Genomic DNA, 57,067 nt, shown 5'->3' with positions numbered 1-57,067 from the left:
GGTCGACCGCGCGGATCGTCGTGCCCCGCGCCCGGAAGTCGACCACCAGGTCGCGCACCTCGAGCAGGGCGGCGTCGTCGCCGGTCGGGAGGACCGGCTCCCCCGCGGCCCGTGCGGGCCGGCGCGAGGCCGGGTCGCCGATCACGGGGAACGCGGCGGCCAGCTCGCGGGTGTGGGGGTGCTCGGGCGCGTCGAGCACGCGGCGCGACGGCCCCTCCTCCACGATCCGCCCCTCCCGCATCACGACGATGCGCTCGCAGACCGCGGCGAGCACCGCCAGGTCGTGGCTGATCATCACGAGCGTGAGGCCCCGCTCGCGCACCAGCCCGGCCAGCACCTCGAGCACCTGGGCCTGCACCACGACGTCGAGGGCCGTGGTGGGCTCGTCGGCGATGATCACGTCGGGGTCGCAGACCAGCGCCATCGCGATCATCACGCGCTGCTTCTGCCCGCCCGAGAGCTCGTGGGGGTACGACGCGGCCTTCGCCGCCGGCAGGTCGACGAGCGCGAGCAGCTCGTCGACGCGGGCGGACCGCGCAGCGTCGGTCGGGTAGGCCTTCGCGAGGTGCAGCTCGAGCGCCTCCGCGACCTGGTGGCGCACCGTGCGCACCGGGTTGAGGGCGTGCATCGCGCCCTGGAAGACGATGGAGGCCTCCGCCCAGCGCACGGCCCGCAACCGTCCCCAGGTCATGGCGCCGACGTCCTCGCCGTCGAGCAGCACCTGGCCCGCGACGTCCGCCGAGCGCGGCAGCAGCCGGAGCACGGTGGAGACCAGCGTCGACTTGCCGCAGCCCGACTCCCCCGCGATGCCGACCGTGCCGCCCCGCTCCACGCGCAGCGACAGGTCGGCCACCGCCACGGTGCGGGCGGTGTCGGCGTCGGCCCGCACGCGGGCGCCGTACGTGACCGTGACGTCACGCCACTCCAGCGCCGCCGCCTCGTCCGGTGGGGTCGCGGACTCGCTCATCGGTGGCTCCTCAGGACGGGGTTGAGCACCGACTCCAGCGCCCGGCCCACGAGCGTGAAGCACAGCACGACGAGCACGATCGCGATGCCGGGCGGCAGCACCTGCCACCAGAACCCGGCGGTGGCGGCGCCGGTGTCGAGCGCGCGCTTGAGCATCGAGCCCCACGAGTACGTCGTGGGGTCGCCGAGGCCGAGGAACGCGAGCGTCGACTCGGCGATGATCGCGGCGCCCACGGCCAGCGTGGTGTTGGCGAGCACGAGCGGCATGACGGCGGGCAGCACGTGGCGGCCGAGGATGTGCGCGTCGCCCGCGCCGAGCGCCCGGGAGCGCTCGATGTAGGCACGCGACTCGATGGTCAGCGTCTGCGCCCGCACCACGCGGGCCGTGCTGGCCCAGCTCGTCACGCCGATGGCGATGACGATCGTCCACAGCCCCGAGGCCAGCACCGTCGAGAGCACGATGGCGAGCACCAGGCTCGGCACGACGAGGAAGAAGTCGATGACGCGCATCAGGGCGCCCTGGGTGAGACCGGTGAAGTGGCCGGCGGCCATGCCCACGACCGTGCCGATCACCATCGACATCGCGGTCGCGGCGAAGCCCACGAGCAGCGACGCCCGGGCGCCCCACAGCAGCATCCCGAGCACGTCGCGGCCCGAGCTGTCGGTGCCGAGCAGGTGCGCCAGGCTCGGCACCTCGTTGCGGTCGGCCGTCACCTGGGTGACCGCGAGGGACTCGCGCGGCACCAGCGGCGGGGCCGCCAGGGCGAGCAGCACGACGAGCACGAGCAGGACCGCGCCGACGAGCCCGGAGCGGTACGACGCGAACTCCCCCGCCGACTCGCGCAGGCCCGCCCGGCGGCGCTGCCAGGTCGCGGCGCTCATGCCGACCTCAGCCGGGGGTCGAGCACGCGGTAGACGAGGTCGGCGACGAAGTTCATCAGGATCACGATCGCGGAGAAGACGACGAACGTGCCCTGCAGCAGCGGCAGGTCGGGCTCGCTCAACGCCTGGTAGGTGAGGTAGCCGAGGCCGGGCCAGCTGAAGACCGACTCGACCGTGACGGCACCGCCGACGAGGCCGCCGACGGTGAGGAAGATGAGGGTGACCGTGGGCAGCAGCGCATTCGGTACGGCGTGCCGCGTGCGCACGAGGTCGTCGCGCAGGCCCTTGGCCCGGGCCGTCGTGAGGTAGTCGCTGTGCATCTCCTCGAGCACCGAGGCCCGCATCACCATCAGGTACTGGGCGTAGACCACCGCGACCATCGTGATCACCGGCAGCACGAGGTGGTGGGCGACGTCGAGCACGTGCTCGACCCCGGTGTAGCCGGCACCCGCCGTCGTCATGCCCGTGGTCGGGAACCAGCCCAGGCCGCCGCCGAAGACGAGCAGCAGGAGCAGGCCCAGCCAGAAGGTCGGCACCGACCAGAACGTGAGCGCCAGGCCCGTGTGGACCTTGTCGAACCAGCTGCCCCGGCGCCACGCCGTACGCTGCCCGAGCCACAGCCCGAGCACCACCGAGATCGCCGCCGCGGTGCCCGTGAGCAGCAGCGTCGGCAGCAGCCGGTCGGCGATCAGCTCGGCCACCGAGCTGTTCTTGTAGACGTAGCTCTGGCCGAGGTCGCCCGTGGCCAGGTCGCGCAGGTAGTTCCAGAACTGGACGAGCAGCGGGTCGTCGAGGCCGAGCTGGCGCCGCAGGCCCTCCAGCTGCTCCGGGGTGACCTGCCGGCCCTGCGTCATGGTGCGCACGGGGTCGCCCGGCAGCACCCGGAAGGCGAAGAACCCGAGCACGACCACCATGGCCAGGCTGATGAGGGCGCCGCCGGCCTTGACGGCGACGTACCGCCGCAGCGACGCACCCCGGGGGGTGTCGTCGGCCGCGACGGTGACGGCGTCGTTGCTCGCGATCGTCATGCGGTCACTCGCGGTCGTCCCCGGCGCTGCGACGGCGACCGAGGAGCACCCCGCCGACGACGAGCACGACGGCGCCCACACCGACCGGCAGGAGCCAGCCGGGCACGCCGTCGCCGGCGCCGCTGCCGCCCGAGCCGGGCTCGACCTCGCTGGCGCCGTACACGCCCCAGTAGCCGTTCTGGCCGAGGATCGGGCCGGAGCCCTCCGGCTGGAGCGTGAAGCCCTCGAACCGGTCGGAGCGGTAGGCCTCGAGCGCGTCGGCGTACCAGATCGGGTAGTTCACCCGGGCCTCGTAGATGGCGGAGAACGACTCGCGCACCAGCTCGGAGCGCGCCTCGGGGTCGAGCTCGGTGCGCTGCTCGGCGTAGAGGGCGTCGAACTCCGGGCTGCACCAGTTGCTCTCGCTGAGGTTGTCGGCGCCGCCGGGGGTCTCCGGACGGGCGTCGCAGGTGTTGATCGAGAGCTGGAAGTCCGGGTCGGGACCGAGGCTCCACGAGGTGAAGTACATGTCGTAGTTGCCCGCGATCGAGCGCTCGCCGACCGCGTCGCCGCCGATCAGCTCGGGCGTGACCGCGATGCCGATCTCGCCCAGCCACTCGCCGACGAACTCGGCGAGCTGCACGTGGTCGGCGTTCTCGGTGTCGCCCATGAGGCGCAGCTCGAGCGGGTTGCCCTCGAGGTCGAGGCGCGTACCGTCGGGTCCGCGCTCGTAGCCGGCCTCGTCGAGCAGCGCGTTCGCGCCGTCGAGGTCGAACTCCAGGGGCTCGACGCCCTCGGCGAAGCCCGTGAAGTCGGGGTACGACGCGGGCACCTCGGTCTCGCCCGGCGTGCCGTAGCCGCCGAGGATCCGGTCGACCAGCTCCTCCTTGTCGACCGCCATGAGGATCGCGGTGCGCAGGTCGGGGTCGGCCAGCGCCGGGTTGCTGTCGCCGAACGCCTCGCCGCCCGCCGTGGTGGCGCCCGGGTTGATCGCGAGCGCGAGGTAGCGGCGGCCCGTGCCGGCGTTGGTGGCGATCTCGCCGCTGCCGTCGGCCTCGAGCGTGTCGTACTGCGCCGGCGTGAGACCGCCGACGATGTCGACCTCGCCGGAGCGCAGGCCCTGGACGGAGGCGTCGACGTTGTCGTACTTGACGTAGCGGACGCCCGCGATCTCGGGCGCGCCCCGCCAGTAGGTCTCGTTGGCGACGAGCTCGAGCGTGCCGGAGGTCTCGTCGTAGCTCTCGATGACGAACGGGCCGGAGCCGACGACCTCGCTGTCGGCGGGGAACGCGGCCGGGTCGTCGACGTCCTCCCAGACGTGCGCGGGCACGATCGGGATCTCGAAGCCCGGGTTCGCGGCCTGCGGCTCGATCAGGGTCATCTCGACGGTCTTCTCGTCGACGGCCGTGACGGACTCGATGTTGGTGGTGAGGCCGTGGTTGGCGCCCAGCGTCTCGGGGTTCTCCATGATCGACGTGTAGGTGAAGACGACGTCGTCGGCCACGACCGGCTCGCCGTCGGACCACTCGCGGTCGTCGCCCAGGGTGAAGGTCCAGGTGAGCGCGTCCTCGCTCGTGTCCCACGACTCGGCGAGGCCCTCGGTGGCCTCGTTCTCGGTGCCGTAGGCGACGAGGTTCTCGTAGACGAAGCGGTTGACGCCGGTGGGCGTCAGGTAGATCGAGACGAACGGGTTGAACGTGTCGACCGTCGACGAGTAGGCGATGCGCAGGACCGCGTCGGAGTCCGACTCGGCAGCGCGGGCCGGTCGCTGGACGCCGGTGGCGACCAGGGCGGTCAGCACCACGAGCAGGGCGGCGAGGGCGGCCGCGACGAGGCGCGGACGAGCCGTCGACGGACGGCGCAGGGCAGGCGAGGGTGACATCCGAGATCCCGATCCGTGAGGTGAGCAGCGGCCGTGAGGCGTCCTCGAACCGTGCGCCCCGATCACCGCCGCTGTCAATGACCCGGCACCGATACGTAACGAATCCTTAACCACCCACGCCGATCGACCGGCACTGCTGGCTCTTTCGGCCTCCGTGCGCCAGGGTGGTGCCAGGTTTGCGTTCCGCAAGGCGGCGTCCCCGGGCGCCGCCCTGCCGAGGTCTCGGGAGGACAGCCCATGTCGCACGAGGGGCACGAGCAGCCGGAGGTCGTCGACCTCCTGCGCACCCTGCTGCGCTTCGACACCACCAACCACGGCCCCGGCCGCGCCAACGGCGAGCTCGAGGCGGCCCGGTGGGTCGAGGGCCTGCTGCGCGACGCGGGCTGGGAGCCGGTGCTGCTCCAGCACCCCGCCGACCCGCGGCGGGCGAGCGTCGTCGTCCGCATCGAGGGCGCCGACCGGTCGCTGCCGGGCGTGCTCGCGCAGGGCCACCTCGACGTCGTGCCCGCCGAGGCCGCCGACTGGTCGGTGGACCCGTTCGCCGGCGAGCTGCGCGACGGCTACGTGCTGGGCCGTGGCGCCGTCGACATGAAGGACACGTGCGCGAGCATGCTCGCCGTCGCGCTCGACTGGGGCCGCAGCGGGCGACGGCCGCGGCGCGACGTCGTGCTCGCCTTCGTCGCCGACGAGGAGACCGACGGCACGTACGGCGCGGAGTGGCTCGTCGAGGCGCACGCGGACCTGTTCGCCGGGGTCGCCGCGGCCGTCAGCGAGTCCGGGGCCGCGATCGAGGAGCACCCGGCCGCCGACGGCACCCCCGTGCGGCTCGCGCGCATCTCGGCCGGTGAGCGCGGCACCCTCCACGTGCGGCTGACCACGCGCGGCACCTCGGGCCACGGGTCGCGGCCCGGGCCCGACAACGCCGTCCTGCGCATCGTCGACGCGCTCCACCGCATCGGCCACCACCCGTGGCCGGTGCACCTGGCCGACGTGGTGCGGGCCCAGCTCACCCAGACGGCCGCCGCCCTGGGGGTCGAGGTCGACCTCGGCTCCGACGAGGGCGTGGTGGCCGCGGTGGCCGCACTGGGAGCGGCGGCCGACGTGGCGCCGTACACGATCCGCGCCTCGACGACGCCGACCGTCGTGCACGCCGGCACCAAGGTGAACGTGGTGCCGGGCACGGCGACGGCCGAGGTCGACATCCGCTGCCCACCGGGGTACGTCGAACAGCTCCAGGCCGCGCTGCCCGCGCTCGTCGGCCCGGACGTCGAGGTCGAGCCCGCGTCCGTCGGCTACCCGCTCGAGGCCCCGACCAGCGGCCCGTGGTGGGACGCGATGGTCGGCGCGCTGCGCCACGTCGACCCGGCGGTCGTCGTCGTGCCCGGGTGCATGGGCGGCGGCACCGACGCGAAGTCGTTCGCGAGGCTCGGCATCGCCTGCTACGGCTTCGCCCCCGTCACGCTCGACCCCGAGGGCCGGCGCCGCACGGGCATCCACGGCGTCGACGAGCGCATCCCGGTGTCGTCGCTGGTGGGTGGGCTCGAGGCGCTGCGGCACTTCCTGGAGACGGTGTGAGCCTCGTGCTGCCGGACCTGGCGAGCGCGCGCGACGGCGTGCGCTGGTCGGTGTGCGTGCGCGCCGTCGACGAGGCCGGCGCGCCGGTGCTCGCGTCGTACACGCCCGAGGTGGTGCTGCGCACCGCGAGCGTCGGCAAGGTGTTCCTGCTCGTCGAGGTGGCCGCCCGCGCGGAGGCCGGCACCCTCGACCTCGACGAGCCGATCGCCTGGGCCGACGCGGAGCACGTCGCCGACTCGGGGCTCTGGTACCTGCTGCGTCAGCGCACCCTCCCCCTCGGCGACCTCGCGTGGCTGGTCGGGGCGTTCAGCGACAACCTCGCCACCAACGTGCTGCTGCGCCGGGCAGGGACCGCCGCCGTGCGGGCGCGGGCGACGGCGCTGGGCTGCGTCGACTCGGCCCTGCTCGACCGGGTGCGCGACGACCGCGGGCCGGGCGACCCGCCGACCCTCTCGCGGGGCCGGGCCGACGAGCTCTCGGCCGTGCTCGCCGGGCTGGCGCGCGGCGAGGTCGTCTCGCCGGCCGTCAGCGCCCAGGTGCTGCGCTGGCTCGCGGCGGGGGCCGACCTCTCGATGGTCGGCTCCGCCTTCGGCCTCGACCCCCTCGCCCACGCCGACCCGGACCGCGGCATCACCCTCGTCAACAAGACCGGCACCATCTCGGTGGTGCGCGCCGACGTCGGCGTCGTCACCGGCCCAGCGCGCGCCGTCGCCTACGCCGCCCTCGCCGAGTGGCCCGACGGGGCCGACCACCGCGACGCCGTGCTGGGCTCGATGCGCGAGCTCGGTACGACGCTCCGCGGCCACGTGGGCGGCTAGGCCCGCACGGTGGTCGAGGAGCGAGCGTCTCCGGTGGTTGAGGAGCGAGCGCCAGCGAGCGTCTCCGGTGTTTGAGGAGCGAACGTCCTCGGTGGTTGAGGAGCGAGCGCCTTCGGTGGTTGAGGAGCGAGCGCCAGCGAGCGTCTCGAAACCACCGCATCACAGCCGGTCGCGCGGCGACGTCCTCCGGCCACGCGCGGCCAACGCCGGGAGGGCGGACAGGTCCCCGCGGATGAGCGCCTCCCGCTTCGCCCGACCCCATCCCTGCACTCGCTTCTCGAACGCGAACGCGTCGGCGATCGACGTGAACTCCTGGGCCCAGACGAGAACGACCGGACGGCGACGGCGGGTGTAGGCCGCGCCGAGACGGTCCGAGTTGTGCTGGGAGACGCGCAGTTCGAGATCGGTCGTGCTGCCGGCGTAGTAGCTGCCGTCGGCACAGCGGAGGAGGTATGCCCAGGCCATGTGATCGATCCTCGTGCGACCGGGAGTGCGCGGCAACGGCCCCGCTCCCAGTCTGTGGAGGACCGGGCGTGGGTTTCGAGACGGGCCTAGCGGCCCTCCTCAACCACCGGGCCGCCCTAGCGGCCCTCCTCAACCACCGGGGCCGGCCCGGCGGATCTCACTGGTCCGGGTTGAGCACGGCCACCGAGCCGGTCGGGCCCATGGCCTCCACGCACGTGTCGGGAAGCTCGGCGCTCCGCAGGAAACCGGTGTCGGTCGGCGCGAAGGAGCCGCCGCCCCCGCGCATCTCCTCGCCGAGCCGCACCGCGATCCCGCCGGGGGTACGGATCTCCCCGTCCTCGACGACGGTGCCGCGGGGCCACGCCACGAGGTCACCGGGGCCACCGTCCGGGGCCACGAGCCCCACGCAGTCGCCCACCGCGCCGAGCGTGCCGCCGAGGAGCGCGTCGTGCCCGCTCGACCCGCCCACCTGCTGCGTCACCACCCGCAGCCCGTCGAGGTCGGGGTCGGGGGCGGGGCCCTGGTCGAGCGCCGTCACCACGACCACGCCCACCACGCCCACTGCCCCGAGCACCCGTCGTCCCATGCCGACCCCTTCCGACGCACGCTCCGCACGGCACCCGGCCGGGCGCTCCCACCTCGTACGACGCCGTGGCCGCCGGACCGGTTCCCGGCCCGGTCGCTCAGTCGCGCCGCGCGCGCAGGGCCTGCTCGACGGCCGCTCCGACGGCGGCGGGGTCGTCGGCGGACCCGACCACGACGACGGTGGGCGCCGTGCCCCGGCCCGAGCGCTCCGCGAAGAGGTCGAGCACCTGCGCCATGGCGGCGTCGAACTGGGCCTCGGGGTCGTCCACGCCGCCGCGCAGCCAGCGCCGGAGCACGGCGTTGTGGGCGGTGATGACGCTGCCGGCCATCAGCTCGGCGCGCAGCTCGTCGCCCATCCAGGTGCGGATGTACTCGCGGAACGCGCGCTGGTACTGCTGCATCCCGGCGATCTCGCGCTCGCGCAGGCTGGGCACGCTCCGGGTGAGGCGGTAGCGCCGTACGGCGAGCTCGCCCTCGTCGAGGTAGTGGCGCAGCACGAGGCGCGACGCCTCCGAGACGGCGAGCAGGCTGTGGCGCTGCGAGGCGGCGTCGAGCCGGGCCTTCACCTGCTCGAGCAGGTCGTCGTGGTGGGGGAAGATCACGTCCTCCTTCGACCGGAACGCCCGGAAGAAGGTCGTGCGCCCCACGCCGGCGCGCTCGGCGATCGCGTCGACGGTCGTGCCGTCGTACCCCTGCTCGTCGAAGAGGTCGAACGCCGCACGCTGCAGGCGGTCGCGGACGGAGCCACCGGCGGGAGGGGCGGAGGGTGCGGACACGGGGCAGGATCCCTTGGGTCGACGACTGGGGAGGACGCAGTTCCCGCGTTACGGTACTGCGTACCAACGCGAGGAGGAACTGTGAGCGGGATCGAGCGGGTCGGCGTCGTCGGCTGCGGACTGATGGGTGCGGGCATCGCCGAGGTGAGCGCGCGCGGCGGGTACGACGTCGTGGTCGTCGAGTCGGACGACGCGCGGGCCCGGGCCGGCCACGACCGGCTGGAGGCGTCGCTGAAGCGCGCCGAGGCCAAGGGCAAGATCGACAGCGCGGCCGAGGTGATGGGGCGGATCCGGGTCGTGACCGACCTCTCCGAGCTGGCCGACCGCGACCTCGTGGTCGAGGCGATCGTCGAGGACGAGGACGCCAAGACGGCCCTCTTCCGCGAGCTCGACGCGATCGTGACCTCCCCCGACGCGATCCTGGCGTCGAACACCTCCTCCATCCCGATCATGAAGCTGGCGGTCGTCACCCAGCGCCCCACGCACGTGACGGGCATCCACTTCTTCAACCCTGTGCCGGTGCTCTCGCTCGTCGAGATCGTGCCGAGCCTGCTCACCGACGGCGACACCAAGGACCGTGCGCGCTCCTTCGTCACCTCGCTGGGCAAGGAACCGATCGACTGCCAGGACCGCGCCGGCTTCGTCGTGAACGCGCTCCTCATCCCGTTCATCCTCTCGGCGATCCGGATGTTCGAGTCGGGCTTCGCGACGGCCGAGGACATCGACCGTGGCCTCGTGCTCGGCGCGGCCCACCCGCAGGGCCCGCTGGCGCTCGCCGACCTCATCGGCCTCGACACCACGAAGGCCGTCGCCGAGTCGCTCTACGAGGAGTTCAAGGAGCAGCTCTACGCTCCCCCGCCGCTGCTGGCCCGCATGGTCGAGGCCGGCCTGCTCGGCCGCAAGACCGGGCGCGGCTTCTACACCTACGACAAGTGAGGAGCCCGCGATGAGCGAGTTCGACCTCTTCCGCATCAACGACGACCACGAGGCCCTGCGCGAGGCGGTCCGGGCCGTCGCCGACGACAAGATCGCGCCGTACGCCGCGGCCGTCGACGCCGACTCACGCTTCCCGCAGGAGGCGAACGACGCCCTCGTCGCCTCGGACTTCTTCGCGCCCCACGTGGCCGAGGAGTACGACGGCGTGGGCGCCGACGCGCTCGCCACCTGCATCGTGATCGAGGAGGTCGCGCGAGCCTGCGCGTCGTCCTCCCTCATCCCCGCGGTCAACAAGCTGGGCAGCATGCCGCTGATCCTGGGCGGCTCCGAGGAGCTCAAGCAGAAGTACCTGCCGCCGCTCGCCCGCGGCGAGGCCCTCTTCTCCTACGGTCTCTCGGAGCGCGACGCCGGCTCCGACACCGCCTCGATGAAGACCCGCGCCAGGGCCGACGGCGACGACTGGGTCATCTCGGGCCAGAAGTCGTGGATCACCAACGCCGGCGAGTCGGAGTTCTACACCGTGCTCGCCGTGACGGACCCCGAGGCCGGCCGCGGCAAGGGCGTCAGCGCGTTCATCATGGAGAAGTCCGACGCCGGCTTCACCTTCGGCGAGAAGGAGAAGAAGCTCGGCATCAAGGGCTCCCCCACCCGCGAGCTGCTCTTCGACGACGTCCGCATCCCCGGGGACCGCATCATCGGCGAGCCCGGCACCGGCCTCGCGCTGGCGCTGCGCACCCTCGACCACACGCGCGTGACCATCGGCGCGCAGGCCGTCGGCATCGCCCAGGGGGCGCTCGACTTCGCGCTCGGCTACGTCAAGGAGCGCAAGCAGTTCGGCAAGGCCATCGCCGACTTCCAGGGCATCCAGTTCATGCTCGCCGACATGGCGATGCAGGTGGAGGCCGCCCGGCAGATGGTCTACGTCGCCGCCTCGAAGTCGGAGCGCGACGACAAGGACCTGTCGTTCTTCGGCGCCGCCGCCAAGTGCTTCGCCTCCGACGTCGCCATGAAGGTGACGGTCGACGCGGTCCAGCTGCTCGGCGGCTACGGCTACACGAGCGACTTCCCCGTCGAGCGGATGATGCGCGACGCGAAGATCACCCAGATCTACGAGGGCACCAACCAGGTGCAGCGCATCGTCATGGCCCGTCAGCTCATGAAGGGCTGACGCTCCCCGCACGCCCCCGCACCCCCGTACGACGCACGCGAGCCCCGCGACGACCTGGTCGTCGCGGGGCTCGCCGCCGTACGGGGGAAGGACTCAGGCGTCGAGCGCCGGGTAGTCCGTGTAGCCCTCGGCGCCGCCGCCGTAGAAGGTGTCGGGGTTCGGCTCGTTGAGCTCCGCCCCCGTCTGCCAGCGACGCGGCAGGTCGGGGTTGGCGAGGAAGAGCCGGCCGACGGCCACGGCGTCCGCGAGGTCGTCGTCGAGGATGGCCTGCGCCGACTCCTTGGTCGTGACCTGGCCGAAGCCGTCGTTGGCGATGAAGACGCCACCGAACTCCTTGCGGAGCCGCTGCGTGCGGTCGAGGCTCGGGTCGGCGAGCACGCTGAGGTAGGCGAGGCCCAGCGGCGCGATGCCGGCCACGAGCGCCTCGTACGTCGCGTCCGTGTCCGCCTCGTCGGTCTCGGTCGCGCCCTGGATGTTGTGGGCGGGCGAGATGCGGATGCCGACGCGGTCGGCGCCGATCGCCTCGGCGACGGCCTTCGTGACCTCGATCGTCAGGCGGGCCCGGTTCTCGGGCGACCCGCCGTACTGGTCGGTGCGCTCGTTGGAGCCGGGGGCGAGGAACTGGTGCAGCAGGTAGCCGTTGGCGGAGTGGACCTCGACTCCGTCGAGGCCGGCCTCCACCGCGTTGCGGGCGGCGGTGACGAACTCCTCGACCACGTCGGGGATCTCGTCGGTGGTGAGCTCCCGCGGCACCGGGTAGGGCTTCGGACCGGCGGCGGTGAACATCTCGTCGGGGGCCGCGAGGGGGCTGGGCGCCACGATCTCCTGGCCACCGGTGTTGTCCGGGTGGGAGATGCGACCGGCGTGCATGAGCTGGGCGACGATGCGGCCGTCGGCGGCGTGCACCGCGTCGGCCACGCGGCGCCAGCCGGCGAGCTGCTCGGGCGAGTGGAAGCCGGGGGTGTTCAGGTAGCCCTGGCCGCGGGCGCTGGGCTGGCTGCCCTCGGTGATCACGAGACCGGCCGAGGCGCGCTGCGCGTAGTACTCGACGGCGAGGTCGCCGGGAACGGTGCCCTCGGCGCGGTTGCGCGTCAGGGGGGCCATCACGAGGCGGTTCGGCGCCTGCCAGGCGCCGATGGTCAGGGGCTCGAAGAGATCGGTCATGCGTGGCTCAGCGACGCAGCGTGCCCGGACATTCCCCGCGGACCCCGGTCACGCCCGTGGGGGTGAGTCCCCACCCCGGCGGCTCAGCGGTAGATCATGCAGGTCGTCGTGGCGTGCGCCACGAGCCTGCCCTCCTCGTCGTGCACCCGGCCCTCGGCCGTGGCCGTGGACCGGCCGACGTGGATGGTGGTGCCGCGGCCCGTGATCCAGCGGCCGTCGACGGGCACCGTGCGGAGGTAGTTGACCTTCAGCTCGAGCGTGCCGTAGCCGACGCCGGCCGGGAGCGTCGTGTGCACGGCGCAGCCCATCACCGAGTCGAGCAGGGTCGCGCAGACCCCGCCGTGGAGCGAGCCCAGCGGGTTGGACCAGCGCGGCGCGGTGGGCAGCCGGAACTCGGCGACGCCCTCCTCCAGCGTGAGCGCCTCCATGCCCAGGGTGTCGCCGATGAAGGGCGGGCGCTCCTCGGGCGGGACCGTCCAGGCGGTGCGCAGGAACTCGAGGCCGCTGAGGGTCGCGAGGTGGGCGAGCTGCTCGTCGGAGAGGTGGGTCATGGAGTCTCGCTTCGCTGGTCGTGAGCCGGTTACCGGAGAGTAACCCAGCGGGGTGGGCATGATGGGTCACGTGACCCCTCTCACAGCCAGCGATCCCCGCTCCAGCACCGTCGACGACGTCCTGCGCCGCAGCGCCGCGCGCCATCCCGACCGGGCCGCGCTCGTCTTCGGCGCCGACGACCCGGTGACCTGGACCTACGCCGAGCTCGACACGGCCGTCACCCACGCCGCCCGCGCCCTGCGCGGCCTCGGCCTGGCCCGCGGCGACCGCGTGGCGGCGTACGGGAAGAACTCCGACGCGTACGTCGTCGGCTACCTCGCCTGCGCCCGCGCCGGTCTCGTGCACGTGCCCGTCAACTTCGCGCTCACCGGGGGCGAGCTCGCCTACCTCGTCGAGCAGTCGGGGGCGCGCGCGGTGCTGGTCGACCCGGCGCTGCGCGGCCAGTACGACGCCGCGGGCCTCGCCGTCGAGCACGTGCTGCCGCTGCGCGACGAGCCGGGCAGCCTGCTCGAGCTGGCCCGCACCCCCGGCGACGGCCCCGTCCTGCCCGACGGCGAGGACCCCGTGGCGGACACCGAGCTCGTGCAACTGCTCTACACGTCGGGCACGACCTCGCGTCCGAAGGGCGCGATGATGACCCACCGCGCCCTCGTGCACGAGTACGTCTCCGCGATCGCCGCCCTCGACCTGCGGGCCGACGACGACCCCCTGCACCCGATGCCGCTCTACCACTCGGCGCAGATGCACGTGTTCCTGCTGCCCTACCTGGCCGTCGGTGCCACCAACCACCTCGTCGAGACGCCCGACGTGGCCACCTGCCTGCGCGTGGTGGAGGAGCGCCGCCTCGGCGCGCTGTTCCTCGCCCCGACCGTGTGGGTGCCGCTGGCGGGCCACCCGGACCTCGCGACCCGCGACCTGGCGTCGCTGCGCAAGGCCTTCTACGGCGCGTCGATCATGCCGGTGCCCGTGCTCCAGCGCCTGCAGGCGGCGCTGCCCGACCTGGGGTTCTACAACTGCTTCGGCCAGTCGGAGATCGGCCCGCTCGCGACCGTCATGCGACCCGAGGAGCACGCCGATCGGCCCGACTCGTGCGGTCGGCCCGTGCTGTTCGTCGAGCTGCGGGTGCTCGACGAGCACGGTGCCGACGTGGCCCCCGGCGAGCAGGGCGAGGTCGTCTACCGCTCGCCGCAGCTGTGCGTCGGCTACTGGGAGAACCCCGAGGCGACGGCCGAGGCGTTCCGCGACGGCTGGTTCCACTCGGGCGACCTGGTGCGCATCGACGCGGAGGGCTTCATCACCGTCGTCGACCGGATCAAGGACGTCATCAACACCGGCGGGGTGCTCGTCGCCTCCCGCGAGGTCGAGGACGCGATCTACACCCACCCCGACGTCGCCGAGGTCGCCGTGGTCGGCACCCCCGACGAGCGCTGGATCGAGGCGGTGACCGCGTTCGTCGTACGACGTGACGGGGCGACCGTCGACGCCGACGCCCTCGTGGCGCACGCCCGGGAGCGGCTGGCGGGGTTCAAGACGCCGAAGCACGTCCGGTTCGTCGACGAGCTGCCCCGCAACGCCTCGGGCAAGCTGCTCAAGCGGGTGCTGCGCGACGACGCCTGAGGCCCGGGGTCGGACCGGGGTCGGCACCGGGGTCGAGAGCGAGGGGCGTGACCGCGTTCGACCCGCGTCGTACGGTGGAGCCATGGCCACGATCGAGCTGACCGGTGAGAACTTCGAGCAGACCGTCAAGGAGAGCGACATCCTCCTCGTCGACTTCTGGGCGAGCTGGTGCGGTCCGTGCCGCCAGTTCGCGCCGACCTACGAGGCCGCCTCGGAGCAGCACACGGACGTGACCTTCGGGTCGATCGACACCGAGGCCCAGCGCGAGCTGGCGGGGGCGGCGCAGATCAGCTCGATCCCGACGCTGATGGCGTTCCGTGACCAGATCCTCGTGTTCTCGCAGCCCGGCGCACTCCCGCCCGCCGGCCTCGAGCAGGTCATCCAGGCCGTCAAGGCGCTCGACATGGACGACGTGCGCGCCCAGCTCGCGGCCCAGCAGTCGGGGCAGCAGGCGCCTGGCGCCTCTGACGCCGGCGGCGAGCAGCCCGCCCAGGGCTGACCCGCCGGACGGGGCCCTACGGGCGCTCGTCGTCGCGGAGCCCGGCTGCGTCGAGCCGGGCCTCCTCGAGCTCCTGCTCCTCGTCGGCGTTGCGGCGCAGCGTGCGCACGTGGCGCGCCATGCTCCACAGCAGCAGCGCCGTAGCGGCGATGAGCGCCATGAACACGGCGAAGCCGGTCCAGCCGGCCTTCACGTCCTCCGGCTCCGGCGTCTGCTCGGCCGCCTGCACCCAGAGGTGGAGGACGTCGGCGGAGAAGAGGTCGGTCAGGACGGTCGTGGCGAGCATTCCCCCATGATGACACCCGCCTGCGCGGCGCCGCTCAGTCGGGCGTGACGCCGGTGAACAGGTCGGTCTCGGGCACCGAGGTCGGCACGTGGGAGACGACGAGCTCGTAGTCCTCCGTCGGCCAGACCTCCCGCGACAGCTCGAGCGGGATGGCGAACCAGGCGCCGTCCGGGTCGATCTGGGTGGCGTGGGCGAGCAGCGCCTGGTCGCGCACCCCGAAGTACTCCCCGCACTCCACCCGCGTCGTGATGCGGGCGTCCCACTCGGGCTCGGCCTTCCAGTCCGCCAGGCGCTCGGCGTACGGCGACTCGACGCCCTGCGCGACGAGCGCGTCGTGCAGCGCCTGGGTGCGCGGCCGGTTGAAGGTGTGGTGGTAGTAGAGCTTGGCCGGCTGCCACGGCTCCCCCGCGTCGGGGAACCGCTCGGGGTCGCCGGCGGCCTCGAACGCCGCCACCGAGACCTCGTGGCACCGGACGTGGTCGGGGTGGGGGTAGCCGCCGCGCTCGTCGTACGTCGTGACGACGTGCGGCCGGAACGAGCGGATCAGCCGGACGAGGCGCTCGGTGGCCTCCTCCAGCGGGGCCAGGGCGAAGCAGCCCTCCGGCAGCGGGGGCTTCGGGTCGCCCTCGGGCCAGCCGGAGTCGACGAAGCCGAGCCAGTCCTGGCTGATGCCGAGGATCTCGCGGGCGGCGTCCATCTCCGCCCGGCGGACCTCCGACATGTTCTCCCAGACGTCGGGGCGGTCCATGCGCGGGTTGAGCACCGAGCCGCGCTCGCCGCCCGTGCAGGTGACGACGTGCACGTCGACGCCCTCGGCGACGTACTTGGCCGTGGAGGCGGCGCCCTTGCTCGACTCGTCGTCGGGGTGGGCGTGGACGTGCATCAGTCGCAGACCGGAACGGGGGGGCATGCGGAGAACTCTAGGCGGGGGCCGGATGGCACGATGGAGGGGTGAGCCCGACGTCCTCCGCCCTCCGCCTCGACGAGCGCTACGGGCGACGGCAGCGACCGGGCCGACGCCGGGTGATCATCGCCGCGTCGGCGGCCCTCGGTGTGGTGGCGGGCGGCTGGCTGCTGTGGACCGCCTGGTTCCACGGGAGCCCCGAGGTGAGCTCCCAGCTGCAGAGCTGGGAGGTCCTCGACGACCAGCAGGTGCGCGTGAAGTTCGACGTCGCGCTCTCCGGCGACGAGGTGGCCACCTGCCGCGTCCGTGCCCTCTCGGTCGACCACACGGCCGTCGGCGACCTGGCCGTGCAGATCCCGGGCGACGCGGGCACCGCCTCGGGCGGCGTCGTCGAGTTCACCTTCCGCACGCTGCGCGAGGCCACGTCGGTCGAGCTGATGGGCTGCACGACGCCCTCGCAGAACCGCCCCCGCTGACGGGAGGGGCGGCGCCGGCCGGGTCGGACCGGCACACGCCCCTCACCCCGCCACCCCGCGTCGCGCGAGTGGCGTGATTCGGCGTCCTGGCTACACTGTCAGTTCTGAACTGCCCCGCCGCCGCCGGTCGAGACCGGACGGAGCACGGCGGGGCTTCGCACACAATCGATCGGCCGGGAGGGCGAAAGCCCGCCCGGCCGTACTGGTAGGAGAGGCACATGACGCAGTCCAGCGACACGGATGTCATCTGGCTGACCTCGGACGCGCACGCGAAGCTGACGGCGGAGCTGGAGAACCTCAAGGGCCCCGTGCGGGCGGAGATCGTCGAGCGCATCTCGAACGCCCGCGACGAGGGCGACCTCAAGGAGAACGGCGGCTACCACGCCGCCCGCGAGGAGCAGGGCAAGGTCGAGGGCCGCATCCGCCAGCTGGAGGACATGCTGGCGCGCGCCGAGGTCGGCGAGACCCCTGCGGACGACGGCATCGTCGAGCCCGGCATGAAGGTGACCTACAAGTTCGTCGGTGACGACGACGACGAGGCGGAGGAGTTCCTCCTCGGCGCCCGCGAGATCGAGCCCGAGGGCCTCAAGGTCTACTCCCCGCAGTCGCCGCTCGGCGGCGCGATCCTCGGCGCCAAGCCGGGCGACACGGTCGAGTACGAGGCGCCGAACGGCAAGAAGCTCAGCGTCGTCATCCTGGCGGCCACGCCCTACACGGGCTGAGCCACCGCACGACCGCAGGCGGAGCGGAGGTCAGGCGACCTCCACCCGATGGCCCTGCTCGCCCAACCGGGCGAGCAGGGCTTCTGCGTGTGCGGCCCCGCGCGTCTCGAGCTGCACGCGCACCTGCACCTCGTCGAGGCGCAGCGACGGCGAGATCCGCTCGTGGGCCACGTCGAGCACGTTCGCGCCCGCGCCGGCGAGCTCGGCCAGCAGGCTGGCCAGGCCGCCCGGGCTGTCCACGACCGTGACGCGCAGGAAGAGGTAGCGCCCCGCCGCGGCGAGGCCGTGCCGGATGACCCGGCCCATCAGCAGCGGGTCGATGTTGCCGCCCGAGAGCACCGCCACGACGGGGCCCTCGTAGGCGCCCGGGTGCTCCAGCAGCGCCGCGACGGCGGCCGCTCCCGCCGGCTCCACGACCATCTTGGCCCGCTCCAGCAGCCCGAGCAGGGCCCGCGAGAGACCCTCCTCGCTCACCGTCACGATGTCGTCGACCGCGCCCTGGATGGCGGCGAACGGCACCTCGCCGGGGCAGCCCACGGCGATGCCGTCGGCCATCGTCTCCATGTGCTCCAGCGCGACGGGCACGCCGCTGCGCAGCGACGCCGGGAACGCGGCGGCTCCCTCGGCCTGCACGCCGACCACCCGCACGTCGGGGCGCAGCGCCTTCACGGCCACCGCGACCCCCGCGACGAGGCCGCCGCCACCGGTCGGCACGAGCACCGTCGCGGCCTCGGGCGCCTGCTCGACGATCTCGAGCCCGCAGGTGCCCTGGCCCGCCACGATGTCGGCGTGGTCGAAGGGGTGGATGAGCACGGCCCCGGTGCGGGCGGCGTGCTCGCGGGCCGCGACGAGGGACTCGTCGACGTACCGGCCCGCGAAGACGACCTCCGCGCCGTACCCGCGGGTCGCCTTCTCCTTGGGGATCGGTGCGCCCTCGGGCATGAACACGCAGGCGCGGATGCCCAGCAGCCGGGCGGCCAGCGCGACGCCCTGCGCGTGGTTGCCGGCGGAGGCCGCGACGACGCCGGCGGCCCGCTCCTCGGGGCTCAGGCGGGCCATCCGCAGGTAGGCGCCGCGGATCTTGAACGACCCCGTGCGCTGCAGGTTCTCGCACTTGAGCAGCACGGGTGCACCGACGAGGTCGGCGAGCCAGCGCGACTCCTCCATCGGGGTGCGGACGGCGACCCCGGCGAGCGCCTCGGCGGCCGCGCGGACGTCGTCGATCCCGACCACCGGCACCGCGCTCACCACGGGGCCCTCACGCCTGGTCCTTCGGGCCGCTCTCCCGGGGCCAGTCGCTCCGCGGGTGGTCCCCGAGGGCGGCGAAGTCGCCGAGGAGACCCGGGTCGCCCTCGAACTCGTCGAAGTCGACCGTCCTGTGCGTCTCGCCCGGTGGCGCGGTCCCAGGGTCCGCCGTCGCGTCGGCGGCGGGGGCGGGGGTCTCCTCCGCGAGGTGCAGGATCACCGCGTTGACGGCCGCGACGAGCGGTACGGCGATGAGGGCGCCCGCCACGCCGGCGACGAGCACGCCGATGCCGATCGCGAAGATCACGCCGAGCGGGTGCACCGAGACGAACCGGCCCATCAGGAACGGCTGGAGGATGTGGCCCTCGATCTGCTGCACGAGGATCACGCCGCCGAACATCAGCAGCGCCGTCCACGGACCCTGGTCGACGAGGGCGACCAGCACGGCGACGGAGCCGGCGACGGTCGCACCGATCATCGGCACGAACGCGCCGAGGAACACCAGCACGCCGATGGCCGCGATGAACGGGACGCCGAGCAGGGCCGCGACGATCATGATGCCGATCGCGTCGACCAGCGCGACGATGACCGTGGCCCGCACGAACTGGGTGAGCGAGACCCAGGCGACCCGGCCCGAGCTGTCGATGCGCGCCCGCGCGGCCCGCGGGGCGAGGCGCACGCACCACGACCAGATGCGGCCGCCGTCGGCGAGGAAGAAGTAGGTCGAGAACAGGATGATGAAGAAGCCGGCCGCGATGTGGGTGATGGCCGTGCCGACCTCGGTGACCTGCCGGACGACCGCCTCGTCCTGGCCCCGCTCGGTGATGAACTGCTGGGCCTGCTTGATGTAGCCGTCGATCTGGGAGTCGCTCGCGTTGAGCGGCCCCTCCTTGAGCCAGGTGCGGATCTCGCCGAGCCCCACGACCACCTGGTCGGCGAGGTCGGAGACCCCCTCGATGATCTGCTGGCTGATGAACGTCACGAGCAGCGCGACGAAGCCGATGCCGCCGAGCACCACCACGGCGGCCGAGATCCCGGGCGGCACGCGCAGCCGCCGCCCCAGGCGCACCACGGGGCTGCCGAGCGCGGTGATGAGCAGGGCGATGAGGATCGGCAGGGTCACGACCCGGACCTGCCAGAAGGCCCAGACCATGAGCCCGGCGGCGGCCGTGATGACGAGGAAGCGCCACGCCCAGGCGGCGGCGAGGTCGAGGCCCCAGGGCACCTCGGCGCGGGCGAGGTTGGACTGGCCGCCCGTGATGGGGGCCGGCTGCGCACGATCTGCCCGCCGCTCGGCACGCATCAGGGCCCACTGGGCCGCGAGCTGCTGGGTGAGGCGGTCGGCGAGGCCGTCCTCGACCTCGTCCCGCTCGCGCTCCTCCTTGCTGCGGCGCGCCATCAGCAGCGAGAGCCGTCGTCGGATCTCACCGGCCTCGTCGGTGGTCTCCCCCTGGCGCGGCTCCCGGCCGCGCTCTTCGTCCCCGTGCACGGACCCACGCTACCGAGCGGCCCCGCCCGCGAGACCGGCGACCAGCCGGGAGGCGGCCTCGGGATGCGTCGTGTGGAGCAGGCCCGCGGCCGCGAGCACGTACGTGGTGTCCACGACGAGCCGCGGCGCCCGGGGCAGCTGCCACCCGCCGGGGTCCCCGTCGGGGCCGGTGACGCAGGCCGCGAGCACCTCGGTGGCGGCCTGCGGCGAGGCGTGCCGCAGCACCCCGCCGGAGCCCACCAGCAGACGCACCTCGCGCAGGTCGGTGCCGGTGCGCTCGACCACGCGTCCGCCGGCGTCGACGACCACCTTGGCACGGCCCGCGTGGCGCCGGACCGCCGTCGTCAGCGCCGCCGTCGCGATCGCGAGGTCGTCGGCCACGTCGGCGGCGTCCTGCGGCACGAAGCCGGGCTCCGCCGTACGGCGGGCGGCCGCGGCCACCAGCGCCGGCGAGGGGGCTCCCCCGTCGGTCGCGTCGGCCGCCAGGGCAGCGACGGTCGAGGCCGCCGACCAGCGCATGCCGAGGTCGCCCTCGACGGTCCGGGACTCGCGGGGCGTGCCGACGACCTCGCGGGAGACGTCGGGGTCCCCGTCGACCACGGAGTAGACGTCGGTGGTGGCGCCGCCGACGTCGACGACGGCCACGTCGCCGACGGTCGCGGCCAGCACCTCGACCCCCGCGAGCACGACGTCGGGCGTCGCCCCGCGGAGCATCCCGGGCAGCTCGGGGCGGCGGCTGAGGTGCTTGCCGCCGATCACGTGGGAGAGGAAGAGGGCGCGCACGGCGGCCCGGGCGCCCGCGGGGTCGAGCACCCCGATGCGGGGCACGACGTTGGCGCTGAGCTCGTACGGCGTGCCCGCCCCCGCGAGCACCGCGGCCACCTCGTCGCGCACGGCCACGTTCCCGGCCACCACGACGGGCCCCCGCCAGCCGGCGGCGACGAGCGCGCGGGCCGCGGCCGGGAGCGGCTCGGGGTTGCCGCCGTCGGTGCCGCCGGTGAGGAGCACGACGTCGGGCGCGGTGGCGAGGGTCGCCGCGAGGTCGGCGCCGTCGTCGGCGAGCGCGTGCACCGCGACGACCTTGCCGCCGCTCGACAGCGCGACCCGGCGCCCGGCCTCCGCGGTCACCAGCGCCTCGTTGCCGAGCACGGCGATGCGCAGGCCCCCGCCCGCCGACGAGCAGGCGTGCACCACCACGTCGCCCGCCGCCTCGGCGGCCGCGAGCGGCGGGTGGGCGGCACGCAGGGCGGTGAGGCAGTCGTCGTACCCGTCGAGCAGGTCGCCGGACCCGTCGGGGCCCGGCAGCGTGGTGGGCGCGTCGGCGGTGGCGACCACGCCGCCCTCGACGAGGTCGACCAGCAGCGCCTTGGTGAAGGTCGAGCCGAGGTCGACGCAGACGGCCAGCCGCGCCCCGGGGACGGAGCGGCTCACGCCCGGCCGAGCACCTGCGCGAGCGCCTGGTCGAGGTCGGCGACGAGGTCGTCGGCCGTCTCGATGCCCACGCTGAGGCGCACGAGGTCGGCGGGCACCTCGAGGTCGGTGCCGACGACGGAGGCGTGCGTCATGCGGCCCGGGTGCTCGATGAGCGACTCGACGCCGCCGAGGGACTCGCCGAGCGTGAAGAGCTCGGTGGCCGCGCAGACGTCGAGCGCCGCCTGCTCGCCGGCCTTGAGGCGGAACGAGACGATGCCGCCGAAGCGCTTCATCTGGCGGGCGGCGACGGCGTGGCCCGGGTGCTCGGCGAGGCCGGGGTAGATGACCTGCTCGACGCCCGGGTGGGAGGTGAGGAACTCGACGACCCGCTCCGCGTTGTCGCTGTGGCGCTCCATGCGCAGCGCCAGCGTCTTGAGGCCGCGCAGGACGAGCCACGCGTCGAACGGGCCGGCGACGCCGCCGATCGAGTTCTGGAAGAAGGCGAGCTTCTCGGCCAGGTCGAGGTCGCGCACCACGAGCGCGCCGCCGACCACGTCGGAGTGGCCCCCGGCGTACTTCGTGGTCGAGTGCACGACCACGTCGGCGCCGAGCGTCAGCGGCTGCTGCAGGTAGGACGAGGCGAACGTGTTGTCGACGACGAGCAGGGCGCCGGCCTCGTGGGCCACGGCCGCGAGCGCCTCGATGTCGCCGATGTTGAGCAGCGGGTTGGTCGGCGTCTCGACCCAGACCAGCTTCGTCGTGCCGGGACGGATGGCCGCCCGCACGGCGTCGACGTCGGAGACCGGGGCGGCGTCGTACGCCAGGCCCCACGGCTGGGCGACCTTGTCGACGAGGCGGTAGGTGCCGCCGTACGCGTCGTCGGGGATGACCACGTGGTCGCCCGGCCGCGTCAGGGCGCGGATCAGGGTGTCCTCGGCGGCGAGGCCGGAGGCGAACGCGAAGCCGCGCTCCCCCTGCTCCAGTGCGGCGATGTTGCCCTCGAGCGCGGTGCGCGTGGGGTTGCCCGAGCGGCTGTACTCGTAGCCGCCCCGCATGCCGCCCACGCCGTCCTGCTTGTAGGTCGACGTCGCGAAGATCGGCGGGATCACCGCGCCGGTCGTCGGGTCGGGCTCGTAGCCCGCGTGGATGGCGCGCGTCTCGAAGCCGTGCTTGCCGTGCTCGGTGGATGCCTGCTCGCTGGTCACCCGGGCGAGCCTACGCAAGGGGATCCGCGCATCGGGAACGCTCCCGGCGCTTGGGGTGTTGGGGATGATGGAAGTCGTCCGTCGAGATCGTGGAGGAACCGTGTTCGGATCCCGCACCAAGACCACCCTGCCCGCCCCCGACCAGGCGCTGGCCGGCCGCTCCGAGCCGTGGTTCGAGCTCGGCGACCACACCGTCCTGGGCACCCCGATCGTCGCGACGCCCGGCGAGGGCGACGTGCCCGCACACCTCGAGGTGGCCGTCTTCGGGCTGGGCTGCTTCTGGGGCGCCGAGGAGATCTACTGGGCCAAGGAAGGCGTCTGGTCGACGTCGGTCGGGTACGCCGGCGGCTACACGCCGAACCCGTCGTACGAGGAGGTCTGCAGCGGCCGCACGGGTCACACCGAGGCCGTCCGCATCGTCTTCGACCCGTCCGTCATCGGCTTCGCCGACCTCGTGAAGGCCTTCTTCGAGGTGCACGACCCGACGCAGGGCATGCAGCAGGGCAACGACGTGGGCACGCAGTACCGCTCGGCGATCTACTTCACGACGCCCGAGCAGGAGGCGACGGCGAAGGAGCTGACCGAGGTGTACGGCGCGGAGCTGCGCCAGCGCCGCCTGGGCGACATCACGACCGAGATCCGCCCGTCGACCGAGTACTTCTACGCCGAGCCGGCCCACCAGCAGTACCTGGCGAAGAACCCCTTCGGCTACCGCTGCCACGCGAACACCGGCGTGCGCTTCCCGGCCACCGCATGAGTCCGGCCGCCGCGTGAGCGACGAGGGCGACCGCCGCGGGGGCGACCGGGGCCGCGAGCTGCCGCGCAAGACCGTGGCGCGGACCGCACGGCTGGCCGCGCTGCCGCTGGGCTTCGCGGGCCGCAGCGCCGTCGGTCTCGGCAAGCGGCTCGGCGGTCGGCCCGCCGAGCTCGTGACGGCGGAGATCCAGCAGCGGACGGCCGAGCAGGTCTTCCGCACGCTGGGCCAGCTCAAGGGCGGGGCCATGAAGTTCGGGCAGATGCTCTCCGTCATGGAGGCGGCGCTCCCCGAGGACCAGATGGCGGCCTACCGCGGCGAGCTGACCAAGCTGCAGGATGCAGCGCCCCCGATGCCGACCAGCGAGGTGCGGGCCGTGCTCGACGCCGAGCTCGGCTCGGCCGGGGTCGACTGGCGTCGCCACCTCGTCTGGTTCGACGGCGGGCCGACCGCGGCCGCGTCCATCGGCCAGGTGCACAAGGGCCGCTGGGTCGACGACCCGGACGACCCCGCCAGCCCGGAGCGCGAGGTGGCGGTCAAGGTGCAGTACCCGGGCGCCGCCGACGCCATCGCCTCCGACCTGCGCCAGATCGGTCGCCTCGCCCGCACGATCGCCCCGATCATGCCCGGCGTCGACGTCAAGGCGATCGTGGTCGAGCTCCAGGACCGCATGGCGGAGGAGCTCGACTACGGCCTCGAGGCGGCCGCGCAGACGGCGTACGCCGAGGCCTACGTCGACGACGAGCACTTCTTCGTGCCGAAGGTCGTGGCCCAGTCCCCCAAGGTGCTGGTCACCGAGTGGCTCGACAGCACCGGCTCGCTCGCCCAGGTCATCGCCGACGGCACCCCCGAGGAGCGCGACCACTACGGCGAGCTGCTCGTGCGGTTCCTCTTCGACGGCCCCGCGCGCACGGGGATGCTCCACGCCGACCCGCACCCCGGCAACTTCCGCACGATGCCGAACGCGGACGGCACCCCCGGCCGGCTGGGCGTGCTCGACTTCGGCGCCGTGGCCCGGTTGCCCGAGGGCGAGCTGCCCGAGGCCATGGGCACCCTCATCCGGGTCGCCGGCGACGCCGACCGCTCCAGCCTCGAGCAGGGCCTGCGCGACGAGGGCTTCATCAAGGAGCGGACCCGGGTCGACCCCGACCTGCTCTTCGACTACCTCGCCCCGTTCGTCGAGCCCACGCTCACCGACCGGTTCCGGTTCACGCGGTCCTGGCTGCGCACGCAGGCCGAGCGGGTCAGCAACCCCAAGGACCCGGCGTACACGGTGGCGCTCAAGCTCAACCTGCCCCCGTCGTACCTGCTCATCCACCGCACCTGGCTCGCGGCCGTGGGCGTGCTCAGCCAGCTCGAGGCCGAGGCCCCGTTCCGCCAGATCCTGGTCGAGTCGCTGCCGGGCTTCGCCCCGACGGAGAGCTGAGCCACACGGCGCCACGACCGCGCCGACCGCTTGGAACGGGCCGCGCCGTTGTGCCAGAGTTCCGGCCATGGGTGCGTGGGGCGACGGGCCGTTCGACAACGACAGCGCGGCCGACCTGATCGGTGAGATCGAGGACGGCACGTTCTCGTTCGACACCCTCGGGTGGGCCTTCGAGGCCGACTACCTCGAGGTCGATGGCGGCCAGTTCGCCCTCGCCCTCGTCGAGCTGGCGCTCGTGGCCCTCGAGGCCCACGACCCGTCGGAGGAGCTCACCGACGTCGACCTCGAGGCGTTCGCCGAGGCCCTCACGCCCGAGCGCATCGCCTGGGTCGTCGCGCAGGCCGACCGCACCCTCGCGGGCCGCTCGACCTCCGAGCTGTACGACGTGCGTGCGGACGCCCTCGACGAGGAGGAGTTCGCCGCCTGGGCGAACAGCACCCGGACGGCGATCAGCGAGCTGCGCGAGCTCGGCTGACGCCCACCCGGCGGGCTCAGGCCAGGCGGGCCGCCAGGAACTCCCACTCCAGGGCCGACTTGTAGGCCGCCTGGGCGTTCGTGGACGCGCCGCCGTGGCCGCCCTCGACGTTCTCCCAGTAGGTGACGTCGGCCCCGACCTCCGCCAGCCGGGCCGCCATCTTGCGCGCGTGGCCGGGGTGCACCCGGTCGTCGCGGGTGGAGGTCGTGAGCAGCACGGCGGGGTACGTCGTGCCCTCCGCCACCCGGTGGTAGGCCGAGATCTGCTCGACGAACGGGCGGTCGGCCGGGTCGTCGGGGTCGCCGTACTCCGCCATCCACGACGCGCCCGCGAGCAGCTTCGTGTAGCGCAGCATGTCGAGCAGCGGCACGGTGCACACGACCGCCCCGAACAGCTCCGGGTAGCGCACCAGCATGTTGCCGACGAGCAGGCCTCCGTTGGAGCCGCCCATGATGCCGAGGTGGTCCGCGTCGGTGAGCCCGCTCGCGGCGAGGTCCTCGGCGACCGCGGCGAAGTCCTCGTAGGCCCTGTGGCGGTTCTCCCGCAGGGCCGCCTGGTGCCAGGCCGGGCCGTACTCGCCCCCGCCCCGGATGTTGGCGACCGCGTAGGCGTGGCCCCGGGAGAGCCAGGCACGACCGGTGCTGCCGGAGTAGGCCGGGGTCAGCGAGATCTCGAACCCGCCGTAGCCGTAGAGCAGGGTCGGCACGGGCCCCTCCGCGTCCCGCGGGGCGACGAGGAAGTAGGGCACGCGGGTGCCGTCGGCCGAGGTGGCGAAGCGCTGGGTGACCTCGTGGGTGGAGGTGTCGAAGTAGCCCGGGCTCTCCTTGACGGGCGTCGGCGCGGCGGGGGCGCCGCTCGGGCCGAGGTCGCAGAGCGCCAGGGTCGGCGGCGTGAGGTAGCCGCTGACGTCGAGCCAGACGAGGTCGCCGTCGGGCCCGTCGTCGACGGCGTCGACGGGCCGCACGCCCACCGAGGCGTACGGCGGGAGCCCGCTCAGCTCGTCGCGGGCCCAGCCGCCCGTTCCTCCGAGGGCCGCGTCGCCCCCGGCGGGCGGCGTCAGCACCTCGACGCGGTGGGCGACGTCGTCGAGCACGACGAGCACCAGCCGGCGCCGGGTGCGGGTCCAGCCCGCGAGCGAGGCGCTGGCGGTGGGCGTGAAGAGCGGCTCGAAGGTGCCCTCGCCCGCGAGGTGGGCATCGAGGTCGGTGACGAGCAGCGTGCCGGCGGCGTACGTCGGGCCGCCCGCCCGCGGGGTCCACTCGTCACGCAGGTGCACCAGCAGGCGGTCGCGCCACACGGCGGGCTCGGCGCTGTCGGGCACGTCGACGTGGGTCAGCCCGGAGTCGTCGTCCGTCCCCGAGGGTCCCGTGAGCAAGAAGGTCTGCGAGCTGTAGAACGCGACCATCCGGTAGACGTAGGAGCGCTCGAAGCCGGGCGTCGTGTCGTGGCCGACCCCGACCGCCATGTCGTCGGCGCCGGCCTCGTAGACCACCTCGGCCTCGGTGAGGGCCTGGCCCCGGTGCCAGCGGCGGGCGAGGCGGGCGTAGCCGGAGCTCGTGACGGAGTCGGGGCCCGTGTCGGTGGCGACGAGCAGGGTGTCCTCGTCGACCCAGGTGACGCCGCCCTTGCCCTCGGGGCGCACGAAGCCGCCCTGCTCGGCCGGCACCCAGCTGCGGGTCTCGAGGTCGAACTCGCGGGTGACGTCGGCGTCCGAGCCGCCCTTCGACAGGGTGACCAGCACGCGGCGGAACGCGAGCGGTCCGGTGCGCAGCACCTGGGCGCCGTGCCACACCCACTGCTCGTCCTCGGTGCGGCTGAGCTCGTCGAGGTCGATGAGCACCTCCCACTCGGGGGTGTCGGTGCGGTAGGAGGCGAGCGTCGTACGACGCCAGAGGCCGCGCTCGTGGGCGGCGTCGCGCCAGACGTTGTAGAACCAGTCGCCGGCCTTCGCGACGAGCGGGATCCGGTCGTCGGAGTCGAGCACCTCGCGCACGGCCGCCTGCGTGGCGGCGAAGCCCGGCGTCGCGGCGATCGCGGCGTCGGCCTCGGCGTTGCGCTCCCGCACCCAGGCGAGCGCGTCGTCACCGGTCACCTCCTCGAGCCACTCGTGCGGGTCGGGGGCGGCGGTCGAGGACGTCACGCTCCCGACCCTACGGGGGCGTAGGTTCGGCGGATGCGCATCGTCTCCCTGCTCCCCTCGACCACCGAGATGCTGTTCGCCCTCGGCGCGGGCGACGAGGTCGTCGGGGTCACCTTCGAGTGCGACCACCCGGCGCAGGCGCGCGAGCGACGGGTCGTGTCGACCTCCGCGATGCCGTCGGGGCTGTCGCCGGTCGAGATCGACACGTACGTCGCGGCCGCCCTCGCCCGCGGCGAGGACCTCTACCGGCTCGACTCCGACGCGCTCGCCGGCCTCGACGCCGACCTCGTCGTCACCCAGGACCTCTGCGCGGTGTGCGCCGTCGACGTGTCGGTCGTGGACGACGCGCTCACGTTCCTGGGCTGCACCGCCGACGTGCTGACCGTGGACCCGCACACCGTCGCCGAGGTGCTCGCGTCGGTCCGGCTGCTGGGGCGGGCGACGGACCGGCTCCCGGCCGCGGACGCGCTCGTGGCCTCGCTCGAGGCGCGCCTCGACGTCGTACGACGCGACGTGGCCGCGCGGGTCGCCGCGGGGTGGGTGCGGCCGCGGGTGCTGGTGCTCGAGTGGACGGACCCGCCGTACGCCCCCGGCCACTGGATCCCGGAGATGGTCGGGCTCGCCGGTGGCGAGTGCGTGCTGGGCGAGGCCGGCGCGACGAGCACGCGGGTGCCCTGGTCGGCGGTGGAGGGGTGCCGCCCGGACGTCGTCGTCGTCGCGCCGTGCGGCTACGACCGCGCGGGCGCCCAGGCCCAGGCCGACGCCCTGGTCGCGGCCGGCCGCCTGCCCGCCGGCGCCCTCGTGCACGCGGTCGACGCCGACGGCCACTGGGCGCGCCCGGGCCCGCGGATCGTCGACGGGGTCGAGGAGCTCGCCGCGGTGCTGGCGGGGTGGACGGGTGGACGCTGATCCCCGGGCCGCGTACGACGCGGTGGCCGCCGACTACGCCCGCCTGCTGATGGACGACTCCGACGAGCTCGCGGCCAAGCCCGCCGACCGGGCGTGGCTGGACGCGTTCGTGGCGCGGGTGGACGGGGCCGGGCTGCCGCCGCGGGTCCTCGACCTGGGGTGCGGACCGGGGCGCGTAACGGCCTACCTCGCGTTGCGCGCGCCGGGCGTCGAGGTCGTCGGCTGCGACCCGTCGACCGGGATGCTCGCCGAGGCCCGCCGCCGCTTCCCCGGCCTGGCGTTCGCCGTGGGCTCGTGGTCGTCGCCCGGTGTCACCGCGGGGTCGCTCGGCGGGCTGCTCGGCTGGTACTCCCTCATCCACACTCCCCCGGCAGAGCGCCCCGCCGCCCTGGTGAGCGCGTACGACGCCCTCGCCCCCGGCGGCTGGCTCCTGCTCGCCTTCCAGACGGGCGCCGACGAGGGCGTCGAGCTGCAGCGGCCGTACGGTCACGACGTCGCGCTGGTCGCCTACCGCCTCGACCTCGACGCGGTCGTGCGCGACCTCGAGGCGGCCGGCTTCGCGGTGGTCGAGCGCGTACGGCGCGACCCCGTCGCCCCCGAGCGCACTCCCCAGGGGTACGTGCTCGCGCAGCGCGGGCGCCGGCCGGGGAGCACGGACGTGCACCTCCCGTGACGTCATGTGGACCGCCGAGGGGACGCTCGACGACACGGTCGCCGTCGACGACCCCCGCGTGGCCCGGGTGGCGGCCGAGCGGGCCACCTTCGAGACGTCGCTGCACGCCGTCATCGAGGACACCGGCCTGGCGCGCGCCGACGAGGCGCCCTTCGACGACTGGGAGGCGCTGCACCCCCTCACCGAGGGCGACGACGGCGCCGTCGGCGCCGGTGGGGAACGCGGCACGGGGCACGGGTCCATGAGCGCGTTCGAGGCCGTGGGCAAGATGCCCTACGACTTCTCCCCGGCCCGCCTGCGGTGCATGGAGCTGGCCGACGAGATGATGGCCGCCCACCGACCGCCCTCCCCCTGACTCCACGCCGGAGCCGGGTGATCTGGTGTCACCACGTGGCACCGGATCACCCGGATCCCACGAGGTGCCACACGGCTGGGACCGCCTCAGGCCGTCGCGGTCTCCTGCCAGGCGTAGTCCATCTGCCGCGCGGTGGCCTCGGCCAGGTCGCGACCGCCGACGACCTCGACGAGGTGGAGCGCGAGGTCGATGCCGGCGGAGATGCCGGCCGACGTGAAGACGGCGCCCGAGCCGGTGGTGGCGTCGGCGCGCACCCAGCGACGGTCCTCGACGACGTCGAGGTCGGGCCACCGGCGGCGGAGGTCGGGCACGTCCTCCCAGTGGGTGGTCACGGTCTGGTCGACGATCACACCGGCCTCCGCGAGCACGAACGCGCCGGTGCACACCGACCCCACCAGCGGTGTCTCCTCCGCGCGCTCGCGCACCCAGTCGACGACGGTGGCATCGGCCTCGACCGCATCGGTGACACCCCCGGGCACGAGCAGCAGATCGAGCGGGGGCGTGTCGGCGAGCGCGACGTCGACCCCGAGCCGCAGCCCGGCGCGCGCCCGCACGGGGCGGGAGGCGTCCGCGGCCACGGTCACCACCTCGAACAGCGGGTCCTCCGGGGTGGCGTCACCGCGTCGTACGGCGACCCGCGTCGCCGTCGTGAACACCTCGTAGGGACCACACGCGTCGAGCACCTCGACGTCGTCGTACAGCAGGATGGCGATCTTCACGCCCACCAGCCTCGCGGACGTCACCACCCCACCGACACCCGCACCGCCGCCAACCCCCGACGACATCCCGCCGGACCGGGCGCACCGGACCGGGTGGCGGCGGGCTCAGCCCACCCAGAACCCGCGGTCGCCCCAGCCCCCGAGGTCCCCGGGCCCGCCGCCCGACCCGCCGTACGGCGACCCGGCCGACCGTCCGCCGAGGTACGACCCGACGACGGCGGCGCCGAGGTCGTCGAGCTCGGGGGCCACCACGCGCCCGTCGGCCCGCTTCGCGAGCTGGTCGAGGAAGCGGGCGAGCCCGGGATCCTCGCCGAGCCGGAAGAAGGTGGTCTGGGCCCCCAGCCGCGTGGTCGCGTCGAGCTCGGTCACCGTGCGCGCCACCGTGAGCGGGTGCGGCGGGTACTCGAACCAGACGTCGCCGCCCGGCTCCAGGTGGGCCGTCGGCTCGCCGTCGGTGACCACGAGCAGCACCGGCTGCATGCCGGGGTGACGCTTGAAGTGCCGCTGGGCCAGGAGCAGCCCGTGGTGCAGGTTCGTGCCCTTCTGCCACATCGCGTCGAGCCCGGTGAGCTGCTCGATGTCCATCGTCTCGGCGTAGCGGCCAAAGCTGATCAGCTCGAGCCGGTCGCCGCGGAAGCGCGTCGAGATGAGCTGGTGCAGGGCGAGCGCGGTGCGCTTCATCGGCACCCACCGGCCGTCCATCGCCATCGAGAACGACGTGTCGACGAGCAGCGCCACCGCGGCCTGCGTGCGCTGCTCCGACTCGATCACCTCGACGTCGCTGATCTGCAGCCGCACGGCCGGTCCGCTCCGGGGGCCGGCGCCAGCCTCCCGCTGCACCGCGTTGAGCACCGTGCGCGGCAGGTCCCACGGCTCGGTGTCGCCGAAGGCCCACTCGCGGGTGCCGCCCGTGGCGTCCGACGAGCCTCCCCCGGCCCGCAGCTCGCGCTGGCCCTGACGGCCCGACAACCGCTGCGACACGTCGCGCAGCAGGGACTTGCCGAGCTGCCGCATCGCCTGGGGCGAGAGCCGCAGCTGCCCGTCCGAGCCGCGCTTGAGGTAGCCCGATCCCCGCAGCGCCTTCTCCAGCTCCGCGAGCGTCCGCGCGTCGACGGCGGCGTCGTCGCCGAGCTGGCGGGCCAGCTTGTCGAGGTCGACGTCGTCCATGCGCGCGCCGTTGTGGGACTGTGCGAGCTGCTCGGCGAGCGCGTCGAGGTCCGCCAAGTCCTGCAGCGCCCCCGTGCCGTCGCCGAGCCCGAGGCCCTCCGACCCGCCGAAGTCCTCCGAGCCGCCCCAGTCCTCCCCCGGCCGCAGCGACTGCAGCTGGCTGTCGAGCCGGCCGAGCTGCTCCATCAGCTCCGGGGAGCCGAACGCCTGGCCCGAGAGGGCCATCAGCTCGGCGCGCTGCTCGGCGCTCATCGAGTTCATCATCCGCTGGGCGGCAGCCGACCGGGCCGCCATCGCGTCGAGCAGCTCGTCGACGTTGCTCGGGTTCTCCGGGAAGAACTCGCCGTGCTTCGCCATGAACTCGTCGAACTGCTCCCCCACGTCCTCCCCGCGGCCGTGGGCCTCGAGCAGGTCGTTGAGGTCCGTCAGCATCTCGCTGATCGCTGCGCGGTCCTCGTCGGTCGCGCCCTCGAGGGCCTGCTTCATCCCGGCGAACCGCTGGTCGAGCAGCTCGCGGCCGAGCAGGTCCTTGATCTCGTCGTACGCCGCCCGCGCCTCGCTCGAGCGCCACTCGTACGACGCGAGCTCGCTCACGGCGGCCGCCGTCGAGGGCGAGAGGTTGTCGAGCTGCATCTCGGCGAGCGCGCGGTCGCCGTCGTCCATCGTCACGTCCCGCGCGAGCTGGCCGCGCTCGGCGAGGACCGCCCGGTCGAGCAGCTCCCGGATCTCCGCGAGCGTGCCGTCGAGGTTGTGCTTCGACAGCAGCTCGCGGCGCTTCTCCGCGACCCGCCGTGCGAGGTCGTCCAGGCCGCGCTGGCCGTCGCTGCCGCGGCGCAGGTACTCCCGCATCGCACGCTCGGGCGAGTAGCCGGCCATGACGTCCTCGCCGATGGCGTCGAGCGCCGCGGCGAGGTCGACGGGCGGGGCGAGCGGGTCGGGCCCGCCGTCGTACCGCTGGTAGCGCGATCCGCGTGCCATCTCTAGTCGATCCCGTACGTCGTGACGCCCGTGTCGCTTTCTTTGCCGACCTTGCGCGCGAGGAACAGCCCCTCGAGCGCCAGCTCGACGGCACTGGCCCGCGTGCCCACCGACGTCGCGCCCAGGCGCGCACCGATCTGGTCGTAGAGGTCCGACTCCCCCGCCTCGCTCGGCGGCAGGGCCGGCAGCCCGTCGAGCAGCGCCGCGGCGGTGACCTGCTCGCCCGTGGTGACGCTGCCGCCCTCCTCGAGGGCCGCGACGAGCGCGGCGAGGTCCAGACCGCGCAGGTGGCGACGCACGGTCTCGGCGGTCGAGGTGCGCAGCAGGTGGTCGAGCACGGCCCGCTCGCGCCCCTCCTCGCCCGACTCGAACTCGACCTTGCCGCCCAACACGTCGACCGCGGTCTCAAGGTCGACGACGCGGGCCACGGCCTCGGGCTCGCCCTGGCGGGTCGCACGGTGCAGGGCGGCCGCCGCGATCGTCTCGGCGCCGGCGATCGCGAAGCGGGCGGAGACGCCGGAGCGCTGGTCGACCGCCGACGACTCGCGCAGCGCGCGGGTGAAGCGGGCGAGGATCTCGACGAGGAAGTCGGGCACCTCGGCGACGAGGTCCGCCTCCTGGCGGATCACGGCGATCTCGTCGTCGAGCTCGGTCGGGTAGTGGGTGCGGATCTCCGCCCCGAAGCGGTCCTTGAGCGGCGTGATGATGCGGCCGCGGTTCGTGTAGTCCTCCGGGTTGGCCGAGGCGACCACGAGCACGTCGAGGTCGAGCCGCACGACGTAGCCGCGGATCTGGACGTCGCGCTCCTCCATCACGTTGAGCATCGCGACCTGGATGCGCTCGGCGAGGTCGGGCAGCTCGTTGATCGCGACGATGCCGCGGTGGCTGCGCGGCACGAGGCCGAAGTGGATGGTCTCCGCGTCGCCGAGCGAGCGACCCTCGGCCACCTTCATCGGGTCGACGTCGCCGATGAGGTCAGCCACCGAGGTGTCGGGGGTGGCGAGCTTCTCGGCGTACCGCTCGTCGCGGTGGCGCCAGGCGACCGGGAGGTCGTCACCGAGCTCGGCCGCGCGCCGGCGGGAGGCGGCGGTGACGGGCTCGAGCGGGTCCTCGCCCAGCTCGGAGCCCTCGATGACGGGCGACCACTCGTCGAGCAGGCCGACGAGGGTGCGCAGGAGGCGGGTCTTGCCCTGGCCGCGCTCGCCGAGCAGCACGATGTCGTGGCCGGCGATGAGGGCGCGCTCGAGCTGCGGGAGCACCGTGTCCTCGAGGCCGTGGAGGCCCGGCCAGGGGTCGTCGCCGGCGGCGAGCCGGGCGAGCAGGTTGGCGCGGATCTCGGCCTTGACGGTCCGGGGCTGGTGGCCGGCGGCCCGCAGGTCGCCGAGGGTGTGGATCGCGGGAGGTGTGCTGCGCGTGGACGTCACGCGTCCACGCTAGACCCGCACCGCAAGGGACTCCCCCGACGAGGCCCCCTTACTCCCCCACGCTCCCGTCGACGGCCTGGCGGATCAGGTCTGCGTGCCCGTTGTGCCGGGCGTACTCCTCGACCAGGTGCACCAGCACCCACCGCAGGTTGAACCGCTCGCCGCGGCCGTCCCCGCGTCGGCTGAGGGTGTCCAGGCCCTCCGGCGTCGCGAGCAGCCGGTCGGTGACGGCGTCGGAGCGTGCGACGACCTCGTCGAAGAGCTCCCGCAGGTACGACGGGGAGTCGTCGACCGCGCTCCGCAGCTCCCAGTCCGGGTGCGTGCGGACGTCGATCTCGCCCCACGGGCCGGCGTACCCCTCGTCGAGGAGCACGTGGGAGAACCAGTGGTCCTCGACCCACGTGACGTGCTTGAGCAGCCCGGCGAGCGTGAGGTCGCTCGGGGGCAGCGTGCGGGCGAGCTGCGCCGCGTCGAGCCCGCCGACCTTCATCCGCAGGGTGTCGCGGTGGTAGTCGAGGAACGCCCGCAGCGTCGCCGTCTCGTCGCCGGCCAGGGGAGGTTCGCTGCGGGGGTCGGCGTCGTACGACGGGGTGGTGTCGGGCGCGGTCACGCCCGGGACGCTAGCCGAGCCCGGTCACAGCCGCGCGGGCATCCGCCCGGCCAGCCGGGCCCGCTCGGGGTCGGGCGCCTCCTGGACCGCGTCGTGGAGGTTCGGGATCCGGAACGCGACGAGGGTGGCGACCACCATCGCGACCGCGATCATCACGAAGCCGATGACGTAGCCGCGCTCGTCCGGCAGGCCCGAGGCCGCGATGTGGCTGGTGACGATGCCCGCCATGACGGCCGTGCCGATCGAGCCGCCGATGGTGCGGATGTTCATGTTCATGCCCCCGGCGACACCGGTCTGCGACGGGCTCACCGACGCGATCACGACGCCCGCGAGGCTCGAGAACACGACGCCGTTGCCGACGCCCTGCAGCGTCATCCACGCGTAGATCTGCCACGGCTCGGAGTGCCAGAACGCGATCGCGAAGAACGAGACGGCCACGATGCCGCAGCCGGCCGCGATCACGTAGCGCGCGCCGAGCTTGTGCACCAGCCAGCCCGCGACGAAGCCCATGAGGAAGCTCGCGCCGGCCGACGGCAGGATGAAGTGGCCCGACTCGGTGACGGTGGCCCCGAAGCCGTAGCCCGCCTCCGGGGGAGCCTGCAGGAACTGGGGCAGGAAGCCGAGCGAGGAGTACATGCCGAACCCCACGCACGCCCCGACGAGGTTCGAGGTCCACACGCCGCGGTGGCGCATCATCGCCATGTCGATCATCGGCACGGGCACGCGGGTCTCCACGAGCATCCAGACGACCGCCAGCACGGCCGCCGTGGTGAGGAGGGCGATCACCTGCGGCGAGGCCCAGCCCCACTCGTTGCCGCGGCTGATGCCGAGCAGGAGCGCGACGAGCCAGGCCGCGAGGAGCAGGGCGGGCACGAGCGGCAGCTTGGTCGCCTCCGCCAGCGGCGACGGCGGGATGAGGCGCCACGCCGCCACGGCCGCGAGACCGGTGGCGATCATCGGGAGCCAGAAGAGCCAGGCGTAGCCCAGCGACCCGACGATCGGGCCCGAGACCACGATGCCCACGCCGAACCCGACGGAGGCCAGCGACGCGACGACGCTCAGCGCCGTGCCCCGGTGCCGCTCGGCGAACTCGTCGCGGATGATGCCGAACGCCAGCGGCAGCACGCCGCCGCCGACGCCTTGGATGACGCGCGCGGCGATCAGCCAGCCGACGCTCGGCGACAGCGCCGCCATCATCGAGCCGACCGACAGGGCGACGAGGGTGAAGACGAGCATCCGCTGCTTGCCGACGACGTCACCGATGCGGCCGACCAGCGGCGTGCAGATCGCGGCCGACAGCAGGTACGCCGTCAGCACCCACGTCACCGTCGCCTGGTCGGTCTCCAGCTCGTCGGCGATGGTCGCCAGCACCGGCACGACCATCGACTGCAGGAGCGTGAACGCGGAGACCGCGACGGTGAGGACGGCGTAGGTGACGGGGAGGGAGCCCTTGCGGGGCGGGGCGGCGGGCAGCACCTCGTGAGCGTGCTCGGTCCTGCTCGTCGTCACCCGTCCACTCACGCCTGCTCCACGTCCTCACGCCCAGATCAGTTGCGCAACACAACCAAAGTGCGGCCCACAGTACGGCGGATCCGGCGCGAGCGCGCTACCCGCGGGGGCGAGACCGTGGTCTCACCGCCCGGGGCGCCCTCCGAGCCCCTAGGCTCCCGGCGTGCCCGCGACGCCGTTCGACCCCACCGGGTGCCCCTGCGGCACCGGCCGCACGTACGACGCCTGCTGCGGTCGCCTGCACCGCGGGGCCGCGCAGGCGGGTACCGCGGAGGAGCTGATGCGGTCGCGCTACGCCGCGTACGCCGTCGGCGGTCGCACGGGAGCCGACCACCTCTTCCGCACCTGGCACCCCCGCACCCGGCCGGACGACGTCGACCCCGACCCCCGGACGACCTGGACGGGGCTGGAGATCGTGCGCACCGACGCCGGAGGACCGGACGACACCGTGGGGGTGGTCGCCTTCCGGGCCCACCACGACGGCCCCGGCGGGCCGGGCGTGATGGCGGAGACGAGCCGGTTCGAGCGCCGCGGCCGGCGCTGGGTCTACGTCGACGGCGACCTGGCCTGACGCGGAGGACGGCTCAGCCCGCGTCCACCCAGACCTCGCCGACCGGCCGGGCCGTCACGGCGCCGGCGGTCAGCGACGCGAGCAGTGCGCTGAACCCGTCGGTGTCGGCCGGCGGCACCCCGACCCGCAGGGTGACGCGGGCGCCGTACGCCACGTCGACCACGACGACCCCGCGCGAGCGCAGGTCGCTCTCGAGGCGGCCGGCGCCGGCGTGGTCGACCTCCAGGTCGAGCTCGGCCACCCGCCGGCGCTGCCGCGTGCCGACCTCGTCGAGCACCGCGCGCACCGCGTCGCCGTACGCCCGCACCAGGCCGCCCGCGCCGAGGAGCACGCCCCCGAACCACCGCGTCACCACCACGGCCACGTCGGAGACCTCCCGCCCCCGGAGCACCTCGAGCATCGGCGCACCGGCCGTCCCGGAGGGCTCGCCGTCGTCGCTGGAGCGCTGCAGGGCGCCCTCGGGACCGAGTCGGTGGGCCGTGCAGTGGTGGCCGGCGTCCCAGTGCGCGCGGCGCAGGCGCTCGGTCAGCGCCCGCGCGCCCGCCTCGTCGTCGACCCGCGCGACGGTGGCGAGGAAGCGGGAGCGCCGCACCTCGATCTCGACCGCGCCGTCGGCCGCGGGCACGAGGTAGAAGTCCGTCGCCCCGGCACTCATCGGGTGGTCACTTGGCGGGGCGCACGGGCGGTACGACGCCGGGGCCGTAGAGACCGGGGTCGGGCTGCAGCTCGGTGTCCGGCGCCAGCTCGGGCGCGTCGAGCTTCTCGAAGCTCACCGTGACCTCCTGGAAGCCCTTGTGCCGCTGGGCGCGGGCGTAGCCGATGTAGGCGCGCTTGTCAGCCTCGGTGAGGTCGACCGCGTCCGTGAACGGGGTGAGGAGAGCACGGGGGTAGAGCTTGCGCATCATCACGACGTTCACCTCGATGCCGAGCACGACCATCATCGAGGCGAGGTAGATGAGGCCCATGAGGCCGAGGACGAGCCCGAACGTCTGGTTCATCGACGACGTCGACCCGAGCACCCGCACGACGTAGAGCGCACCGATGTACTGCAGCGAGTGCCACAGCAGGGCGACGACGATCGCGCCGGGCGCCGCCGACCAGAACCGGTGTCGGCGTCCCGCCGCCATCCGGAAGAGGTAGGTGAGCACGATCGCGGTGACCAGCACGGTGCCCGAGCTGATGAAGAGCCGGCCCAGCCCGTCGAAGCGGCCGAAGAGCTCGGTGTTGTTGCCGATCACCGACACGGCGCTGACCGCCAGGACGGCCACCCCCGCGACGAGCAGCAGGAACAGGCTCTTGAGCCGCAGGAGGAAGGGGTTCGGGCGGCTGTTGCGCGGCACCGACCACGCCGTGTGCAGCGCGTTCTGGACGGCCAGGCCGAGGCCCATCGCGCCGTACAGGGCGGCGAGCGACCCGACCACGATCGCGCCGGTGGAGCCCTCGAGGCCCTCGGGCCGGCCCAGCTGGTCGCCGATGATCGGGAAGTTGCTGAGCGCGGAGTTGAGCACCTGGTCCTGCAGGCCCGGGCTGCCCTGGAGGAAGAAGCCGAGGATCGAGGTCGCGAGGAGCAGCAGCGGGAAGATGCCGAGGAAGGCGTAGAACGAGATGATCGCCGCGAGGTAGTTGCCCTGGTCGTCGCCGTACTTGTAGATGACGGCGAGCGGGATCGACACCGGCGGAAAACGCCGCTGGAAGCGGTCGATGCCCCCGGCGATGCCCACCTGCGAACGGTACCCGGTGGCAGGGCCGGATCCGCCCCTTCTCAGCCCCAGAGCCCGAGCAGCTCGCCGCCGATGCGTACGACGAAACCGCTGACGACCACCACGAAGAACACCCGGACGAACCCGGACCCCCTGCTGACCGCCGTGCGGGCGCCGAGGTAGCTGCCGACGATGTTCGCGACCCCGACGACGAGACCGACGCCCCACAGCACCGCCCCCTGCGGCACGAAGATCACCAGCGCGGCGACGTTCGTGGCCCAGTTCGCGAGCCGCGCGTTGGCCGACGCGGTGAGGAAGTCGTAGCCGACGAGGCCCACCAGCGCGAGCACGAAGAACGAGCCGGTGCCCGGGCCGAGCGCGCCGTCGTAGAGCCCGACGAGCAGCCCGGTGCCGACCGCCGCGACCGTCGTGCCGCGACCCTCCCAGCGCATCGCCGTCACCGACCCCAGGTCGGGACGGAACAGCACGTAGCCGCCGACGCCGACCAGCACGACGAGGATGATCGGCTCGAACGCCGAGCGCGGGATGAGGGACGCCACCAGGGCGCCGCCCAGGGAGCCGACGAAGGCGCACGCCATGAGGGGCACGAACGTGCGCGGGTCGGGTCTCACCCGGCGGTAGTAGGTCGCCGCGCTCACCGTCACCCCGAGCGCGGAGGCCAGCTTGTTGGTCGCGAGCACCTCCACCGGCGAGGCCACCGGCAGGGCCAGCAGGAGGCTCGGCAGCTGCACGAGCCCGCCCCCGCCGACAACCGCGTCGACGTATCCGGCCACGAGCCCGGCGACGACGAGGAGGGTGAGGAGCTCGGGTGAGAGCCCGTTCAACGCACGCGGCTCGGCACCGCGTCGGGCACGTCGGCCCCGCGGTGACGGACGAGGTCGCCGCCGAAGCCGTGGTCGATGGCCCACAGCACGGCCTGGCTGCGGCGCGTCACCCCGGCCTTGCGGTAGGCGCTGCGGATGTAGGTCTTCACGGAGTTGATGCTCACGTGGAGCATCTCGGCGATCTCGGCGTTGCTGTGGCCGGCCGCGATGAGGGCCACGACCTCGGCCTCGCGCTCGGTCAGCCCGACCAGCTGGCCGGGCCAGGTGCGACCGGTCCCCCGGCCGCGACGGCTCTGGGTGCCCACCGGGAGGACCCCGTAGGCGGACCCCCGCCGCACGGCCTCGAGCACGTCGACCAGCTCGGCGGCGCTGACGGTCTTCGAGATGCAGGCGGCGGCGCCCCACGCGACGGCGCGCTGCCGGATCTCGGGCCGGGTGTCCCAGGTGTAGACCACCACCGGCGTGCCGGGGCGGGCGATCTCCTCCATGCGGATGCGGGTGTTGACCGGCCGGGCGAAGGAGTCGAAGAGCACCAGGTCGGCGCCACGTCCACCCGTCGTGCCCGCCGCGACCTCGACCACCTGCACCCGCTCGGCGTACGGCGCGAGCATGCCGTTCAGCCCGGCGACGACGATCTCGTAGTCGTTCACGATCGAGAGGCGCAGCGGCACCCTGGTGGTCATGGGGCCGCACTCTACGGTGCGTGCGGCCCCGGACGTGTCACGAGACGAAGCCCTCCTCCTGCAGCCAGTCGAACGCGACGTCCGCGGGCTCCTCGCCGTCGACGTCGACCCGGGCGTTGAGGTCGAGCATGACCTCGTCAGTGAGGCGCTCCGTGACGGGTGCCATCAGCTCCTCGATCTCCGGATGGTCCTCCGCGACCTCCTCGCGCAGCACCAGCGAGACGTTGTACTTCGGGAAGTACTCCTGGTCGTCGGTGAGCACGGTGAGGTCGAGCGCGAGGATGCGCCCGTCGGTCGTGAAGACCTCGCCGAAGTTGCACTCGCCCTTCGCGGTCGCGTCGTAGATCGCGCCGGTCTGGTAGGTGCGGAGGTTCGACTCGGGCGTGCCCTGGGGGTCGTCGAGCGGGATGCCGTAGGTCTCGAGCATCCCGGGCAGGCCGTCCTGGCGGTTCGTGAACTCCGACTCCACGCAGAACGTGCGCTCCTCGACCGGGAGCTCGGCGATCTGGGAGAGGCTCTCGATGCCGAGCCGCTCCGTCACCTCCGGGTTCATCGCGAAGGCGTAGGTGTTGTTCATCGGCGCCGGCGGCAGCCACACCAGGTCGTTCTGCGCGAGGTCCTCGTCGGCGACCGCCTGGTACTGCTCCTCCTCGTCGAGGATCGGCTCGGCCTCGCCGAGGTAGACGAGCCAGCCCGTGCCCGTGTACTCCCACATCGCGTCGATCTGGCCCTCCACGTGGGCCTGCCGGGCCGCTGCGCTCCCGGGGATGTTGGTGAGGTCGACGACGTCGGCGCCGGCCGCGCGGAACAGGATGATCGCCATCTTGCCGAGGATGACGTTCTCGTTGAAGTTCTTCGACCCCACCGAGATCGACGCGCCGTCGAGGGAGACGCCCTCGACGTCGCCGGCGAGCGCTCCCTCGGGCACGTAGCCGCCGGCGGTGCCGAGGCCGCAGCCCGACAGCAGGGCGCCCACCGTGAGGAGGGCGGCCGCGGCGACGCCGGGGCGCCGCAGGCGGGAGGTGGTCCGATCGGTCCGAGCCATGTCAGACCCCCTTCGGCCGGTAGACGGTCTCGAGCACGCGGCCGATCCACTCGATCAGCAGCGCGAGGAGGGCGATGAGCAGCGCTCCGGTGATCATCAGCGAGAAGCGGAACAGCGAGATGCCGGTCTGCAGCACCTCGCCCAGGCCGCCGGCGTTGATGAAGCAGGCGAGCGAGGCGGTGCCGGCGATGAGCACCAGGGAGGTGCGCACCCCGGCCATGATGACCGGCACGGCGAGGGGCAGCTCGACCTTGCGCAACGTCTGCCACGACGTCATGCCGACCCCGCGGGCGGCCTCGACGAGCGTCGGGTCGACCGCCTGGATGCCGGTGATGGTGTTGCGCAGCACCGGCAGCACGCCGTACAGGCTGAGGCCGATGATCGCCGTCCAGAAACCGCTGCCGAGCCAGAGGAAGAGCAGCACGATCAGGCCGACCGACGGTGCGGCCTGCCCGGCGTTGGCGATGCCCACCACCACCGGCGACGCCCGCTTCAGTGCCCCGCGGGTGAGACCGATGCCGAGCGGGATCGAGACCGCCACGACGACGATCGCCGCGACGACCGTGAGCTGCACGTGCTCGACGAACAGCCGCTGCAGCGTGCCCCACCGCAGCTGCTGGGCCTCGACGGCGTCGAGCTCGGCGGTCTGGCGCCAGACGACGAAACCGCCGAACGCCGCGGCCACCAGCAGCGGAGGCACCACCAGCATCAGCACGGTCTCGCGGGTGATCGTGCGTCCCGCGAGGAGCCCGCGGCGGGCCGGGACCTCGGCGCCCTCCGGTCCCGAGGTCTCCGGGTCGACGACCGTGGCGCTCACGACGCGTCCTCGGCGCGGGCCTCCTCGGCCCGCGCCTCCTGGGCGACGGCCTGCTGCGCGGCGGCCTCCTGGCCCCGGATGTGGTTCGTGACCGAGACGAAGTCGACGACACCCACGTACTGGTCGCGGTCACCGGTGACGATCGCCGCGGCGTGCGACGAGCTCAGCATGGTGTCGAGGGCGTCGTTGAGGGTCGCGCGCCGGTCGAGCGTCACCAGCTCGTCGCGGCGGGGAACGTCGATCCGGTCCTGGCGGCGCAGGTTGCGCAACCACGGCCAGGAGACGGGACGGTTGCGCTCGTCGAGCACGACCACGCAGTCGTGGCCGGCCGCCTCGGCCCGCCGTACGGCGTCGGAGGAGTCGTCCCCCAGGCGCGCGGTCGTCCACGAGCCCATCTCGAGCTCGCTCACGCGCGAGAGGCTGAGCTGCTTGAGGGTGGAGCCCGCGCCCACGAAGTCGGCCACGAAGTCGTTGGCCGGGGCGGCGAGCACGTTCTCGGGGGTGTCGTACTGCTCGATGCGAGCACCCTCCGAGAAGATCAGGATGCGGTCGCCGAGCTTGATGGCCTCGTCGATGTCGTGGGTGACGCAGACGATGGTCTTGCCCAGCTCGCGCTGGATCCCGAGCATCTCGTCCTGCAGGCGCTGCCGCGTGATCGGGTCGACGGCGCCGAACGGCTCGTCCATCAGCACCACCGGCGGGTCGGCAGCGAGACCGCGGGCCACTCCGACACGCTGCTGCTGGCCTCCCGAGAGCTCGCGCGGGTAGCGGTCGCGGTAGCGGCCCGGCTCGAGGCCGACGAGGTCGAGCAGCTCCTCCGTCCGGTCGGCGATCTTCTGCTTCGACCACTTGAGCAGCTTGGGCACGACCGCGATGTTGTCCGCGACCGTCATGTGCGGGAAGAGGCTGCCGCCCTGGATGACGTAGCCGATGGTGCGGCGCAGCTCGTCGGCGTCGCGGCTGCGCACGTCCTCACCACCGATGGTGATGGTGCCGGAGGTCGGCTCGATGAGCCGGTTGATCATCTTGAGCGACGTGGTCTTGCCGCAGCCGGACGGGCCGATGAACATCACCAGCTCACCGGCGGGCACGGTGAGCGAGAGGCTCTCGACCGCGGCGCTCTTCTGGCCCGGGTAGCGCTTCACGACGTCGCGCAGGTCGATCTCGACCCCGCTGACCTGACGGTCCTTCTCGGTGCTCCGGGTGTTCTCGGTGTTCTGCGTGTTCTCGGTGTTCTCCGTGCTCTCGGTCATGCGACCCGCACTCCCTTCGAGATGGTGAGCCGCCCGAGGACGAGCAGCAGGAGGTCGGCGACGAGCGCCACGATGACGATGCCGACGGTGCCGACGAGGGCGTAGTTGAGGGCGTTGGCGCCACCGGCCTGCACGAGGCCGCGCCAGATGTAGGACCCCAGACCGGGGCCGAGCACGTACGCCGCGATCGCCGCGATGCCCATCGACATCTGCATCGAGGTGCGCACCCCGGCGAGGATGACGGGCCACGCCAGCGGCAGCTGCACCTTCACCAGCACCCCGACCGGGCTCATCCCCATGCCGCGGGCCGACTCGAGCAGCGTGTCGTCGACGCCGGCGAGCCCGACGACGGCGTTGCGCAGCACGGGCAGCACCGCGTAGAAGACCACGCAGAGGAACGCCGTGGTGGTGCCCAGGCCCGCGACCGGGAGCAGCAGCCCGACGAGCGCGAACGACGGCAGGGTCAGCCCGATGGCCGAGACGGCGTTGGCGACGGGCTCCAAGGCCCGGTAGCGGTTGATCACCACCGCGAGCCCGACGGCCACGATCGTCGCCACCAGCACGCACTGGAACACCAGGTTCGCGTGCTGGAACATGTCGTAGGCGATCTGTTGTCGCCGCTCCGCGATGAAGTCCCCCACCTCAACGGATCCCTTCGCTCGTCCTGCACGGGTGTCCCACCCCAGCACGAGGGAGGGTCCGTGTCGAGGACCGCCCGTCATGACAACGGCTCCCGGGTAGTACCCGGGAGCCGTTCGGTCATGCGTGGCACCTCCCCGACCGGTGGCCGGTCGGGGCAGGTCAGGTCAGCTGCGCGAGAGGTGGCGCAGCAGGTCCTGGCGGGTCAGCACGCCCACCGGCTTGCCGTCCTCCTGCACGAGCAGCGCGTCGGCGCCCTCGAGCACGTGCACGGCCTCGGCGGCCGCCGTGGAGGCCCCGATCGTCGGCAGCGGGGCCGACATGTGGTCCTCGACCTGGTCGGTCAGGCGGGCGCGGCCCGTGAACAGCGCGTCGAGCAGGTCGCGCTCGGAGACGGACCCCGCCACCTCCGCCGCGACGACGGGAGGCTCGGCCCGCACGACGGGCATCTGGCTCACGCCGTACTCCTGGAGGATGTGCACGGCCTCGGCGATCGTCTCGCTGGGGTGGGTGTGCACGAGGTCGGGCAGGCGCCCGTCCTTGCCGCGCAGCACCTCGCCGACGGTCTGCTCCGAGCTCGGGGCGAGGAAGCCGTACTGCCCCAGCCACTCGTCGTTGAAGACCTTCGTCAGGTAGCCGCGACCGGAGTCGGGCAGGAGCACGACGATGACCGCGGCGTCGCCCTCGGGGGTGCCGGCCAGCTCGTGGGCGAGCTGCACCGCGGCGTACGCCGCCATGCCCGACGAGCCGCCGACCAGCAGCGCCTCCTCGCGGGCCAGGCGCCGGGTGAACGCGAACGAGTCGGCGTCGGAGACCTCGATGATGCGGTCCGCGACGGTGCGGTCGTAGGTGTCGGGCCAGAAGTCCTCGCCCACGCCCTCGACGAGGTACGGCCGGCCGGACCCGCCCGAGTAGACCGAGCCGGCGGGGTCGGCGCCGATGATCTGGACGTCCGGGTTCTGCTCCTTGAGGTAGCGCCCGATGCCGGAGATGGTGCCGCCCGTGCCGACGCCGGTCACGAAGTGCGTGACGCGGCCGTCGGTCTGCGCCCAGATCTCGGGACCGGTCGTCTCGTAGTGCGACCGCGGGTTGTGGGGGTTCGCGTACTGGTTCGGCTTCCAGGCGCCCGGCGTCTCGCGGACGAGGCGGTCGGAGACGTTGTAGTAGGAGTCGGGGTGCTCCGGCGCCACGGCGGTCGGGCAGACCACGACCTCCGCGCCGTACGCCTTGAGCACGTTGCGCTTGTCCTCGCTGACCTTGTCGGGGCACACGAAGATGCAGTGGTAGCCCTTCGCCTGGGCCACCATCGCGAGGCCGACCCCGGTGTTGCCGGAGGTCGGCTCGACGATCACGCCGCCCGGCTTCAGCTCGCCGGAGGCCTCCGCGGCCTCGATCATGCGCGTCGCGATGCGGTCCTTCACGGAGCCGCCGGGGTTGAGGTACTCGACCTTCGCCAGCACCAGGGGGCCCCTGCCCTCCCCCGAAGAGTCCTCCGTCGGGGAGCTGTCCGGGCGGTCGAGCACCCGGTCGAGCTGGAGGAGCGGCGTGTTGCCGATGAGGTCGAGGAGCGAGGTCACGAACTGCATGGGACGAATCTAGCCCGGACCGGCGCCGCGACCGGCTTCCTGCCCCGTTGCCCGCACCGCCTGCGGGGGCGGGGGGCCGTTCCGTAGGATGCCGGGGTGGGGAGAGCAGCAGCAGCCAGGAAGCTCGCGGCCGCCGCTGCCTACGGCGGAGGCGGCCTGTCGGTCGTCGGAGCAGGGCTCTACGGGCTCCTGCGCGCCGAGGCGACCGTCGCGCGCAAGGTCATCGGCGACCCGCGGGAGGACCCGCCCCCCAACCCCACCGGCTGGTACGGCCGTGGCCGTCCCGGCCCCGCGTTCACCATCGTCGTCCTCGGCGACTCCCTCGCCGGCGGGTACGGCGTGGAGCGCGTCTCCGAGACCCCCGGCGCCCTGCTCGCCTCGGGACTGGCGGAGCACGCCGACCGCCGGGTCTACCTGCGCACCTTCTCCGTGGTCGGCGCCCAGTCCAGCGGGCTCCCCCCGCAGGTCGACGGCGCCCTGCCCGTGGAGCCGGACGTGGCCGTCATCGTCATCGGCGGCAACGACGTCACCCACGTCGTCAAGCCGTCGGAGTCCGTGCAGCACCTCGCCGAGGCGGTCCGCCGCTTCCGGGCGATCGGCTGCGAGGTCGTCGTCGCCACGTGCCCCGACCTGGGCACGATCAAGCCGATCCCGCCGCCGCTCAAGCAGATCGCCCGCTCGTGGTCGCGCCGGCTCGCCGCCGCGCAGACGATCGCCGTCGTCGAGGAGGAGGGCCGCACGGTCTCCCTCGGCTCGGTCCTGGGACCGGAGTTCGAGGCGGCCCCTGCGCTGCTGTTCGGGCCCGACCAGTTCCACCCGTCCGCCGACGGCTACGCCCAGATGGCGGCGGTGCTGCTCCCGTCGGTGCTCGCCGCCCTCGGCGAGGCGCCCGAGGACGAGCGGCTGCCCGCGGCGTTCCGCGGCGAGCGCGTGCTGCCGATCGCGCAGGCCGCCATCGAGGCGGTCCGCACGCCGGGCACCGAGCTCGGCGGCACCGAGGTCGCAGGCAACCGTCGCAGCGTGCGCGGTCGCTGGGTGGAGCTGCGCCACCGTCGCCGGCGGGCCCAGCCCGACAGTGCCGGACCGGAGCACGAGGACGCCACCGACGACCACCCGCTCCCGTCCGACGCGGCGACCGCCGAGGAGTCCGCGGCGGGCTGAGCGGCAGCACCGCTCCCCCACGTACGACGACGGCGACGGGCCCGTAGGCCCGACGCCGTCGTGTCGTTCGAGGTGATGCGCGCCGAGGCGCGACCGGGTCAGTCCTGGCTGAAGATGGCCAGCAGGCGGAGCAGGTTCGTGTAGATCCACACGAGGCTCACGGTCATGCCGAAGGCCGCGCGCCACGACTCGCGCTCGTCGAGGCCGGCAGCGATGCCGCGCTCCACGAAGTCGAAGTCGAGGATCAGCATGAAGACACCGAGCACCAGGCCGACGATCGCCATGATCGTGCCGAGACCGCCGAAGCCGAACAGGCCGATCTGCGCGCCGAAGACGCCGAGCACGAGCTCCATGAGGCCGAGGCCCACCATGCCGAACATGGCCGCGACGACGAAGATGCGGAACTTGTCGCCGACGCGGATGTTGAGCACCTTGTAGGCCGCCAGGGTGCCCGCGAAGGCCGCGAACGTGCCGATGACCGCGCCGGTGACGACGCCGCCGTCGAACATCGCGTTGAACATCTTGCTCAGCGCACCGAGCATGAGGCCCTCGACGGCCGCGAAGACCATCACGAGCGCCGGGCTGACGACCCGCTTGAGCGAGATGACAATCGAGAGGCCCAACGCCGCCAGCGCGCCGACGCCCGCGAGGGCGCCGAGGGTGGCGAGCGCGTCGGTGTTGGTGGTCGTGATCTCGGGCGTGAGGATCCAGGTCGCGAGCGCGACGAGGATGACGGTGCCGATGGAGAACGCCGTCTTCTGCACGACGCTGTCGATCGTCATCCGGCCGCCGCCGGCGGCGGGGCCGCCCGTGCGGGACATGTCCCACGACGACGGGTCGCCGTAGCCGGCCTGCTGGCCGGGCTGGCCGTACTGCTGACCGTGCTGCTGGCCGTAGCCCTGACCCGCGTAGGTCTGGGCGCCGCCGGCGTTCGACCCGTTGAACTCGGCCGATCGCCTGAACACCGGGTTGTTGCTCTGCATGGGAAGTCACTCCTCGCGGAAGTTGATCCGCCGCCACCTGACGGCGGGAGTCCGAGGTCGATCCTACGGGCTCTCGGTAGGTACAACGATGGGGAAGCGCTCCTAGTTCCCCGCAGGTCAGGAGGCTGCGCGGGCGCTGCGGCGCACCGTCAGGTAGCCGACGGCGGTGGCCAGCAGGAGCAGGCCGACGAGCACGGTCAGGTTGAGCACCCACTGGTCGACGCTGGCCGTGTAGAGCACGTCGCGCTCCAGGTCCGGCGCGAGCTGGCCGTCGCCGGTCTCCTTGGAGCGGTCGAGGTCCACGGTGACCGCGGTCGCGGCGTACCCCCAGCGCGCCGGCGCGAGCCAGGCCAGCTGCTCGAGCACGGCCCGGCCGGCGACGCCGATGATGGCGCCCGAGAACACCAGCTGCAGCATGACGATGCCGATGAGCGCGGGCATCCCCTGCTCCGAGCTCGTCAGCAGGGCGCTGATCGCGAGGCCCAGCACGGCGACCGCCGAGCAGGTGAGGCCGACGGCGATGGCGATCTCGAACCAGCCGAGCCCGATCACGCCCCCGTCGTCCGGGCCCGGTAGCCCGACCGTGCCGACCCAGGTGACGATCACGCCCTGGACGAAGCACAGCACCCCGAAGACGCTCACCTTGCTCAGCAGGTAGACACCGGGCGAGAGACCGACGGCGTACTCCCGCTGGAACACGGCTCTCTCGTTCACCAGCGCCCAGATGGTCATCACCGCCCCCATCAGGGCCGCGGCGACGACGAACACCGTGAGCCGCTGCACCACCTCCCCCGCGGAGAGCACCCCGGCCTCGTTGGCGGTGCGGGACAGCCCGAACCCGTCACCGCCCTGGGCCAGACGGCTGAGGCCGCCGATCGCGGGCGGGGTGAGCAGGAGCATCGCCAGCAGCATCTTGTCGGAGCCGATGACGGCCAACGACCGCTTCACGAGCGTGGCGAACTGGCGGGCGAACGACTGGCGCGGCGGCGACGGCAGCTGCGCGTTGACGGCCGGCAGGGCGTGGGTGTCGGGACGGCCCCCGGGCGGGGGCGGGATCCGTCGCCAGAGGTCGGGCTCGTCGAGCAGGTCGAAGACCTGGGGGTAGTCGGCGCACCCGAAGTGGGCGAGCACCGAGTCGGGCGGGCCGGAGTAGGCGATGCGCCCGCCCGGGGCCATCACCACGACGGTGTCGCAGACGTCGAGCGCCAGCACGGAGTGGGTCACCACCACGACGACGCGGCCCTCGTCGGCCAGGCCGCGCAGCAGGTGCATGACGTCGCGGTCGAGCCCCGGGTCGAGACCCGAGGTCGGCTCGTCGAGGAACAGCAGCGGCGGCGCGGTGAGCAGCTCGGTGGCGATGGAGACGCGCTTCTTCTGGCCCCCCGAGAGCTGGGTGCCGATCCGGTTGTCGATCTGGCGCCCGAGCTGCATCTGGTGGACGACCTGGTCGACGCGGCGCCCGCGCTCCTCCTTGGTCGTGTCGGGCGGCAGCCGCAGGCGCGCGGCGTACGAGAGCCCCTGGCGCACCGACAGCTGCGGGTGCTGGATGTCCTGCTGCGGCACGAGGCCGATCTGGTGGCGCAGGTGGTCGTAGTGCGTGTAGAGGTCGTGGCCCTGCCAGATCACGTTGCCGTAGCTGGCCGGACGCGTGCCCGTGAGCGCACCGAGCATCGTCGACTTACCGGAGCCCGACGGACCGATCACGGCGGTGAGGCTCGCCGGCCCCAGCTCGAGCGACACCCCGTCGAGCAGCCGACGGCCGCCCTTCACGACCGTCGTGAGGTTCTCCACCACCAGCGTCAGGTCGGAGCGCGTGTTGCGGGTGACCAGCTGGTCGCCCGACCAGGTGTAGGTCTGGTTGCCGATGAGGACCTCGTCGCCGGGCGTCAGACGTACGGCGCCCCGGAGGCGGTGACCGTTGTGGAACGTGCCGTTGAAGCTGTTGAGGTCGCGCAGCACCGGCACCGGCACGAACTCGACGACGGCGTGACGACGCGACACCAGTGGGTCGTCCAGCACCACGTCGCAGCTCTGGGCCCGGCCGAGCACGGCGCCGCGGCCGCGCTGCGGACCGGTCGGCAGGATGCCCTTGCCGTGCGCCTGCTGGCCGGGAGGGGTACGGCGGACCGCCATCGCGCCGCTCCCGGGGCCGCCGGGGCCACCCGGGCCGTTCGCCGCCATCGTCGGCGGGTCGATCCCCGGCGGGCGTGCGCCCGGGCCGGGGCCACCCGGGCCGGGGCCGCCCGGACCGGGGCCGCCCGGACCGGGACGGAACGCCGCCGGGGGCTGCGCGGGACGCTGACCGGGCTGGACACCGGGCCGACCGCCGGGCTGCAGACCGCGCTGACCACCGGGCTGACCACCGGGCTGACCACCGCGCTGACCACCCGGGAACGCGGGCGGAGCGGCGGGACGAGCCGCGGGCTGCGGCGGTGACGCCGGACGCTGTGGCTGCGGGCCGGCCGGGGCCGCCGGAGCAGCCGGGGCCCCGGCGAGCGGCGAGCGCGCGCTGTACTGGGTGGGCGGCGCCGCGCGGCCGGTGTCGGCGTCGACGTGCACCCGGACCGGCACGCCGCGGTGGCCGCCGACCAGCACGTCGAGCTGCTGTCCTGGCGCCAGCGGCAGGGTGCCGATGCGCGAGCCGTCGACGACGGTGCCGTTGGTGCTGCCGAGGTCGACCAACCACCACGACCCGCTCTCGTGACGCAGCTCGGCGTGACGTCGGGAGACGTCACCGTGCTGGAGCACGAGGCTCGAGGTCTCGTCGCGCCCGATGGTCACGGTGGTGCCGGGGGTGAACTCCCGCAGCTGCCCTCCCGTGCCCACGCGCACCGTCGGTCCGTCGTTCGCCGCAGGCGGCACGCTCATCGGTCTCCTCGGGTCGCGCCGGGGTCAGGGGCCGTTGTCGGACGACACGGTAGACCACCCCACGCCGTCCGGAGCCGTCCACCCGCGGAACGCGTCGACGATCTCGGCGCCCGCCCGCCCCCCGGCCGAGGTCGTCACCGTGAGCCCCGGGGTGCTCCATCCCTGGTCGTGCAGCTCTCCGTGCGCCGGCCGGACCGGGTGGTCGGCCGCTGCCAGCATCCCGGCGTCCAGCCACGAGTCACCCGCGGCCGCCACGGCGTCCGCGCCGACCCGGCGCACCACCTCGGCGACGGCCGCCTGCTTGGTGAGCCCGGGCGGGATGGCGTAGCACTTGCGGCCCTGCACCGACAGCACCCACCCCAGCGCCGTGACGGCCTCGAGCAGCTCGTCGTACCACTCGGCGGGCGTGTCCGCCGTCTCGACCACGCAGTAGAGGAAGAGCTCCTCGGCGTCGCGCACCGTCCGCACCCACGGGCGCTCCCACACGGGTGCGAGCGCGCGTACCGCCTCGGGGTAGGACGCCCCCTCCGCCGTACGTCGGGCGACCTCGGCCGCCCAGTCGGGGCACGGCACACCGTCGGAGAGCAGCACCCCGCCGTTGGTCGTGACGGCGTGGGTGACGCGCACGCCGGGCAGCACGATCCGGCCGAACTGGGCGCGGGTGCGGGTCGTGACCGGCACGAACCAGGTGGCGGCGCTCAGCGCGACCAGGCCGGCGAGCGCGTCGGGGTGGATGAAGCTCGTCGGACGGTCGTCGTAGATCTCGACGCAGACCGGGTCGACGACCGACTCCCCCAGCGCCATCGCGGCGGCGGAGTAGATGAGGGTGCGGTCGAGGTCGGAGGCGACGAGCACGCGGCTCGGCGCCGTCTGCGGCCCGGTCACGACCCGTCCTGCTCGGTCGGTCGGATGATGCCGACGCACGAGTAGGGCAGCCCGGGCTGCTCCACCACCGGGACCCCGCGCTCCGCGGCGAGCAGCCGGACGTGGCGCAGGTCTGCCTCCCGCTCGGGCGCCACCACCACCCGCCAGGGCACGCGGCGCAGCAGCACCCGCGTCGTCTCCCCGACGCCCGGCTTGACCAGGTTCACGCTGGGCAGCCCGTGCTCCGCCTGCAGCTTCTCGGCCGCCGCCCAGCCGGCCCAGCGGGGGGTGCGGTCCGACTCCTGCAGGCGACCGGCCTCGGCGACCGCGGCGTCCTCGACCGCGGCGAAGTGGCCCGCCACGGCGTCGAGGTAGGCCCCCGAGACGTCCTCGGGCGCCAGCTCGGCGTAGAACTTCGCGCCGTGGAAGTCGTGCGGCCCGATGAGGTCGGCGTTCAGCACGGTGCGCGAGACCAGGCCCGAGACGGTGCTGTTGAGGCAGGCCGACGGGATGAGGAAGTCGTCGCGGGTGCCGTACAGCTCGACGCACTCCCCCGGGTCGGCGAGCACCGCGAGGTCGGTGCGGAAGCCCCGCTCCGGCGAGAGGCCGAGCGCCGCGTTGGTCGCGGCGACGGCGGCGGCGAACTCGCGGGCGATCGCGCCCTTGCCCGTCCAGCCGTCCACGACGAGCACGCGTGCCGGGTCGTACCGGTCGGCCAGCCAGCGCATGGCCGTGAGGTCGATGCCGCGGTCGCGGACGATGCTGACCGCGTGGTGCGGCCAGTCCCACCCGTGGCTTGCGGCCCAACGTCGCATGAGCACGCCGATCGGCGTGCCCGCACGGGCGAGCGAGACGATCACGAGGTCGTCGCGCCCACGGACGCGGCGGCTCAGCTCGCTGACGGTGACGACGGCGGAGGCCACCCGGTCGGCGACGGTGGCGAGCTGCTCGCCGTACAGCCGGCGGTAGGCGTCGTCGGGCCGGTACTCGGTGGGCAGCGACTCGGCGTAGTGCGCCTCCCCCGACTGGATCGCCTGCTCCCGCTGCTCGCGCTCGCCCTCGAGCGCCACGTGGGAGAGGTCCTTCAGCAGCCAGGTGACCTCGTCGGCGGCGTAGGAGCCGAAGTGCGGACCGTGCAGCGGCGCCGGACCGGTGCCGGCGACCGGCAGCACGACGGGCACGACCTCGGTCGCGTACGGCGCGAGCGCCGCCAGCAGGCCGGACCGCCCGTCGAGCGCCGCGGTGGCCGACGGGCGGTCGAGCACCACCACGATCGCCCGCCACGGCGTCGGGGCCGCCACGTTGTAGGCGTAGCGGTCGGCCTCGCCGTAGCCGTCCGCGTCGCGGTCGTGGGCCACGAACCGGACGCCGGAGCGCACGGCGTAGCCCTCGACGTCGCGCACCTGGACGGGGCTGCGGGTGGTGGTCGAGAACCGCACGGCCGCCGGACCCGCGGCCCGGAGCGCCTCGGCGACGGCGAGCGGGGCGTACATCAGCTCCTCCGTGCCGAGCACGAGCACGCGGTCGTCGCCGGTGAGCGCGAGCCGGTCCACGAGTCGGGCGGCCACCCGGCCGGCCGCGGTCGTGAGCGGGGACTCGTCGGTCCAGGTGAACCCGTGGCGTCCGGACTCCCGCACGCCGACGGGCCACGCGTCGCCGGCGTCGGGCACGTCGAGCGCCGTCCCGTCGATGCTGTCGGCGCCGCCCCTCGGCAGCAGGACGGGCTCGGGGGCGACCACGCCGTCGGGCACGCGCACCTCCCCCGCCGCCAGCGCGACCACGTCGATGCTGACGCCGAGCTCGGCGGCCACCGCCTGCATGCGGGCGCGATCGACCTCGCGGCGCACGTCGACGAGGGCCGCGATCACGTACGACGACCGCGGCGCCACGGCGTGCAGGGCGCGGATCGTGCCGAGCGCCGTGCTCCCGGTCGACAGCTCGTCGTCGACGAGGACGGCCGGTCCGGTGGTCGCCAGGAGCGCCGGGTCGACGGGCAGCAGGAGGTGCTCGGTGGCGTGGGAGTGCGCCTCGTCGAACCCGAGGGCCGGCTCGGCACCCGGCACGTGGCGGCGGGTCGAGTGGAGCGACGGCAGGCGGAGCGCCCGCGCCACCAGGTGGCCCAGGGCGGTCGCGGTCTCGGCGTACCCCAGCACGACCCCGTCCCCGTCGGTGACCGTGGCGGTGGCCGCCGCGACCGCGGCGTCGAGGGCGACGAGGTCGTCCTCACCGGCCTCGGGCGCGACGGCCCGGGCGAGGAGACCGCCGAGGTCGTCCGCCGGCAGCGCCCGCCGCAGGTGGGTGGCCACGCCGAGGCCGAGCAGCAGACCGGCGGCCCGCACCACGCGGGGGTCGGTCGGCACGTGCTTCGCCAGCACGGTCGACACCAGCAGGTGGGGCCGTCGCGGGTTGATGCGCAGCGCCAGGCCGAACAGGTCGTGCATGCGGAGCCCGGGCCCGCCGGCGGTCGCCTCCCCGCCGACCTCCGTGGGGGCGTCGACGACCTCGACGCCGAGTCGCTCGGCGGTCCAGGCGCCGGTCCAGCCGCTCGTGCCGCCGGCGTTCACAGGCGCACGCTCGCCTCGAGGAGGTCCACGAAGGTGACGTCCTCGCGGGCCACGCCGAACGCGCGGGCACGCAGCAGGGTGGCGTTGGCCCACGCGAGGTGGGGGTTGGCCTCGTTCATCTTGTTGCCGAAGCGCGACGCCGCGACGCCGCCGCCCCGCTGCGCCGCGACGATGTCGACCGCGTCGGCGTGGTCCTCGTTCGTCACGACGCTGAGCGCGTTGACCGCCGCGACGTGGGTGGGGTGGATGACCGTCTTCCCCAGCAGCCCGTTGGCCTGGTCGAGGGCGACCTCGCGGATGAGGCCGTCGAGCCCCTTGCTGATCAGGCTGCGGCGCAGCACGCGGACGGCCGGCGCCGTGAACGGCGTCTCGCGCAGCTGCGGCTTGAACAGCCGCTCGCCGTTGTCGAAGTGCTCCCAGACCGGTCCGGTGACCACGAACCCGGTCCCGTCGCGGCGCCCGAGCACGTTGACGATGTCGCCGATGACCGAGGCGAGGGGCGCCACGTCGTACACGGTGATGTCGGCCGGACGGCGCAGGCCGAGCATCGAGGCGAGGTCGGTCGCCCCGATGCGTACGGCGAGCACCCGCTCCTGGTGGGCCGCGAGCAGCTCGCGGACGCCGAGCAGGGTCTCGAGGCGGGTCTCCAGCCGGAACACCTCCGGCGACTCGATGACGGGCATGACCCAGAGCCGGCGACCGATGCGCTCCGAGGCCTCGACGACCGCGTCGAGGAAGGGCGCCGACGCCGCGGTGAACTTGGGGACGACGATGCCGTCGAGGTGCACCGCCAGGTCGCCGAGGGCCTGCACGAGGGCACCGACCTGCTCCGGTCGGCGCACGCGCACGAAGACGAGCGGACGCGGCCGGTCCGTCTCGAACAGCAGCGACAGCTGGTGGGCGAGGTTCTTCTCCGCGAACTCGACGTCGCCGTCCGCGATCGCGTCCTCCAGGCAGAGCACGGAGCACACCACCCCGCGCTCGTAGGCGCGCAGGAGGTCCGCCTCGATGGCCGGACGGGTCGCCGGCGTGTAGAGGGTGGCGCCGAGCGCGACCGCGAGCACGTCGCGGTCGGCGGACCGGTCGAACTCCTCCGGAGGCAGGCTGAAGAGCCGCCCCTCGAGCTCGGTGCCGAGATGGTCGAAGTGCCGCACGATGCCTCCCTCAGGACGAACTTCACCGGTCCCCCGCCGGTGAGGTGGGGGAAGGATACGGCCGTCCAGGAAACCTGCGGGGTCGGTGCGGTGAAGGGTGGGCGCGCGGTCGGTGAGCTGCGACACCGCCCGCTACGATCGCGGCCATGGGGATATCGCTGCAGAAGGGCCAGACCGTCTCACTCGCCAAGCGCGGGGGCGGAACGCTGACGAGGGTGCGGATGGGCCTCGGCTGGGACGCCGTGGTCAAGAAGGGTCTGTTCCGCTCGAAGCAGGCGGACATCGACCTCGACGCCACCGCCGTCCTGTACGACGCGCAGAAGAACGTCGTCGACCAGGTGTGGTTCCAGCAGCTGCGCAGCAAGGACGGCTCGGTGACGCACACCGGCGACAACCGCACGGGCGCCGGTGACGGCGACGACGAGTCCGTCGTGGTCGAGCTCGCCCAGCTGCCCGCGAACGTGACGACGATCGTCTTCGTGGTGAACTCCTTCACCGGCCAGGACTTCAGCCAGATCGAGAACGCGTTCTGCCGCCTCGTCGACGAGACGAACGGTGACGAGCTGGCCCGCTACGACCTCACCGGCTCGGGCACCCACACGGCCCAGATCATGGCCAAGGTGTCGCGCGACGGCGCCGGGTGGTCGATGACCGCCATCGGCTCCATCGCCCAGGGCCGCACCTTCCGCGACCTGCTGCCGGCCATCGCGCCGGTCGTCTGAACCGTTCCACCCGCTCCACCCCACGAGACCCCGTCGGCCCGCCGTCGGGGTCTCGTCGCGTCCGGGGAGCGTCAGCCCCGGGCCTGCGCGGCCCGGAAGTCGGCGACGAGCCGGTCCACGCCGTCGTGCAGGCGGTCGATGCGCGTGACGAGCTGCCAGTAGTCGGGGTGGGGCGCCTCGAGCAGCTCCTCGAGCGCGATGAGCTCGCGCGCGAACCCGTCCAGCCGGGAGCCCCACGGCTGCGGGGAGCCCCGACGGAGCAGGAGCCGCGTGTCCTTGAGGGAGAAACGGGCGCGCTCGAAGAGGGCCTGCGGGTCCTTCTTCACCGTGCGCAGGCGCTCGAGACGCCGTCGGGGCGCGTCGACCAGCGCGTCGGCCGCCGCGACCTCCGCCTCCACGGCGGCCAGCGCGACCACCGCCTCGCCGTGCGCTCCCTGCGCCTGCAGCTTCCGGAGCTCCTCGAGGTGGGTGCGCGCCGACTCGACGAGCCGTCGCAGCTCGCCCTCCGAGTCGGCGAGGTCCTTCCAGCTGGCGTAGGAGAACTCGCGACGCAGGCCGGACATGTGCTCCCCGACCCGCTCGGCACGCGTGACGACCGCGTCGATGCGCGTCGCCAGCGACGGGATGCGGTGGGCCAGCGTCGAGACCCGCTGCGGGAGCTCGACGGCCAGCGTGCGCGCGTGGGCGGCGAGACGCTCCACGACCTGCACCGGCTCGTCCACCTGGTCGGGCGTGAGGCGGTCCCCGATGTCGGCCAGCTTGCGCCCGGCGACCCGGGCCCGGGCCAACGCCTCGTCGGCCTCCTCGAACCGGTAGCCGCCGTCGTTCATCGTCCGCCAGGCCGACTCCGCCTGGGTGACTGCCGCCTGGGCCTGGGCGAGGCGACGCGCGACCTTCTCGCGCACCTCCCCCAGGCGGCCGAGCTCCGCGCCGTACTGGTCGAGGAACCGCTCCATGTCGTCGGCGAGCTGGGTCAGCGGCGGTGTCGCTCGCTCGAAGGCGGTGGTGGCGTGGCCGACGGCGTACGGGTCGAGGTCCTCGACGGGGTCGTGCTGGTCCAGCACCCCGAGGTAGTCGATGACGACGTCGTGCGCGCGCTGGTCGAGGCGCTGCCAGCCGGGGAGCACGCCCGTCGAGCGGGCCCGGTCCGGCAGGAGCGACCCGTAGGACGCGACCGTCGTGCCGATGTCGCGCTGGAGCTGGTCGACCCGGAAGAACTGCTCCTGCAGGACGCCCCGGGCCTCCTGCGCCCGCTGCAGGGCGTCGGGGGCGTCCCGGCGGCCGCGACGTCGGTCGGGCCAGCTCGAGCTCATGGCTCCATCGTAGGAGCAGACGACGAACGGCGGCGCCCGGGTGCGGGCGCTGCCGGTGGCGGGCCGGTCAGCTCGCGTTCACGCCGTAGTCGTGCACGATCCCGAGCAGGCCGGACGCGTAGCCCTGGCCGACGGCCCGGAACTTCCAGTCGCCCTCGCGCTTGTACAGCTCGCCGAACACCATCGCGGTCTCGGTGCTCGCGTCCTCGGTGAGGTCGTAGCGGGCGACCTCGACGCCGTCGGTGGCGTTGACCACCCGGATGAACGCGTTGACGACCTGCCCGAAGTTCTGCCCGCGGCCGTCGGCGTCGTGGATCGACACCGGGAAGACCACGCGCTGCACCTCCGTCGGGACGAGCGTCAGGTCGACCTCGATCACCTCGTCGTCGCCCTCGCCCTCCCCCGTCAGGTTGTCGCCCGTGTGGTGCACGGACCCGTCGGGCGAGGCCAGGTTGTTGTAGAAGACGAAGTGCTGGTCCGAGATCACCGTGCCGGAGGCACCGACGAGCAGGGCGGAGGCGTCGAGGT

At 73.6% G+C, this 57,067-nt stretch carries 54 protein-coding genes (2 of these 54 running past the window's edge); 17 read left to right on the top strand and 37 right to left on the bottom strand.

The window, feature by feature from the left end:
- The 4 genes in view from K329_RS0109435 to K329_RS0109420 are tightly spaced (at most 4 nt apart) and all read right to left on the bottom strand, a layout consistent with a single transcriptional unit that may run on beyond the window.
- A protein-coding gene (locus K329_RS0109435) for a dipeptide ABC transporter ATP-binding protein (protein ID WP_052336594.1) crosses the window boundary here: on the bottom strand, positions 1-967 show its 5' portion. It extends 698 nt beyond the left edge of the window; only the first 967 of its 1,665 coding nucleotides appear in the window; the start codon lies at positions 965-967; its stop codon lies beyond the left edge, outside the window.
- Positions 964-1,848, bottom strand: a complete 885-nt coding sequence (locus K329_RS0109430) for an ABC transporter permease (protein WP_028472832.1) — start codon at positions 1,846-1,848, stop codon at positions 964-966. The genes K329_RS0109435 and K329_RS0109430 overlap by 4 nt, the downstream gene beginning before the upstream one ends.
- Entirely contained in the window at positions 1,845-2,876 is a 1,032-nt protein-coding gene (locus tag K329_RS0109425) for an ABC transporter permease (RefSeq protein ID WP_043642586.1), read from the bottom strand. Before K329_RS0109425 ends, K329_RS0109430 begins: the two co-directional genes overlap by 4 nt.
- Before the next feature lie 4 nt (positions 2,877-2,880).
- Complete coding sequence (locus tag K329_RS0109420; protein ID WP_052336593.1) at positions 2,881-4,737, bottom strand: ABC transporter substrate-binding protein; 1,857 nt, start codon at positions 4,735-4,737, stop codon at positions 2,881-2,883.
- A gap of 237 nt (positions 4,738-4,974) precedes the next feature.
- On the opposite strand from K329_RS0109420, the gene K329_RS0109415 reads away from it, so the two are divergent.
- Positions 4,975-6,312: a M20/M25/M40 family metallo-hydrolase gene (locus K329_RS0109415; protein WP_043642585.1), complete on the top strand. Its 1,338-nt coding sequence runs from the start codon at positions 4,975-4,977 to the stop codon at positions 6,310-6,312.
- Positions 6,309-7,130 carry a serine hydrolase gene (locus K329_RS25860; RefSeq protein ID WP_211225789.1) on the top strand — a complete coding sequence of 274 codons (822 nt, stop codon included), beginning with the start codon at positions 6,309-6,311 and terminating at the stop codon, positions 7,128-7,130. The genes K329_RS0109415 and K329_RS25860 overlap by 4 nt, the downstream gene beginning before the upstream one ends.
- A gap of 159 nt (positions 7,131-7,289) precedes the next feature.
- On the opposite strand, the gene K329_RS0109405 is transcribed toward K329_RS25860, so the two are convergent.
- From K329_RS0109405 to K329_RS25855, 3 genes are all read right to left on the bottom strand, one after another.
- The gene (locus tag K329_RS0109405) at positions 7,290-7,595 is read right to left on the bottom strand and encodes a GIY-YIG nuclease family protein (RefSeq protein ID WP_043642584.1); all 306 of its coding nucleotides are present in this window, start codon (positions 7,593-7,595) and stop codon (positions 7,290-7,292) included.
- A 157-nt stretch (positions 7,596-7,752) separates the two neighbouring features.
- Positions 7,753-8,181 carry a hypothetical protein gene (locus tag K329_RS0109400; RefSeq protein WP_157571640.1) on the bottom strand — a complete coding sequence of 143 codons (429 nt, stop codon included), beginning with the start codon at positions 8,179-8,181 and terminating at the stop codon, positions 7,753-7,755.
- 97 nt (positions 8,182-8,278) lie between these two features.
- A complete protein-coding gene (locus K329_RS25855) occupies positions 8,279-8,956 on the bottom strand; it encodes a TetR/AcrR family transcriptional regulator (protein ID WP_052336592.1) in 678 nt (225 codons plus the stop codon).
- Positions 8,957-9,046: 90 nt separating this feature from the next.
- On the opposite strand from K329_RS25855, the gene K329_RS0109390 reads away from it, so the two are divergent.
- The gene (locus tag K329_RS0109390) at positions 9,047-9,892 is read left to right on the top strand and encodes a 3-hydroxybutyryl-CoA dehydrogenase (protein WP_028472826.1); all 846 of its coding nucleotides are present in this window, start codon (positions 9,047-9,049) and stop codon (positions 9,890-9,892) included.
- A 10-nt stretch (positions 9,893-9,902) separates the two neighbouring features.
- Positions 9,903-11,060, top strand: a complete 1,158-nt coding sequence (locus tag K329_RS0109385; protein ID WP_028472825.1) for an acyl-CoA dehydrogenase family protein — start codon at positions 9,903-9,905, stop codon at positions 11,058-11,060.
- A gap of 93 nt (positions 11,061-11,153) precedes the next feature.
- On the opposite strand, the gene K329_RS0109380 is transcribed toward K329_RS0109385, so the two are convergent.
- A complete protein-coding gene (locus K329_RS0109380; protein WP_028472824.1) occupies positions 11,154-12,224 on the bottom strand; it encodes an alkene reductase in 1,071 nt (356 codons plus the stop codon).
- 83 nt (positions 12,225-12,307) lie between these two features.
- Entirely contained in the window at positions 12,308-12,775 is a 468-nt protein-coding gene (locus tag K329_RS0109375; RefSeq protein WP_028472823.1) for a PaaI family thioesterase, read from the bottom strand.
- Positions 12,776-12,845: 70 nt separating this feature from the next.
- On the opposite strand from K329_RS0109375, the gene K329_RS0109370 reads away from it, so the two are divergent.
- Complete coding sequence (locus tag K329_RS0109370) at positions 12,846-14,393, top strand: acyl-CoA synthetase (RefSeq protein ID WP_028472822.1); 1,548 nt, start codon at positions 12,846-12,848, stop codon at positions 14,391-14,393.
- A gap of 82 nt (positions 14,394-14,475) precedes the next feature.
- Positions 14,476-14,892, top strand: a complete 417-nt coding sequence (locus tag K329_RS0109365) for a thioredoxin family protein (RefSeq protein ID WP_028472821.1) — start codon at positions 14,476-14,478, stop codon at positions 14,890-14,892.
- Between the two features lie 16 nt (positions 14,893-14,908).
- Here the strand turns inward: K329_RS0109365 and K329_RS0109360 are convergent, their stop codons facing one another.
- Together K329_RS0109360 and mca are read right to left on the bottom strand one after the other, a co-directional pair.
- The gene (locus K329_RS0109360) at positions 14,909-15,178 is read right to left on the bottom strand and encodes a hypothetical protein (protein ID WP_028472820.1); all 270 of its coding nucleotides are present in this window, start codon (positions 15,176-15,178) and stop codon (positions 14,909-14,911) included.
- Positions 15,179-15,212: 34 nt separating this feature from the next.
- Positions 15,213-16,088: a mycothiol conjugate amidase Mca gene (gene mca, locus K329_RS0109355; RefSeq protein ID WP_084541136.1), complete on the bottom strand. Its 876-nt coding sequence runs from the start codon at positions 16,086-16,088 to the stop codon at positions 15,213-15,215.
- Positions 16,089-16,129: 41 nt separating this feature from the next.
- On the opposite strand from mca, the gene K329_RS0109350 reads away from it, so the two are divergent.
- The gene (locus K329_RS0109350; RefSeq protein ID WP_028472818.1) at positions 16,130-16,558 is read left to right on the top strand and encodes a DUF4307 domain-containing protein; all 429 of its coding nucleotides are present in this window, start codon (positions 16,130-16,132) and stop codon (positions 16,556-16,558) included.
- 218 nt (positions 16,559-16,776) lie between these two features.
- On the top strand, positions 16,777-17,280 hold the full coding sequence (greA, locus tag K329_RS0109345; RefSeq protein ID WP_028472817.1) for a transcription elongation factor GreA: 504 nt from the start codon (positions 16,777-16,779) through the stop codon (positions 17,278-17,280).
- A gap of 30 nt (positions 17,281-17,310) precedes the next feature.
- On the opposite strand, the gene ilvA is transcribed toward greA, so the two are convergent.
- From ilvA to K329_RS0109325, 4 genes are read right to left on the bottom strand one after another with little or no spacing between them, the layout of a single operon-like run.
- Positions 17,311-18,528 (bottom strand): threonine ammonia-lyase, encoded by a 1,218-nt coding sequence (ilvA, locus tag K329_RS0109340; protein WP_028472816.1) that lies wholly within the window; start codon positions 18,526-18,528, stop codon positions 17,311-17,313.
- Between the two features lie 10 nt (positions 18,529-18,538).
- The gene (locus K329_RS25850) at positions 18,539-20,014 is read right to left on the bottom strand and encodes an AI-2E family transporter (RefSeq protein ID WP_245596498.1); all 1,476 of its coding nucleotides are present in this window, start codon (positions 20,012-20,014) and stop codon (positions 18,539-18,541) included.
- 9 nt (positions 20,015-20,023) lie between these two features.
- Positions 20,024-21,445, bottom strand: a complete 1,422-nt coding sequence (locus tag K329_RS0109330) for a glutamate mutase L (RefSeq protein ID WP_211225787.1) — start codon at positions 21,443-21,445, stop codon at positions 20,024-20,026.
- Entirely contained in the window at positions 21,442-22,632 is a 1,191-nt protein-coding gene (locus K329_RS0109325; RefSeq protein ID WP_028472814.1) for a cystathionine gamma-synthase, read from the bottom strand. Before K329_RS0109325 ends, K329_RS0109330 begins: the two co-directional genes overlap by 4 nt.
- 100 nt (positions 22,633-22,732) lie before the next feature.
- On the opposite strand from K329_RS0109325, the gene msrA reads away from it, so the two are divergent.
- The 3 genes from msrA (at position 22,733) to K329_RS0109305 (ending at position 25,287) form a co-directional block, all read left to right on the top strand.
- On the top strand, positions 22,733-23,389 hold the full coding sequence (gene msrA, locus K329_RS0109320; RefSeq protein WP_028472813.1) for a peptide-methionine (S)-S-oxide reductase MsrA: 657 nt from the start codon (positions 22,733-22,735) through the stop codon (positions 23,387-23,389).
- A gap of 13 nt (positions 23,390-23,402) precedes the next feature.
- Positions 23,403-24,812 (top strand): ABC1 kinase family protein, encoded by a 1,410-nt coding sequence (locus K329_RS25845; RefSeq protein ID WP_084541135.1) that lies wholly within the window; start codon positions 23,403-23,405, stop codon positions 24,810-24,812.
- 67 nt (positions 24,813-24,879) lie between these two features.
- On the top strand, positions 24,880-25,287 hold the full coding sequence (locus tag K329_RS0109305) for a DUF4259 domain-containing protein (RefSeq protein WP_028472812.1): 408 nt from the start codon (positions 24,880-24,882) through the stop codon (positions 25,285-25,287).
- Between the two features lie 16 nt (positions 25,288-25,303).
- Here K329_RS0109305 and K329_RS0109300 read toward each other — a convergent pair whose 3' ends face one another.
- Positions 25,304-27,427, bottom strand: coding sequence for a prolyl oligopeptidase family serine peptidase (locus K329_RS0109300; protein WP_028472811.1), 2,124 nt, complete (start codon positions 27,425-27,427; stop codon positions 25,304-25,306).
- Between the two features lie 33 nt (positions 27,428-27,460).
- Here K329_RS0109300 and K329_RS0109295 point away from each other — a divergent pair, with 33 nt between their 5' ends.
- From K329_RS0109295 to K329_RS25840, 3 genes are read left to right on the top strand one after another with little or no spacing between them, the layout of a single operon-like run.
- Positions 27,461-28,336: a cobalamin-binding protein gene (locus K329_RS0109295; RefSeq protein ID WP_028472810.1), complete on the top strand. Its 876-nt coding sequence runs from the start codon at positions 27,461-27,463 to the stop codon at positions 28,334-28,336.
- Complete coding sequence (locus K329_RS0109290) at positions 28,326-29,009, top strand: class I SAM-dependent methyltransferase (RefSeq protein WP_028472809.1); 684 nt, start codon at positions 28,326-28,328, stop codon at positions 29,007-29,009. Before K329_RS0109295 ends, K329_RS0109290 begins: the two co-directional genes overlap by 11 nt.
- Positions 29,010-29,013: 4 nt before the next feature.
- Positions 29,014-29,364 carry a hypothetical protein gene (locus tag K329_RS25840; protein WP_052336591.1) on the top strand — a complete coding sequence of 117 codons (351 nt, stop codon included), beginning with the start codon at positions 29,014-29,016 and terminating at the stop codon, positions 29,362-29,364.
- Positions 29,365-29,450: 86 nt separating this feature from the next.
- Here the strand turns inward: K329_RS25840 and K329_RS0109280 are convergent, their stop codons facing one another.
- The 5 genes from K329_RS0109280 to K329_RS25835 all read right to left on the bottom strand — a co-directional run bounded on the left by K329_RS0109280 (position 29,451) and on the right by K329_RS25835 (position 35,783).
- The gene (locus tag K329_RS0109280) at positions 29,451-30,083 is read right to left on the bottom strand and encodes a DJ-1/PfpI family protein (RefSeq protein WP_211225786.1); all 633 of its coding nucleotides are present in this window, start codon (positions 30,081-30,083) and stop codon (positions 29,451-29,453) included.
- Between the two features lie 105 nt (positions 30,084-30,188).
- On the bottom strand, positions 30,189-32,228 hold the full coding sequence (locus K329_RS0109275; RefSeq protein ID WP_028472807.1) for a vWA domain-containing protein: 2,040 nt from the start codon (positions 32,226-32,228) through the stop codon (positions 30,189-30,191).
- 2 nt (positions 32,229-32,230) lie between these two features.
- Positions 32,231-33,652: a sigma 54-interacting transcriptional regulator gene (locus tag K329_RS0109270; RefSeq protein ID WP_028472806.1), complete on the bottom strand. Its 1,422-nt coding sequence runs from the start codon at positions 33,650-33,652 to the stop codon at positions 32,231-32,233.
- Positions 33,653-33,701: 49 nt separating this feature from the next.
- The gene (locus K329_RS0109265) at positions 33,702-34,262 is read right to left on the bottom strand and encodes a DinB family protein (protein WP_052336590.1); all 561 of its coding nucleotides are present in this window, start codon (positions 34,260-34,262) and stop codon (positions 33,702-33,704) included.
- A gap of 24 nt (positions 34,263-34,286) precedes the next feature.
- Positions 34,287-35,783, bottom strand: a complete 1,497-nt coding sequence (locus tag K329_RS25835) for an MFS transporter (protein ID WP_211225785.1) — start codon at positions 35,781-35,783, stop codon at positions 34,287-34,289.
- A 151-nt stretch (positions 35,784-35,934) separates the two neighbouring features.
- On the opposite strand from K329_RS25835, the gene K329_RS0109255 reads away from it, so the two are divergent.
- Positions 35,935-36,342, top strand: a complete 408-nt coding sequence (locus K329_RS0109255; RefSeq protein ID WP_028472804.1) for a YchJ family protein — start codon at positions 35,935-35,937, stop codon at positions 36,340-36,342.
- A 13-nt stretch (positions 36,343-36,355) separates the two neighbouring features.
- Here K329_RS0109255 and K329_RS0109250 read toward each other — a convergent pair whose 3' ends face one another.
- The 9 genes from K329_RS0109250 to K329_RS0109210 form a co-directional block, all read right to left on the bottom strand.
- The gene (locus K329_RS0109250; RefSeq protein ID WP_052336589.1) at positions 36,356-36,997 is read right to left on the bottom strand and encodes a YigZ family protein; all 642 of its coding nucleotides are present in this window, start codon (positions 36,995-36,997) and stop codon (positions 36,356-36,358) included.
- Positions 36,998-37,004: 7 nt separating this feature from the next.
- Positions 37,005-38,063: a YihY/virulence factor BrkB family protein gene (locus tag K329_RS25830; protein WP_245596497.1), complete on the bottom strand. Its 1,059-nt coding sequence runs from the start codon at positions 38,061-38,063 to the stop codon at positions 37,005-37,007.
- A gap of 41 nt (positions 38,064-38,104) precedes the next feature.
- Positions 38,105-38,887 carry a TSUP family transporter gene (locus K329_RS0109240; RefSeq protein WP_028472802.1) on the bottom strand — a complete coding sequence of 261 codons (783 nt, stop codon included), beginning with the start codon at positions 38,885-38,887 and terminating at the stop codon, positions 38,105-38,107.
- On the bottom strand, positions 38,884-39,570 hold the full coding sequence (locus tag K329_RS25825) for a response regulator transcription factor (RefSeq protein WP_043642583.1): 687 nt from the start codon (positions 39,568-39,570) through the stop codon (positions 38,884-38,886). The genes K329_RS0109240 and K329_RS25825 overlap by 4 nt, the downstream gene beginning before the upstream one ends.
- A 37-nt stretch (positions 39,571-39,607) precedes the next feature.
- Positions 39,608-40,615, bottom strand: a complete 1,008-nt coding sequence (locus tag K329_RS0109230; RefSeq protein WP_043642582.1) for a glycine betaine ABC transporter substrate-binding protein — start codon at positions 40,613-40,615, stop codon at positions 39,608-39,610.
- A 1-nt stretch (position 40,616) separates the two neighbouring features.
- Positions 40,617-41,432 (bottom strand): ABC transporter permease, encoded by an 816-nt coding sequence (locus K329_RS0109225; RefSeq protein ID WP_245596496.1) that lies wholly within the window; start codon positions 41,430-41,432, stop codon positions 40,617-40,619.
- Positions 41,429-42,685 (bottom strand): ABC transporter ATP-binding protein, encoded by a 1,257-nt coding sequence (locus K329_RS25820; protein ID WP_084541133.1) that lies wholly within the window; start codon positions 42,683-42,685, stop codon positions 41,429-41,431. Before K329_RS25820 ends, K329_RS0109225 begins: the two co-directional genes overlap by 4 nt.
- Positions 42,682-43,326 carry an ABC transporter permease gene (locus K329_RS0109215; RefSeq protein ID WP_028472799.1) on the bottom strand — a complete coding sequence of 215 codons (645 nt, stop codon included), beginning with the start codon at positions 43,324-43,326 and terminating at the stop codon, positions 42,682-42,684. Before K329_RS0109215 ends, K329_RS25820 begins: the two co-directional genes overlap by 4 nt.
- A 165-nt stretch (positions 43,327-43,491) precedes the next feature.
- Positions 43,492-44,910: a cystathionine beta-synthase gene (locus tag K329_RS0109210; protein ID WP_028472798.1), complete on the bottom strand. Its 1,419-nt coding sequence runs from the start codon at positions 44,908-44,910 to the stop codon at positions 43,492-43,494.
- Positions 44,911-45,006: 96 nt separating this feature from the next.
- On the opposite strand from K329_RS0109210, the gene K329_RS25815 reads away from it, so the two are divergent.
- Positions 45,007-46,071: an SGNH/GDSL hydrolase family protein gene (locus K329_RS25815; RefSeq protein ID WP_043642581.1), complete on the top strand. Its 1,065-nt coding sequence runs from the start codon at positions 45,007-45,009 to the stop codon at positions 46,069-46,071.
- Positions 46,072-46,169: 98 nt separating this feature from the next.
- Here K329_RS25815 and K329_RS0109200 read toward each other — a convergent pair whose 3' ends face one another.
- The 5 genes from K329_RS0109200 to K329_RS0109180 form a co-directional block, all read right to left on the bottom strand.
- On the bottom strand, positions 46,170-47,054 hold the full coding sequence (locus tag K329_RS0109200; RefSeq protein ID WP_028472797.1) for a Bax inhibitor-1/YccA family protein: 885 nt from the start codon (positions 47,052-47,054) through the stop codon (positions 46,170-46,172).
- 117 nt (positions 47,055-47,171) lie between these two features.
- Complete coding sequence (locus tag K329_RS25810; RefSeq protein WP_052336588.1) at positions 47,172-49,922, bottom strand: FHA domain-containing protein; 2,751 nt, start codon at positions 49,920-49,922, stop codon at positions 47,172-47,174.
- A 24-nt stretch (positions 49,923-49,946) separates the two neighbouring features.
- Entirely contained in the window at positions 49,947-50,807 is an 861-nt protein-coding gene (locus tag K329_RS25795; RefSeq protein WP_084541132.1) for an HAD family hydrolase, read from the bottom strand.
- A complete protein-coding gene (locus tag K329_RS0109185; protein WP_028472796.1) occupies positions 50,804-53,350 on the bottom strand; it encodes a phosphoribosyltransferase in 2,547 nt (848 codons plus the stop codon). Before K329_RS0109185 ends, K329_RS25795 begins: the two co-directional genes overlap by 4 nt.
- Positions 53,347-54,504: an HpcH/HpaI aldolase/citrate lyase family protein gene (locus K329_RS0109180; protein WP_028472795.1), complete on the bottom strand. Its 1,158-nt coding sequence runs from the start codon at positions 54,502-54,504 to the stop codon at positions 53,347-53,349. Before K329_RS0109180 ends, K329_RS0109185 begins: the two co-directional genes overlap by 4 nt.
- 146 nt (positions 54,505-54,650) lie before the next feature.
- Between K329_RS0109180 and K329_RS0109175 the strand changes: the two genes are divergently transcribed.
- The gene (locus K329_RS0109175; protein WP_028472794.1) at positions 54,651-55,226 is read left to right on the top strand and encodes a TerD family protein; all 576 of its coding nucleotides are present in this window, start codon (positions 54,651-54,653) and stop codon (positions 55,224-55,226) included.
- 71 nt (positions 55,227-55,297) lie between these two features.
- On the opposite strand, the gene K329_RS0109170 is transcribed toward K329_RS0109175, so the two are convergent.
- Complete coding sequence (locus tag K329_RS0109170) at positions 55,298-56,539, bottom strand: hypothetical protein (RefSeq protein WP_028472793.1); 1,242 nt, start codon at positions 56,537-56,539, stop codon at positions 55,298-55,300.
- Positions 56,540-56,606: 67 nt separating this feature from the next.
- Positions 56,607-57,067, bottom strand: the 3' portion of a protein-coding gene (locus K329_RS0109165; RefSeq protein ID WP_028472792.1) for a TerD family protein. 127 nt of this gene lie beyond the right edge of the window; only the last 461 of its 588 coding nucleotides appear in the window; its start codon lies beyond the right edge, outside the window; it ends in the stop codon at positions 56,607-56,609.

This window comes from Nocardioides alkalitolerans DSM 16699, assembly GCF_000426525.1.
Lineage (GTDB): Bacteria > Actinomycetota > Actinomycetes > Propionibacteriales > Nocardioidaceae > Nocardioides > Nocardioides alkalitolerans.
The sequence above is the reverse complement of the archived record's forward strand: the minus strand, read 5'-3'. Positions and strand labels throughout refer to the sequence as shown.

Bases quoted from the DNA above. Each gene is read 5' to 3' on its own strand.
- K329_RS0109430 (WP_028472832.1), bottom strand. From the start codon at position 1,848: ATGAGCGCCGCGACCTGGCAGCGCCGCCGGGCGGGCCTGCGCGAGTCG.
- K329_RS0109425 (WP_043642586.1), bottom strand. From the start codon at position 2,876: ATGACGATCGCGAGCAACGACGCCGTCACCGTCGCGGCCGACGACACC.
- K329_RS0109420 (WP_052336593.1), bottom strand. From the start codon at position 4,737: ATGTCACCCTCGCCTGCCCTGCGCCGTCCGTCGACGGCTCGTCCGCGC.
- K329_RS0109415 (WP_043642585.1), top strand. From the start codon at position 4,975: ATGTCGCACGAGGGGCACGAGCAGCCGGAGGTCGTCGACCTCCTGCGC.
- K329_RS0109405 (WP_043642584.1), bottom strand. From the start codon at position 7,595: ATGGCCTGGGCATACCTCCTCCGCTGTGCCGACGGCAGCTACTACGCC.
- K329_RS0109400 (WP_157571640.1), bottom strand. From the start codon at position 8,181: ATGGGACGACGGGTGCTCGGGGCAGTGGGCGTGGTGGGCGTGGTCGTG.
- K329_RS0109385 (WP_028472825.1), top strand. From the start codon at position 9,903: ATGAGCGAGTTCGACCTCTTCCGCATCAACGACGACCACGAGGCCCTG.
- K329_RS0109380 (WP_028472824.1), bottom strand. From the start codon at position 12,224: ATGACCGATCTCTTCGAGCCCCTGACCATCGGCGCCTGGCAGGCGCCG.
- K329_RS0109375 (WP_028472823.1), bottom strand. From the start codon at position 12,775: ATGACCCACCTCTCCGACGAGCAGCTCGCCCACCTCGCGACCCTCAGC.
- K329_RS0109365 (WP_028472821.1), top strand. From the start codon at position 14,476: ATGGCCACGATCGAGCTGACCGGTGAGAACTTCGAGCAGACCGTCAAG.
- K329_RS0109360 (WP_028472820.1), bottom strand. From the start codon at position 15,178: ATGCTCGCCACGACCGTCCTGACCGACCTCTTCTCCGCCGACGTCCTC.
- mca (WP_084541136.1), bottom strand. From the start codon at position 16,088: ATGCCCCCCCGTTCCGGTCTGCGACTGATGCACGTCCACGCCCACCCC.
- greA (WP_028472817.1), top strand. From the start codon at position 16,777: ATGACGCAGTCCAGCGACACGGATGTCATCTGGCTGACCTCGGACGCG.
- K329_RS0109305 (WP_028472812.1), top strand. From the start codon at position 24,880: ATGGGTGCGTGGGGCGACGGGCCGTTCGACAACGACAGCGCGGCCGAC.
- K329_RS0109295 (WP_028472810.1), top strand. From the start codon at position 27,461: ATGCGCATCGTCTCCCTGCTCCCCTCGACCACCGAGATGCTGTTCGCC.
- K329_RS25840 (WP_052336591.1), top strand. From the start codon at position 29,014: ATGTGGACCGCCGAGGGGACGCTCGACGACACGGTCGCCGTCGACGAC.
- K329_RS0109275 (WP_028472807.1), bottom strand. From the start codon at position 32,228: ATGGCACGCGGATCGCGCTACCAGCGGTACGACGGCGGGCCCGACCCG.
- K329_RS0109250 (WP_052336589.1), bottom strand. From the start codon at position 36,997: ATGAGTGCCGGGGCGACGGACTTCTACCTCGTGCCCGCGGCCGACGGC.
- K329_RS25825 (WP_043642583.1), bottom strand. From the start codon at position 39,570: ATGACCACCAGGGTGCCGCTGCGCCTCTCGATCGTGAACGACTACGAG.
- K329_RS0109230 (WP_043642582.1), bottom strand. From the start codon at position 40,615: ATGGCTCGGACCGATCGGACCACCTCCCGCCTGCGGCGCCCCGGCGTC.
- K329_RS25820 (WP_084541133.1), bottom strand. From the start codon at position 42,685: ATGACCGAGAGCACGGAGAACACCGAGAACACGCAGAACACCGAGAAC.
- K329_RS0109210 (WP_028472798.1), bottom strand. From the start codon at position 44,910: ATGCAGTTCGTGACCTCGCTCCTCGACCTCATCGGCAACACGCCGCTC.
- K329_RS0109200 (WP_028472797.1), bottom strand. From the start codon at position 47,054: ATGCAGAGCAACAACCCGGTGTTCAGGCGATCGGCCGAGTTCAACGGG.
- K329_RS25810 (WP_052336588.1), bottom strand. From the start codon at position 49,922: ATGAGCGTGCCGCCTGCGGCGAACGACGGACCGACGGTGCGCGTGGGC.
- K329_RS0109175 (WP_028472794.1), top strand. From the start codon at position 54,651: ATGGGGATATCGCTGCAGAAGGGCCAGACCGTCTCACTCGCCAAGCGC.
- K329_RS0109170 (WP_028472793.1), bottom strand. From the start codon at position 56,539: ATGAGCTCGAGCTGGCCCGACCGACGTCGCGGCCGCCGGGACGCCCCC.